This is a genomic window from Pseudomonas sp. sp1636 (assembly GCF_030376615.1).
In the GTDB taxonomy this organism is placed as follows: Bacteria; Pseudomonadota; Gammaproteobacteria; order Pseudomonadales; family Pseudomonadaceae; genus Aquipseudomonas.
In genome coordinates this window covers 1-42,236 of the sequence record NZ_JARRAB010000026.1, presented here as the reverse complement: position 1 = coordinate 42,236, position 42,236 = coordinate 1, and the positions used below count along the sequence as shown (strand labels likewise).

The 42,236-nt window shown below is 61.9% G+C and carries 26 protein-coding genes and 1 pseudogene; 5 read left to right on the top strand and 22 right to left on the bottom strand.

Features of this window, described 5'->3' with window-relative positions:
- From P8H27_RS19670 to P8H27_RS19660, 3 genes are all read right to left on the bottom strand, one after another.
- Positions 1-267, bottom strand: a 267-nt coding sequence (locus P8H27_RS19670) for a heavy metal-binding domain-containing protein (RefSeq protein ID WP_289639421.1), incomplete at its 3' end; no start/stop codon positions are given.
- A complete protein-coding gene (locus tag P8H27_RS19665) occupies positions 264-1,514 on the bottom strand; it encodes a TolC family protein (protein WP_289639420.1) in 1,251 nt (416 codons plus the stop codon). The genes P8H27_RS19670 and P8H27_RS19665, both read right to left, overlap by 4 nt.
- Before the next feature lie 97 nt (positions 1,515-1,611).
- Positions 1,612-1,941: a hypothetical protein gene (locus P8H27_RS19660; protein WP_289639419.1), complete on the bottom strand. Its 330-nt coding sequence runs from the start codon at positions 1,939-1,941 to the stop codon at positions 1,612-1,614.
- Between the two features lie 245 nt (positions 1,942-2,186).
- Here P8H27_RS19660 and P8H27_RS19655 point away from each other — a divergent pair, with 245 nt between their 5' ends.
- From P8H27_RS19655 to P8H27_RS19635, 5 genes are all read left to right on the top strand, one after another.
- The gene (locus tag P8H27_RS19655) at positions 2,187-2,840 is read left to right on the top strand and encodes a peroxiredoxin (RefSeq protein WP_289639418.1); all 654 of its coding nucleotides are present in this window, start codon (positions 2,187-2,189) and stop codon (positions 2,838-2,840) included.
- Between the two features lie 207 nt (positions 2,841-3,047).
- Complete coding sequence (locus tag P8H27_RS19650) at positions 3,048-3,704, top strand: TetR/AcrR family transcriptional regulator (protein WP_289639417.1); 657 nt, start codon at positions 3,048-3,050, stop codon at positions 3,702-3,704.
- Between the two features lie 6 nt (positions 3,705-3,710).
- Positions 3,711-4,793 carry an efflux RND transporter periplasmic adaptor subunit gene (locus P8H27_RS19645; RefSeq protein ID WP_289639416.1) on the top strand — a complete coding sequence of 361 codons (1,083 nt, stop codon included), beginning with the start codon at positions 3,711-3,713 and terminating at the stop codon, positions 4,791-4,793.
- A gap of 1 nt (position 4,794) precedes the next feature.
- A complete protein-coding gene (locus P8H27_RS19640; RefSeq protein ID WP_289639415.1) occupies positions 4,795-7,938 on the top strand; it encodes an efflux RND transporter permease subunit in 3,144 nt (1,047 codons plus the stop codon).
- 356 nt (positions 7,939-8,294) lie between these two features.
- Positions 8,295-11,399, top strand: coding sequence for a transglycosylase domain-containing protein (locus P8H27_RS19635; protein ID WP_289639414.1), 3,105 nt, complete (start codon positions 8,295-8,297; stop codon positions 11,397-11,399).
- 110 nt (positions 11,400-11,509) lie between these two features.
- Here the strand turns inward: P8H27_RS19635 and P8H27_RS19630 are convergent, their stop codons facing one another.
- From P8H27_RS19630 to P8H27_RS19540, 19 genes and pseudogenes are all read right to left on the bottom strand, one after another.
- Positions 11,510-11,731: a VF530 family protein gene (locus P8H27_RS19630; protein WP_289639413.1), complete on the bottom strand. Its 222-nt coding sequence runs from the start codon at positions 11,729-11,731 to the stop codon at positions 11,510-11,512.
- 518 nt (positions 11,732-12,249) lie between these two features.
- Positions 12,250-21,297: a calcium-binding protein gene (locus tag P8H27_RS19625; protein WP_289639412.1), complete on the bottom strand. Its 9,048-nt coding sequence runs from the start codon at positions 21,295-21,297 to the stop codon at positions 12,250-12,252.
- Positions 21,290-22,018: a hypothetical protein gene (locus tag P8H27_RS19620; protein WP_289639411.1), complete on the bottom strand. Its 729-nt coding sequence runs from the start codon at positions 22,016-22,018 to the stop codon at positions 21,290-21,292. Before P8H27_RS19620 ends, P8H27_RS19625 begins: the two co-directional genes overlap by 8 nt.
- 207 nt (positions 22,019-22,225) lie before the next feature.
- Positions 22,226-23,641 carry an HlyD family type I secretion periplasmic adaptor subunit gene (locus tag P8H27_RS19615; protein ID WP_289639410.1) on the bottom strand — a complete coding sequence of 472 codons (1,416 nt, stop codon included), beginning with the start codon at positions 23,639-23,641 and terminating at the stop codon, positions 22,226-22,228.
- Positions 23,638-25,788, bottom strand: a complete 2,151-nt coding sequence (locus P8H27_RS19610) for a type I secretion system permease/ATPase (RefSeq protein ID WP_289639409.1) — start codon at positions 25,786-25,788, stop codon at positions 23,638-23,640. The genes P8H27_RS19615 and P8H27_RS19610 overlap by 4 nt, the downstream gene beginning before the upstream one ends.
- 242 nt (positions 25,789-26,030) lie before the next feature.
- Positions 26,031-26,255 carry a VF530 family protein gene (locus P8H27_RS19605; RefSeq protein WP_289639408.1) on the bottom strand — a complete coding sequence of 75 codons (225 nt, stop codon included), beginning with the start codon at positions 26,253-26,255 and terminating at the stop codon, positions 26,031-26,033.
- 138 nt (positions 26,256-26,393) lie between these two features.
- On the bottom strand, positions 26,394-26,957 hold the full coding sequence (locus P8H27_RS19600) for a hypothetical protein (RefSeq protein WP_289639407.1): 564 nt from the start codon (positions 26,955-26,957) through the stop codon (positions 26,394-26,396).
- Between the two features lie 97 nt (positions 26,958-27,054).
- Positions 27,055-28,689 (bottom strand): BCCT family transporter, encoded by a 1,635-nt coding sequence (locus tag P8H27_RS19595; protein ID WP_289639406.1) that lies wholly within the window; start codon positions 28,687-28,689, stop codon positions 27,055-27,057.
- Positions 28,690-29,108: 419 nt separating this feature from the next.
- Positions 29,109-30,662 (bottom strand): BCCT family transporter, encoded by a 1,554-nt coding sequence (locus P8H27_RS19590; RefSeq protein ID WP_289639405.1) that lies wholly within the window; start codon positions 30,660-30,662, stop codon positions 29,109-29,111.
- Between the two features lie 317 nt (positions 30,663-30,979).
- A complete protein-coding gene (locus P8H27_RS19585; protein WP_289639404.1) occupies positions 30,980-32,227 on the bottom strand; it encodes a Xaa-Pro peptidase family protein in 1,248 nt (415 codons plus the stop codon).
- Between the two features lie 47 nt (positions 32,228-32,274).
- The gene (locus P8H27_RS19580; RefSeq protein WP_289639403.1) at positions 32,275-33,573 is read right to left on the bottom strand and encodes an MFS transporter; all 1,299 of its coding nucleotides are present in this window, start codon (positions 33,571-33,573) and stop codon (positions 32,275-32,277) included.
- A 79-nt stretch (positions 33,574-33,652) separates the two neighbouring features.
- Positions 33,653-34,024, bottom strand: coding sequence for an ethanolamine utilization protein EutQ (locus P8H27_RS19575; RefSeq protein WP_289639402.1), 372 nt, complete (start codon positions 34,022-34,024; stop codon positions 33,653-33,655).
- Positions 34,021-35,349, bottom strand: coding sequence for an FAD-binding oxidoreductase (locus P8H27_RS19570; RefSeq protein WP_289639401.1), 1,329 nt, complete (start codon positions 35,347-35,349; stop codon positions 34,021-34,023). The genes P8H27_RS19575 and P8H27_RS19570 overlap by 4 nt, the downstream gene beginning before the upstream one ends.
- A gap of 10 nt (positions 35,350-35,359) precedes the next feature.
- Complete coding sequence (locus P8H27_RS19565) at positions 35,360-36,619, bottom strand: FAD-dependent oxidoreductase (RefSeq protein ID WP_289639422.1); 1,260 nt, start codon at positions 36,617-36,619, stop codon at positions 35,360-35,362.
- Positions 36,608-36,772 (bottom strand): annotated as a pseudogene (locus P8H27_RS19560) (rubredoxin); the annotation flags it as partial. The pseudogene P8H27_RS19560 and the gene P8H27_RS19565, both read right to left, overlap by 12 nt.
- Positions 36,773-36,777: 5 nt before the next feature.
- Positions 36,778-38,223, bottom strand: a complete 1,446-nt coding sequence (locus tag P8H27_RS19555) for an aldehyde dehydrogenase family protein (RefSeq protein WP_289639400.1) — start codon at positions 38,221-38,223, stop codon at positions 36,778-36,780.
- Between the two features lie 10 nt (positions 38,224-38,233).
- The gene (locus P8H27_RS19550) at positions 38,234-39,424 is read right to left on the bottom strand and encodes an aromatic ring-hydroxylating dioxygenase subunit alpha (protein ID WP_289639399.1); all 1,191 of its coding nucleotides are present in this window, start codon (positions 39,422-39,424) and stop codon (positions 38,234-38,236) included.
- A gap of 404 nt (positions 39,425-39,828) precedes the next feature.
- Positions 39,829-40,764, bottom strand: a complete 936-nt coding sequence (locus tag P8H27_RS19545; RefSeq protein ID WP_289639398.1) for a LysR substrate-binding domain-containing protein — start codon at positions 40,762-40,764, stop codon at positions 39,829-39,831.
- 106 nt (positions 40,765-40,870) lie between these two features.
- Positions 40,871-42,013 carry a redoxin domain-containing protein gene (locus tag P8H27_RS19540; RefSeq protein WP_289639397.1) on the bottom strand — a complete coding sequence of 381 codons (1,143 nt, stop codon included), beginning with the start codon at positions 42,011-42,013 and terminating at the stop codon, positions 40,871-40,873.
- Positions 42,014-42,236 lie beyond the last annotated feature (223 nt).

Sequence of the window (42,236 nt, the reverse complement as noted above, 5' to 3'; positions counted from 1 at the left end):
ACTGTCGCCACCCTCGTCGGCATAACGCGGCACCAGCTGCATGTCCATAAACGGCGACTTGCCCGGCTGGTCGAACTTCTGCTGCGGCATCATGGGGTCGTACCAATACAGCACCTTGCGCTCGTCGGTCGTACTGGCCTGCTTTTGGCTCCGAACGGCCTCAGGCCCGGCGCTTATCGACTGCTGGGCGAACCAGTAGCCGCCGGCCGCGCCTATACCCAGCACCAGGGTGGCCAGCAGCGCACCTTTTGCGATTGCCGCACTCATTGGTTAACCCCTGCATAAGCGAAATACAGGCGGGCGCTAGCCAGCGCGCGCCGTTGCTCGAAGTCGATATGTTTCAGACGCGCCTCGATCAGCTCACGCCGGGCGGCGATCACACCGGCCAGTTCGCTGGCACCGGCACGATAGTCGGCCAGGCTCAGCTTGACCTTCTCCTCGGCCAGCGGCAGCAGAAGATCCTGACTGCGGCGCAGCGCGCGATCCAGGCGCTGGTACTCGGCCAGGTCATCGGCCAACTGCTGGGCATGCGCGCGTTCGGCGGCGTAGCGTTCGGCCTCCAGTTGACTCAGTTGGGCCTGTTTTGCGGCGATGCGCGGATTCTGTCGGGAACCCGGGAACAGCGGCAGATCGACGCTGAACTGCACGCTCAGCATGTCGCCGAAGGCGGCGTCACGGTTCTGGTAAGCCAGTTCCCAGCTCCAGTCGGGTTGTTTGTCCGCCACGGCCTGGCGCACCTCGGCTTGCGCCTCGTCGGTCATGGGCCCGAATAACGCCAGCTCAGGATGGCGTTGCAGGTTGTGCCGATAATGTTGGGCATCCACCGGCCAGTTCGGCAGGCGACCCGCCAAAGGTTCATCGCCGCGCGGGCCGATCCAGCGCCGCAGGGCGGCGCGCTGCTGGGTACGGCTTTGCAGCAACTGGTCTTCCTGCTCGGCCAGCAGCGCCGCTTCCTGGCGCGGCCCGACGCTGTCGGCCGCCTGGCCGCGGCCGCCGGCGAGGCGGGCGCGCACGGCTTTGACCAGCAGTTCGTTTTCGGCATAGAGGGTCTGGAACAGCGCCAGCTTCTCCTCGACGGCGCGGGCCGCGATCCAGGCCAGCGCGGTTTCCCGGCGTACCTTGAGCAGTTCGACCCGTTGCGCCAGCGTGGCACGCTCGATTCCGGCCTGGGCCACGTCCACCCGGGCCCGCCGTTTGGCGCGGTTGGGCACTTCCTGCATGATCCCGACCATCTGCATGGTCATGGGTTCGCGGTCGAAACGACCACGGTTGTCGCCCTCGATCGGCAGATTCTGTGCCCCCAACAACAACTTGGGGTCGGGTAACGCGCCGGCGGGTATCGCCGAGCTGCGCGCCGCCTCGACTTGTGCCGCTTGCGCCGTCAGCGAAGGCGCCTCACGTTCGGCCTGGCGCAAGGCCTCGTCGAGGGTCAGCGCCGCAGCCGGCTGGCTGAACAAGACAGCCGCCAGCACCCCGGCCGCCAGGTGTCCGGAGAGGGAAAAACAGTTGGACATGCACGTGATTCCTGTCGATATCCCGCGCCCCATGCCGGGGCACGCAATGGCCAGCGAGCAGCCGGGCCGCACGCTGGGGTTCACAACGGAGCAGGAATCAGCCGCGGGGGGGGCGCCAGGGCGCGGTCAGCGGCTGCGACGGCAGTACCGCCTGGCTGTGTCGCGGGGGATGCGACGAGACCGGCAGCAGCGCGAGCCTCAGTCGCTGGCTGCTGTCCAACGGCAGGCTGACGCTGGGACATTTAGCCATATCCGGGCACAACTGGCCGGCGGCGGGCGTCGTCGCCTCGTCACAGCCGTCCATCAGCGGTGCGGCCTTCTGGCTCATCGGGCAGGACTCGCCGGCCAGCAGCGAAGCCGCCAGGCTCTGCAAGGGCAGAACCAGGGCCAGGAGCAACACCAGACAGAGACGACGGAAAGCGTTCATGGCGGGCAGTCTAGTCTCGCGCCGGCTCGCGGACAATTGATAACGGTCAATTGGCCACGCTCTGTTGGCCTGCATTGACCGGCATGAGGTTGCGCCGCACCAGCCCAAGGGCCGCCGCTCGCGACCTTACGTCCACAGAATCGGGTCGACGATTGCAGCGGGCCTATACTTTTTTCTCCAGCAACCCGGGACCGACGAGCCGCCGTGTTGGCAAGTCGGCCGCACAACCGCAAGAGGAGCTGATCATGACCATCCGCATTGGCGACGAAGCCCCCGACTTCAGCGCCGAAACCACCGAAGGCCCTATCTACTTCCACCGCTGGATCGGCGACAGCTGGGCCATCCTGTTCTCCCATCCCAAGGACTTCACCCCGGTGTGCACCACCGAACTGGGCTACATGGCCAAACTCAAACCCGAATTCGACAAACGCAACACCAAGATCGTCGGCCTCAGCGTCGACCCGGTCAGCGACCACCGGGCCTGGGTCGGCGACATCGAGGAAACCCAGGGCCATGCGGTCAACTACCCGATGATCGGCGACCACGACCTCAAGGTGGCCAAGCTCTACGACATGATCCACCCCAACGCCAGCGGCGGCCCGCGCACCGCGGTGGACAATGCCACGGTGCGCTCGGTGTTCATCATCGGCCCGGACAAGAAGGTCAAGGCCATGCTGGTCTACCCGATGAGTGCCGGGCGCAATTTCGACGAGGTGCTGCGCCTGCTCGATTCGCTGCAACTCAACGCCAAGCACACCGTGGCCACGCCGGTGAACTGGAAACCGGGCGAGGACGTGATCATTCCCACCTCGGTGTCCGACGAAGTGGCCAGACAGAAATACCCGCAGGGCTTCAAGACCCTCAAGCCCTACCTGCGCGTGGTGGCGCAACCCAAGTAACGGCGCACCCGACACCCGTAGTCCGGATGCAATCCGGGGAATTGCATCGCCGCACAGCTTGTTCCCGGATTGCATCCGGGCTACGGGTGCTGGCAGACCTCGCAGATAAACCCAGCCGTCGCCAAGCACTGTTACAACTGTCCACTTGCTCGCCGTGACCGGCAGTCATAGCATGACCATCAGTCACAGCCAGACATGCTCCTGCCCATGCGCCTTCAAGACCAACTCTTCCTGCAACGCGAAAGCGCCCTCCTCGACGCCGCGCGCCTGCTGTTTCGCCAACAGCCCTGGGATCGGGTGACCATCGCCGAGGTGGCGACCCAGGCCGGCATCGGCAAGGGCACGGTGTACAAGCACTTTCCCAGCAAGGAGGCGCTGTTTGCCCGCCTGACGCTGGACATGAGCCGGGCCAATCTCGACGAACTGCGCGCCCTGCATGCCGCCCAGCCGCCGCAACAGGCGATGCGCCAGGTGATCCGCCGCGCCTTCGAGCAGATGCTCGCCGACCCGATTCTGGCGCAGCTGTGCCAGCACTGCGACCGCCCGGCCTTTCAGCAGCGCCTGGAGGCGCCCTACCGCGAGCAGTTTCAGCAACTGGAGCGTGACTACGTCGCCTTCTTCGGCCAGTTGCTGCAGAGCACCCTCGGCGAACCGGCCCTCGGCCCCGCCGACTGCCAGTACCTGCTGTGGGGCGTGGAGGCCTGCGTCAACGGGGTGATGGCGCGTATCGCCTCCGGCGGCTTCGAGCACTGGGCCGAGCCCATCGCCCTGAGCGACTACTTCGACCGCGTCACCGACTTCATCATCGCCGGCCTGCGTGGCCAGGCCGCCAACCTTTGCGCCCCCTCTGCCAGCCGCGAGTAACCGCCCATGTTCAGTCAGCTGTCCAAACGTCCCTGGTTGATCGCCGTGGCCATCAGCGTCTTGCTGGCGCTGTGGCTGCTCAGCGGCTCGCTGTTCAAGGCCCAGGAAACCGCCAGGGCCGATCAACCTGTCGCCGCGCCGGGTCTGGCGCAAGTCGAGATCCAGTGGCTGCAAGCCCAGCCGATGCAACGCCAGCATGTGGTTCAGGGGCAGATCGAAGCCTGGCGCCGGGTCGAGCTGCGCGCGCAGATCAGTGCCAGCGTGACGCGCCTGGATCGGGACAAGGGCCAGCCGGTCGCACAGGGCCAGTTACTCCTCAGCCTGTCGCCGGACGACCGCCCTGCCCAGGTGGCGCGTAGCGAAGCCGAGGTGCGCCAGCGCGAGACCGACGTCAGCTCGGCCAAACGCCTGCGCGAGCGCAACCTGTTTTCCGCCAACGAACTGCTGCGCCTGGACAGCGAGCTGGCCAAGGCCCGCGCCGAACTGGCAACCGCCCGCCTGCACCTGCGCAACACCCGCATCGAGGCCCCCTTCGCCGGGGTCTACGACGCGCGTCAGGTCGAACTGGGCGACTTCGTCCAGCCCGGACAGAGCCTGCTGACCCTGGTCGACATCCGCCAGCTCAAGGTCAGCGCGCAGATCGCCCAGCAGGAAGTGATCCAGTTGACCCTCGGCCAGCCGGTGCGCGTGCAACTGCTCGACGGCCGCGAACTGACGGGTGAGCTGCACTTTATCGCCGCCGCCGCCGACCCCGGCTCGCGCAGTTTCCGCATCGAGGTACGGGTCGACAATCCCGAGCTGCTGCGTCTGGCCGGGGCCAGCGCCACCCTGCACATCCAGACCGGCGCGGCCATGGCCCACCGCCTGTCGCCCGCCCTGCTCAGCCTCGATCAAGCCGGCCGTCACGGGGTGAAATGGGTCAACGCGCAGCAACAGGTCGAGTTCACCGCGGTACAACTGATCAGCGTCGACAACCAGGGCGCCTGGGTCAGCGGCCTGCCGCCACGGGTCGCGCTGATCACCCTGGGGCAGGGCTTCGTCGAACCGGGCCAACAGGTACTCGCGCACCTGGCCGAAGGGGGGAGTTGACATGCACACCCTGATCGCCGCGGCGCTGGATCGCAGCCGCACCAGCCTGCTGTTGCTGGCCTTCCTGATCATCGGCGGCCTGGCCGCCTATGTGGCCATCCCCAAGGAAGCCAACCCGGACGTCAGCATCCCGATCATCTACGTCTCGGTCAGCCTCGAAGGGATCAGTCCGGAAGACGCCGAACGCCTGCTGGTACGCCCGCTGGAGCAGGAGCTGCGCAGCCTCGAAGCGGTCAAGGAAATGCGTTCCATGGCCAGCGAGGGGCATGCCTCGGTGACCCTCGAGTTCGATGCCGGCTTCGACGCCAAGGCGGCCCTCATCGACGTGCGCGAGAAGGTCGACAGCGCGCGCAGCAAGCTGCCGGAGGAAGCCGATGAACCGACGGTCAACGAGGTCAACGTGGCGCTGTTCCCGGTGCTGTCGATCGGCCTGTCCGGGCCCCTCGCCGAAGCGCAACTGGTGTATGTCGCCCGCCAGTTGCAGGAGAACATCGAAGGCATCGCCGAGGTGCTGTCGGTGGCAATCGGCGGCGACCGCGAAGACCTGCTGGAAATCGTCGTCGACCCGCAGGTGCTCGACAGCTACGGCATCGACTACAACCAGCTGTTCAGCCTGGTCAGCCGCAACAACCGCCTGGTCGCCGCCGGCAGCCTGGACACCGGCGCCGGGCGCATGAGCCTGAAGGTGCCCGGGGTCATCGAGAACCTGGACGACGTGCTGTCGATGCCGATCAAGGTGGTCGGCGACAGCGTGGTGACCTTCGGCGATGTCGCGACCATCCACCGCACCTTCAAGGATCCGAGCGGCTTCGCCCGGATCAACGGGCAGCCGGCCATCGTCCTGGAAGTGGCCAAGCGCAGCGGCGCCAACATCATCGCCACCATCGAGCAGGTCAAGGCACTGATGGCCCAGGCCCAGCCGTTGTTGCCGGAAGGCCTGCAGGTCAGCTACATCATGGATCAGTCACAGGAAGTCGAGAGCCTGCTCGGCGACCTGCTCAACAACGTGCTGACCGCCATCGTCCTGGTGCTGATCCTGGTGGTGGCGAGCATGGGCCTGCGCTCGGCGCTGCTGGTCGGCCTGACCATTCCCGGCGCCTTCCTGACCGGCATCCTGCTGATCTGGACGCTCGGCTTCACCCTCAACATAGTGGTGCTGTTCAGCCTGATCCTGGTCGCCGGCATGCTGGTGGACGGCGCCATCGTGGTCTCCGAGCTGGCCGACCGCAACCTGCACCAGGGCCAGAACCCGCGCCAGGCCTGGGCCAATGCGGCGACGCGGATGGCCTGGCCGGTGATCGCCTCCACCGCCACCACCCTGGTGGTATTCCTGCCGCTGCTGTTCTGGCCCGGAGTGGTCGGCCAATTCATGAAATACCTGCCGGCCACGGTGATCGTCTGCCTGCTCGCCTCCCTGGCCATGGCCCTGGTGTTCCTGCCGGTGCTGGGCGCGGTGACCGGCGGTCGCCCGCAGCCGCTGCCGAGCACGCCCAGCCGCGGCACCCAGGCCTACCGCAAACTGCTCGGCAAACTGCTGCGCCGGCCGGGCCTGACCCTGCTCGGCATGCTCGCGCTGATCGCCCTGATCTACGCCGGCTACGGCCGCTTCAACCACGGCGTGGAGTTCTTCCCCGAGGTCGAGCCGGAAAATGCGCAGATCTGGCTGCGCGCCCGTGGCGACCTGTCGGTGCAGGAAAAGGACGCCCTGCTGCAGCAGGTGGAACGGCGTCTGCTCGGCATGTCCGAAGTCAAGGCGCTGTACGCCCGCTCCCTGGCCCAGCCGGACGGCCAGCTCGGGGTCGACGTGATCGGCACCCTGCAGTTCCAGTTCGTCGACTGGCATCAGCGCCGCCCGGCCCGGCAGATTCTCGCCGACATGCGCGAGCGCAGCGCCGACATTCCCGGGGTAGTCCTCGAGTTCCGCGAGCAGGAGCAAGGCCCCAGCGGCGGCAAACCGGTCAAGCTGCAGATCGGCGCCCTGGATCCGGCCGAGGCCGATCGGTTTGTCGAACAGCTGCGCGCCCGCATGCTCAGCCTCGGCGGTTTCCAGGACATCGAAGACGACCGTGCCCTGCCCGGCATCGAGTGGCGGGTCAAGGTCGACCGCGAGGCGGCCGCGCGCTTCGGCGCCGACGTGCTGAGCGTCGGCAACGCCGTGCAGATGGTCAGCAATGGCCTGAAACTGGCGACCTACCGACCGGAAGACGCCAGCGACGAGGTCGACATCCGCGTGCGCCTACCCGCCGACTGGCGCTCGCTCGACCAACTGGGCCGCCTGACCCTGAATACCGCCAGCGGCCAGGTGCCGCTGGGCAACTTCGTCACACTCGAACCCGCGCCCAAGGTCGGCACCCTGCGCCGGGTCGACGGCAGCCGCACCATCACCCTGCAGGCGGATCTGGCCGAGGGCGCGCGTCTCGACGAACGCCTGCAAGCCTTGCGCGAAGCCATGGGCGAGCTGCCGGCGGACATCCAACTGAAGTTCGCCGGCGAAGATGCCGACCAGCGCGAGGCCGCGGTCTTCCTGGCCACCGCCTTCGGCGTGGCGATCTTCCTCATGGCGCTGATTCTGGTGACCCAGTTCAACAGCCTCTACCAGACCCTGCTGGTGCTCTCCGCGATTGTGCTGTCCACCGCCGGGGTGCTCATGGGCCTGCTGGTCAACGGCCAGTCGTTCGGCATCGTCATGGTCGGCATGGGCCTGATCGCCCTGGCCGGCATCGTGGTCAACAACAACATCATCCTCATCGACACCTACAACCAGCTGCGCCGCCAGGGCCTGGAGCCGCGTGAGGCGGCCCTGGAAACCGGCAGCCTGCGCCTGCGCCCGGTACTGCTGACCGCGGTGACCACGGTACTCGGCCTGGTGCCCATGGTGCTCAGCATCAACGTCGACCTGCTGAGCCCGAGCCTGGGCGTGGGCGCACCCTCGACCCAGTGGTGGACCCAACTGTCCAGCGCCATCGCCGGCGGCCTGAGCTTCGCCACCCTGCTGACCCTGCTGCTGACGCCCTGCCTGTTGGTACTGGGTTCGCGTTTCGAGCGCCGCCCGCCGCCACTGGAAACCTACGACGACGACCTGTTCGACCTGCCGGAACACTTGCTCGCACCGCTGCCGGGCAATGTCCGCCAGAACAGCCACTAGCAGGCCGTTGAAAAATGTAGGCGACGCATCGGCAACGCAGGTAGTTTTTCAACGGCCTGCTAAAAGACGATGCCCGAGTTATGGGTTGAGCCCGACTGCCGTCTGCAGGAGCGGTTTCAACCCCTTCACAGGCGCTCAGGCGCCTACGCGGCTGAACCCACAGCCGGCACTCGTCCCAGCGATTTGAGCCAGCCCCGCGGCGTTCTAGCGATCGATCACGGGCTCGGCGGCGCAAGTCGCCGGGATATGCGGGGATTGTTGAAATTTATGCGCCTTGGCGAATACCCCTAGCGTCTCATTCATCAGGCAGCGACTAAGCTGTGGTGAAGGGTGACTCGAGGTCAGACCGAACGACTATGGGCGTATTATGGAACTCCGACGCGCCAGAGAAGGCGCTACCGGCGAGCAAGCAGCCGGCGTTCTACCTGCAGCCGGTCAAGCGCACCGGCAAGCTGCGCAGCGCCTTCTGGCTGATGCTGCTACTGGGAGGGCTGGCGGCGCTGCTGTTCATTTTCGAGCTGCGCACCGCGCACTTCCAGGCCTACTACCTCAGCCGCTACAGCAATAGCCTGAGCTACCACGTGCAACCCGGCCCCAGCCCGGCAATCGTCTACCCGCAGGACGGCCCCTTCGACAAACGCCTGGGTTACAGCTACCTGCCGCTGATGCTGGAACGCCTGCAGCAGCGCAACTTCCAGATTGCCCAGCAAGCCCAATTCTCCCCGGCATTGCTCGACTACACGCAGCGCGGCTTCTTTGCCCCCTACCCGGAAAAAATCCAGACCGGCCTGAGCATCAGCGACTGCCGCGGCACGCCCTTCTACCAGTTCCGCTACCCGCAACAGCACTACCCGAGCTTCAGCGCTATCCCGCCGCTGGTGGTCGCCAGCCTGCTGTTCATCGAGAACCGCCATCTGCTCGACCCCGAGCCGGCCCAGGCCAACCCGGCGGTGGACTGGCCGCGCTTCGCCAAGGCCGCCTGGTCGCAGCTCGGCAAGGTGTTGGATGTGCAGGATCAATCCGCCGGCGGCAGCACCCTGGCCACGCAGTTGGAAAAATACCGCCACTCCCCGGACGGCCTGACCCAGTCGGCCAAGGAAAAACTGCGGCAGATGGTTTCCGCCAGCGTGCGCGCCTATCAAGGTGGCCCGCAAACCCAGGCGGCGCGAGAAAACATCGTGCGCGACTACCTCAACAGCGTGCCGCTCTCCGCCGCGCTCGGGCATGGCGAGGTGCATGGCCTGGCCGATGGCTTGCGCATCTGGTTCGGCGCCGACTTCGCCAAGGTCAACCGCCTGCTCGACCCCGAACGCTCGCCCGAGGCGAGCAATGCCGAACGCGGTCTGGCCCTGCGCCAGGTACTGGCGATGATGATCGCCCAGCGGCGACCCTCTTATTACCTGGCCCAGGGTCGACAGGCGATGAGCGAATTGGTCGACAGCCATATCCGCCTGCTGGCGGGCGGCGGCCTGATCGATCCGGCGTTACGCGATGCAGCCCTGGCCCAGCAGTTGCGCTACCGCGACTGGGTGCTGGAACCGAACCTGCAAACGGTGGACGGCAACAAAGGCCTCAGCGTGGCCCGCACGCGCCTCTCCGGCTTGCTCAACATGCCGCTGTATGACCTCGACCGGCTGGATCTGAGCGCCAGCACCACCCTCAACAACGAGCTGCAACAAGCGGTCAGCCACTACCTGGAGCAGCTCGCCGAGCCCGCCTTTGCCGAGCGGATAGGCCTGTTCGGCGAACGCTTGCTGTCGGCCGAGAAGACCGACGAGGTGCGCTACAGCTTCACCCTGTTCGAACGCACGGCCAATGGCAGCCGGGTGCGGGTGCAGACCGACAATACCGACCAACCCTTCGACATCAACGAAGGCAGCAAACTGGAGCTCGGCTCCACCGCCAAGCTGCGCGTGCTGGCCACCTACCTGGAAATCATCGCCGAGTTGCACCAGCGCTATGCCGGGCAGAGCACGGAGGAACTGCGCACAGTCGAGGTCGCGGAACTGGACTTTATCACCCGCTGGGCGCTCGATTACCTGCGCCGCGACCCCGCCGCCACCTTGCCGGCCATGCTCGAGGCCGCGCTGGAGCGCAAGTACTCGGCCAGCCCGGGCGAGCGCTTCTTCACCGGCGGCGGCCTGCACAGCTTCGCCAACTTCCGCCGCGAAGACAACGGCCGTAACCCGACCCTGCGCGAGGCCCTGCGCGAGTCGATCAACCTGCCATTCATCCGCCTGATGCGCGATCTGGTGCGCTACAGCACCTACCAGGCGCCCGGCAACAGCGCCGAATTGCTCAAAGACGACAAAGACCCGCGGCGCCAGGCCTACCTCAACCGCTTCGCCGACCGCGAAGGCAAGACCTTCCTCCTGCGCTTCTGGCGCAAATACCAGGGCCAGCCCGCGCAGCAACGCCTCGAGACCTTCCTCGGCGGCCTGCGCCACACCTCGGTACGCCTCGCCGCCGTACACCGTTACCTGATGCCGGAAGTCGACGAAACGACCTTCGCCGCCTTCCTGCGCGCCCACGTGCCCAACGAGAAACTCAGCGACAAACGCATCCGCGAGCTGTATCTGAACTACGGCCCTGGCGCCTACAGCCTGCCCGATCAGGGCTATATCGCCCGCGTCCACCCGCTGGAGCTATGGCTGCTCGGCTACCTGCTGGAAAAACCCGAGGCCAGCTTCAGCGACGCCGTGCTCGCCAGCCGCGACCAGCGCCAGGAAGTCTACGGCTGGCTGTTCCGCAGCCGCCACAAGAGTGCCCGCGACAGCCGCCTGCGCATCATGCTGGAGGTCGAAGCCTTCCTCGACATCCACCGCCGCTGGCAGAAACACGGCTACCCCTTCGAGTACCTGGTGCCGTCGCTGGCCACCGCCATCGGCAGTTCCGGCGACCGCCCGGCGGCGCTGGCCGAACTGATGGGCATCATCCAGAACGACGGCATCCGCCAACCGACCCTGCGCATCGACAGCCTGCACTTCGCCGCCGCTACACCCTATGAAACCCAGGTCACGCACAATGCCCTGGGTGCCAAGCGAGTGATGCCGTCGGAAGTCGCCGCGGCCTTGCACGGCGCGCTCTCGCAAGTGGTCGAAGGCGGCACCGCACGGCGCCTGCAAGGCAGCTTCAGCCTACCCGATGGGCGCCTGCTGACCCTCGGCGGCAAGACCGGCACCGGCGACAACCGGGTCGAAACCGTTGGCCGCGGCGGCCGCGTGCTCAGTTCACGGGCGATGAACCGCACCGCCACCTTCGTGTTCTTCATCGGCTCGCGCCATTACGGCACCCTCACCGCCTTCGTCCCCGGCCGCGCCGCGGAGAAATTCACCTTCACCTCGGCGCTGCCGGTGCAGGTGCTCAAAGGCATGGCACCGATCCTCGCGCCCTACCTGGAGCCGGGCACCGCGACCCAGTGCCGGCCGCCACTGGCGCCGGTGCAGGCCAGTTGGAAGTAGGCAGTAGGCAGTAGGCAGTAGGCATCAGGCGTGGAGACCACGGCGCCAGTCGAGACCCCAGGGTGGTTCTCGGCGCCCGAATAGCCCAGGCGCAATCCGGGACGCGCTGGTCAGCCCTTCTTCTGCAGCCGGATATACAGCGCCTCGACCTTCTCCCGCGCCCAGGGGGTTTTGCGCAGGAAGGTCAGGCTGGACTTGATGCTCGGATCGCTCTTGAAACAGCGGATATCGATGCGCTGGGCCAGGCCATCCCAGGCCAGTTTCGCCACCAGGTCGTTGAGAATGGCTGCCAGGGTGACGCCATGCAGCGGGTCTTTCGGCGATTGAGTCATGCGCAACCTTGTGTCGACAGCGTGGCGAGGCGCACCGGCTGACAGACTTGTGGCACGCGTAGCGGGATATTCTGACCCGACTCAGCAGCCAGCTCCAGCGCAAAAGCAGCGTCCCTGGCTCGGCGACCCCGGCCAGCCTCAACGAGGGTCGATGATGAACGGCAGCTCGAGGTTGCGTTCCGGGTCGAACTGGCGGCGGGCGGTATGGTTCAGGTGACGGCCGTAGACATGGAACGACAGGCTGGCGGCGTTTCATTGATCACGCTGTGGATGCTGCCGCTGGCAGCCTGTCGGATTTGACGCTGCTCTACTACGGAAAAATCGAATTTGGTAAAATTTTCCACTTTTTCTCGTCAAATAGCTGGCTATTGTCCTCAAAAAACCGAAAAACCGCCTCAAGCCGGACTTTTCCTCGCTACGAACGGTCAAGTCCGACAGGCTGCTTTTCACAGCAAGATTTATAAGTCCCACAAACAAACAGCCCGCCATCAAGGCGGGCTGTTTGTTCTCGCTTTAACCTACTGCCAGTTTGCTGCGATGACCGCATTGAGCTGATCACGCTGCGCCTGACTCAGGTTGATTTCCCCACCAGCTGGCGCGCCAAAGGCCGCCATGGCGCTGACAAGGTTATCGACCTGATTGGCATACAAGGTCGAACCACCCGCCTGAATTGCATCCAGACGCTGGGCCGAGTTTGCATACCAATCTTGCACGGTCACGCGGTCTTCCGAGCCTCGAACATCAATCACCAGGCTGTCGCCTTGGCGCAACAACCAGAGGTTGTCACGGGTGATACCTTCGATGCTCAGGATATCGTTGTCAGCCGGAGTATTGGACAGGTTGTTGATCGTGTCCTGACCATCACCTGCGGCGAAGTAGTAGGTATCACTACCGTCGCCACCAAGCAGGTAGTCATTACCCTTGCCGCCACGCAGCTTGTCGTTACCCGCGCCACCGTCAATCAGGTCAGCATCGGACGAACCAATGATGTTCTGATCGCCGGCCTGACCCGCCAGAATGGTTCCAAAGGAACGCTCATCTGGCACACCCTGGTAGTTCGGCGAACCTGCGACGTCCGGATTTGTAAGGCCGAACGCACCAAACAACTGGGAAGCTGTCAGTTGGCCACCGGAGGCAAAGCTGATCACATCAACGACATGGTCACCGCCCAAGAACCAGTTCTTCAGGGTGACCTGATCGCTGCCACCACTAACTTTGAGCACCAGATCGTTTCCGCTCTTCATCAAGCCACTGGAGACTTGATTGAAGGCGATGCCGTCAAAGCGCAGCGTGTCGAAACCGCCACCAATGTTATCAATGACATCCTGACCGCCACCTGCAGCGAACACATAGGTGTCATCGCCACGGCCACCAACTAGGGTGTCGTTACCGGCACCACCGTTGAGTGTGTCATTGCCGTTGCCGCCCTCAAGGCGATCATTACCCGCTGCACCAGAAAGCTGGTCATTGCCGTTGAAGCCTTGCAGCAAGTCACGCTGAGCAGTGCCGTTCAGTGCAACATCGTTTCCACTGGTGCCCTGTACAACATTGTCGAAAGCTGCAGCAGGTGCTGTTGGTACAGGCAGTCCAAATGCCCCAAAGATCTGCGATGCAGTCAACTGCCCGCCCGTTTCGAAGCTGATGGTTTCAACCAGGTTGTCGCCACCCAGGAAGAAGTCTTTCAGGGTCACTTGGTTGGCCGTACTGCCATTCACCTTGAGGACGAGGTCGTTACCCGACTTGCCCAAGCCAGAAGCCACCTGGTTAAAGGTAATGCCATTGGCGAAGCGCAGAGTGTCGATGCCGCCCAGTTCTTCAAGCACATCCTGGCCGGCTGTGTAGACATAGGTGTCATCACCAACGCCACCCAGCAACCGATCATTACCTGCGGCGCCATTAAGGGTGTCCTTACCAGAGCCACCAATCAGCACATCATTGGCTGCGATTCCGGTGAGAACATCATCGCCGCCAACACCTGCAACGGGAGGCTGGTCACCACCACCAGGGTTAGTACCGCCGTCACCCGGCTCTCCACCATCACCGGGATTGCCACCATCGCCCGGCTCACCAGTGCCGCCATCAGGCAGCGCGGTCAACAGACCGGCAATTTGTGCAGTGGTGATGTAGCTACCACCATCAGGCTGAACATAATCAATGGCGAAATCACCGCCCAGGAAGTGATCGGTTACTTTTACCTGCTGCTCAAGATCTCCATCCACCAGAATCAGCAGATCATTGCCCTCACGATGGAAGCTCAAGCGAGTGCGCGCGATACCAATGAAGAAAGCACCGTCGAAACCACCACCGGTGTTATCGATCACATCGACACCACCGTTGGCACGGTAGTAGTACTTGTCATCACCTGCGCCGCCGGTTAGTTGGTCATCGCCATCCTCACCATCAAGCACGTCGTTACCCATGCCGCCGATCAGGATGTCATCACCCGAACCGCTCTGCGAGCCGTTGCCGCCGGACAGGTAATCATTGCCGTCACCACCTTCAATCTGGTCGTTGCCGCCCATACCAAACAGAGTGTCGTTACCCGCAAGACCACGCACTAGATCACGCTCTTGGCCGCCGGCCAGTTGCTCACCAGCAGCAGTACCTTCTACGAGGGTATCGAAGCCGCCAGGCACGTTGCCAGCTGCAACGATCTGGGCGATACGTGTGGCGTTGATAAGGAAACCGCCATCGGGCTGAACATAGCTGACGGCCTTGTCGCCACCCAGGAAGTGGCCCAGTACGCGTACAGATTGCTCTGCATCGCCGTCCACCAGGATCAGCAGGTCATCACCATCGCGAGTGAAGGTCAGACGCTCTTCATCGATACCACCGCTAAAGAACACGCCATCATTGCCGCCACCAGTGTTGTCGATGGTATCGGTGCCATCGCCCAACTTGTAGACGTACTTGTCGTCGCCAGTGCCACCGAATAGCTGGTCATTGCCAACACCGCCCATCAACTGGTCGTTTCCAGCACCACCATAGACAGTGTCGTCACCTACCTCACCGTCCAGATAATCGTTACCACCCTCGCCGTGGATCACGTCATCACCGGCGCGGCCCCAGGCCTTATCGTCGCCCGCGCCAAGGCGGATGGTGTCGTTGAGATCGCGGTAACCGATAAAGCTGTCCACACCGCTTGTGCCGTGCCAGGTCACTTGCCCTTCAACTTCCGCCTGGCTCAGCTCACTGCCATCGGCGAACACGAAGTGCTCCAGTTTGAAGTGATCGTTGGGCTCCTTGAACCAGTTCTGCACCGTGATCGAGTCAGTGCCGTTGGCGTGCTCGATAACCATGTCCAGACCACGACGGTGGAAGCTCAGATCGCCTGCAGCGATGCCTTCACCAAAGCTCAAAGTATCTGAGGTCGGCTCAACGTTGCTGTAGGCCTCATTGGCTCGACGCTCGATCAGCAGGTCATTGCCATCGCCCAAGTTGAAGATGTATGTGTCTTCACCGAACGAACCGTAGATGGTGTCGTTACCAGTACCACCCTCGATGGTATTAGTGCCCTGATTCCAGGCATTGCTGTATGCCTCGATCAGGTCATCGCCAGCACCGCCTTGCAGAGTGTCGAAACCCTGGCCTTTCAGGGTGTCGTTACCCTCGCCTCCCATCAGCAGGCCACTGCCCTCCAGGTAGTCATTCCCGGAGCCGCCATCGAGCACACCATCGCCGTAAAGCTGGTCATCACCGGCATCACCATAGAGATGATCGTTGCCCCCGCCCCCGTTTAGAGTGTCGTTACCTTCCCCACCGTGAAGATGGTCATCACCCCATTCACCGTTGAGCAGGTCATCGCCGGCATCACCGTGCAGCGTATCGTCGCCATCGCCTCCGTTGAGGGTGTCATTGCCCTCGCCAGCGTGGATCTCATCGCTGCCTTCCTGACCATGAACGATGTCGTCACCCGCACCCGCATGAATAAGGTCATCATCGGGGTGGCCGAAAATTTCATCGGCAGAATCGGTACCAGCCAAGGCCATTTGCTTGATCTGATCAATATCCCAAGACGTACCATCGGCGAAGAGTATTGCCTCAATTGGTGTCTTGCCGTGTGCGCCCGCCTGATAGGAGAACTGATCCTTGATACGAATCTCGTCACCCGTCGCAATGCGGCGGATGTGCAGATCAAAGCTGTCGCGACGCAACACCACATCGGCTGGGTTGGCATCGATAAAGCGCAGAGTATCGCTGCCTGAACTATCGACAACCTCGTCTAAACCCGAGCCACTGCCAAACAGATAGGTATCGTCGCCCGCGCCACCTTCTAAGCGGTCATTGCCACTTCCCCCTGTGAGGCTGTCATTGCCTGCGCTGCTTTGCAGGTGATCATCGCCCGCACCGGCATCAATTACATCGTCGTCGACAAAACCGTAGATCTCATCGGCTTCGTCAGTACCCGCCATGGCCATTCGCTGGATAGCAGCGAAGTCCCATACCTGCCCGCCGTCGAACTCGAAGCGCTCGATAGGCGAAATACCAGCACTGCCCAGCACATCTTGGTATTGGCCACTGATGATCAACTGGTCACCGGTCACGCGGTGTTTGATAAGCAGGTCGCTGCCGGCGCGCCGCAGTAATAGGTCACTGGCCTGAACATCTCGGAACGCCAACACATCGACGCCGGAGGCATCGTAAATATGATCTTGCCCCCAGCCGACGGTTACGGTGTAGGTGTCATTGCCGGCACCGCCACGCAGTTGGTCAGCACCTGCTCCGCCATCGAGAATATCGTCGCCGGCTTCGCCATTGAGCTGATCATTGCCGAAGCCACCTTCGATATGATCATTACCCGCACCAGCGAACACGATGTCATCGCCACCAAGCGCCTTGATTACATCATCACTGGAATAGGCCCAGATCAGGTCATTGAGTTCGGTACCGTCCAACGTCAGCAACTGCAATTGCTCGGGCGTGATGACTTGTACGCCGTTGCCATGGCCCAACCGCAGCCCCGACAAGGGCAGCTCTAGACGGAAAAACGCACTAAGCGTCAGCCGATCTTCGGGGCTGTCGAGGAAGGTGATCTGCAGGCTGCTGCCGTCACGTCGAAACACCAGTTTCTCCAGCGACAGATCCGCCACATAGATGGTGACGACACCCTCGTAAGAATCGCGAATAACATCGCGGCCATCACCTTTGGCGAACAGATAACTGTTGGTGCCAGTGCCGCCATCGAGCTGATCATCACCCTTGCCACCAGTCAGGAAGTCGTCGCCGACTCCGCCGGATAGGCTGTCATTGCCGTCACCGCCACGCAACGTATCGCGCCCGGATTCCCCTATCAGGTTGTCATTACCTTCACCACCGAGCAGGGTATCGTCGCCAATGCCGCCATACAGCTGATCAATACCGGCGCCACCCTCTAGATGATCATCGCCTTCGCCACCGCGCAGCACGTCATCGCCGGCATCGCCAAACAGTTGGTCATTACCAAGACCACCATTGAGCACATCGTTGCCTTCACCACCAGACAGTTGGTCGTTACCGGCATTGCCGTTCAAGGTATCGTTGCCCCCCAAACCGGCAAGCTGATCGTCACCGGCATAGCCTTGGAGCACATCATCGCCGGAAGTGGCGACGGTCACCGCATGCTTGACCATCGCGATGTTCCAAACGGAGCCATCGTGGAAACTGATTTCCTCGATCGCATGCCCTCCCGCCGCCTCGCCCTGGAAATAAGCTACGACGCGAATGCTGTCGCTGGGCGAGGTGCGAATCAGTAGATCATCACCGTTACGCTTGAGGCTGACCGCACTCTTATCAATGCTTGCATCGAACTGGATACGGTCGACCTTACCGGTTGTCTCCGCGTAGTTGTTGATCACATCGTTGCCATGACCGGCACTGAATAGGTAGGTGTCGCTGCCGCGACCGCCAACCAAGGTGTCGTTGCCCGTCCCGCCATCGAGACGATCATCGCCGTCATCGCCCAGCAACTCGTCGTTGCCCGCATTGCCTTTTAGTTGATCATTACCTTTCAAGCCGATGATCTTATCGTTGCCGGCCAAACCATCAATACTGTCACCAGCCGGAGTACCAATGATCAAGTCGTCGCCAACGGTGATCGAGGATGCCGTAAGCGCGCTGAGTATCTGCTGCTGATCGAGCGAGCTGCCATCGGCGAACTTAATCTTTTCGATGGCCCCATAGGTCACTGTGCCATCGAAATCGAAGAAGTTATCGATCCGAATCGATCCGGCATCGCTGCCATCGATATTCTTGACCTTGATCCACACTGTGGTGAGGTCGCGCGCGAAAGCTAGGTCAGCAACAGCAATCCCCTCGCCGAATATCACCTGGTCAAAGCCACCCTGATCGAGAATGGTGTCAGCGCCGTGTCCTCTGGTGAAGTGGTAAGAGTCACCGCCTAGCTGGCCATAGAGCCGATCAGCGCCACCCAAACCATAGAAAATGGTACCGCTGTCAACACCATGGAGCTGATCATTGAGCACCGTTCCGATTCGGCTGGAAAAGTCGAAAAAGGGTGCTAAATCCGCGTTTGAAGCCACAATCGCCTGGAATGCTGCCCCCTTTTCCGCACGATAGCTCGGCGAGTACGCGCCCAGATCATTGAGCACAGCGATGATACCGGACAACCTATCCTGCTCCCCCGCAGTATTAAGCGCAGTGAGCTTGCTTTCCAACTGATTCCAATCGACCACGATGCTTCGGGCATCCGAACCGAAATGTGAGCGGATAATGTCCAACTCATCGGCATAGGTGGTTTGCGCCAGAATCTGCGCCTCGGTAAAACGCTTGAATTCTAGGTATTCGGCGATAAGAATCGGCGCGGCGCGACCGTGCGGATTGGGATCGCGCTCCCCCCAGCACCAAGTGCCCTCGTATGGTCTGCCGACAAGCTTCTCCAACGTCACCAACTGGCGGGCATCCATCACATGTCCATAGACCTTTTTGGGGTCACGACTATAGGGATCGATATCCGCGGCCCCGGCCCACCGATAAATCAAATCATCGAGTACATTGCTGCGCACAGCTGCATCGGTTGTGTCCATGAACTGCTGAACCAGCGCTTTTAGCCCTGCATCCAACACCATAGCCTGTTGTAGATCATGCACCTGGCCAAAACCTTTGGCGTTAGGCATAAACACTACGTCTGGCGTGAGCTCTATGGTGCCGCTGTTTACCCGCCGCGCACCATCGACTTTGAACCACACATCAGCGGCAGTCGAGGCAGTGCCGTCTGCCAAGACGATAGTCCCTTGCTGTTTATGTGCATGACCGTTCGCGTCGACACGAGCAGAGTTGGTGTAAGCCGTCGCAATAGAACGTACGCCCGCATCTGCCAACCCCTGCAACTCACCTTGGTCACTGACACCATTTCCGTTGAGGTCGCGCCAAACCTTGAGGCTAGAGAACGAGGCATCTTGCGCATCGACTTGCCCATTACCATTGTCATCGTACTCAGCCAGCGCCTGAAAACCGTTGGCAGCCTTTTGTCCGTTATGCAGGACGGTACTGTTACCGAATAGCTCGCTGCCATCACTGACCAGGCCATCGCCATTGCGATCATGTACTAGCAAGCCATCGTCTGGACTCACCCAACCTGAGCGCTCACTCAAACCATCGCCATCGTGATCAAAGTAATTGGAACCCAATGCCAGGGTTTCGATACCGTCGCCATCGAGGTCAAGAATAATGGGGGATCTTTGGGTTTCTGCTTGATTGGTTTCCGGTGTCTCTTCTTCCTCTTCTTCCTCCGGCTCGGTTTCTAGGTTGATACCGAGATTTCCACTGGAAAAGTCATTAATGGTCAGCCCCCCGTTAATGACTAGAGTCGTGCCATTCAATAGGTAGGTATTTCCGCCACCTTTATATTCGTTCTCGGGGTCATCTTCTTTACGTTTACCACCGGAAAGAAGCTTGTTATTTAGGTAAACACCACCCTTACCATCGCCATCTAAAATAGAATCTTCAGCATCAGCAAAGTAAAAATCGCGGCCAAAACCACCATATAGCTTGTCGGCCCCTTGATCGCCTCGTAACACATCATTACCAGAGGCTCCTATCAGTGTGTCATCACCCGCCCCACCCCACATTGCGTCGGATTGCTCACCGCCAAGCAAGGTATCTTTGCCAGCATCCCCATATAAATAGCCTAGCCCATCGCCGCCAATAATTTCATCATCACCGGCTCCGCCATAAATAGTGTCAGTTCCACCACCGCCTCGCAGATTGTTATTCCCGGCATTACCTTTTATTTCGTTATCTAAATCGTTACCTGTGCCCGCTATATTATCAGACCCAGTAAGTTCTAGGTTTTCAATCTCATCAGCAAGAGTGTAGTCAATACTGGCTTTAACCAGATCCTTACCTTCACCCGCCTTTTCGATGACTTCATCATTCTGGGTGTCTACCACATAAGTGTCGTCACCAGCACCGCCTTCCATCACATCATCGCCGGCACCACCATCGATATGGTCGCTGCCACCATTGAAGTCAGCTAGATAGTTGTCGTTACCATCGCCGATCAACGTATGGGCATCACGAGTATCAGCTGTTAATGACACACCCTCTTTCAGCAATAGCCGGTCGTTACGAAAGTGAACCCGACCCAGATCAACAAGCCAAGTATTGCTCAGCACCAGGCTCTTCACCGACACACCATTAGACCGAGCAATATCGTAAAGCGTATCCCCGGAGCTAACTTCATAAATGCCCCCCTTCAGGTTGATCATATCGCCAGAGAAGAGATCAACCTTAGAAACAACAAAAGACTCGGCCTCAATATGGTCTAAATTGTTCCGTATAGTAATGTCACGCCCAGGATCTTGAACAATTGCAAATCGACGTCCATTTTCTACTAAGTAGCTGATCCAAGGCTTGTCTAAAACCTCTTTTATATACGCTTCAACATATGCAGTAACCCGATTTTCAATGCGGGCCTCATGCTTAATTCCATCCACTACAAAGAATGAACCATCTTGCCGCTGGTAATAACTAACCTGTCCCTCTGGCGTCGAGTAACTCAGTTCACCATCCGGCCCTACAATACGGAAATCTTTTTCGAAAACCACTTCATCTTCAGAGGATAGTGCATCGAATAAAAGATCATAGCCTTCATCTGATAGGTAGCCAAAGCCCGCTCCCGCAAGGCCAGCGGCGGCGGCAACGACTAAAACAGGGGCCCCTAGGCCGGCAACAATCCCAACAGCTATTCCGGCAGCAACAGTAGATACGACCGTGCCAGTCGCAATTTTGCCGAACTCCCGCAATGCAGCTGGACTTCCGTCCTGAGCAGCATTCATCAGCTTGTAACCGTTGACACCTAGAGAAGCTACCTTCATCGGGGCTAGAACATTTGCCGCCCCCTTCAAATCACCAAGATATGCCGCAAATCCGGCACTATTAAGTTTTATATAATCTCTAACTTCTGACATTTTTAGCTGACCATTATGATCAACTTTATCTAACAGAAACCCATTAAATCCCTCTACAAAAGCCACAGTAGCGTCAACCGTCGCACCTACAAGGCTCTCCGCCTCAATTTGCTCTTGCGTAGGCTCAGGCGGCAGCAAGTAAACCTTATACTCAGACATCCACTTTTCCTTGTTTGTACTTCCAATTAACAGCGCGCCTTATTGTTGCCCCAACGAACAAACCAACAAGAATTATTAACTGCGGTAACAAATAAAATACGGGGAAGTCAGAATACCTAGCCGTCCAGCACTTACCCCGCGCACATATCTCAGAGGCATCTATACTAGAAAGCACAAATACGCACACGACCATCGCGAAACAACCAAAATACATCACGTACTTCAAGTCAGGAGAAAATGCCTCGACTGGTTGACTATCTACCCAATTAAGCTCCCTCTTACTAACGGAAACACCATGCACAATGCATAATGAAGCACCAATAAACCCAAGCATGCACACAACTGAGTATTTGTGACTTACATCGACAGCTCGCGCAATTGCACCCAACTCATTCAGCCCATCAATTGTCTTTCCCATGCCGGGCACAACATACCCAATTACGCTAGAAAGACCTGACATGAACAACGTGAACTCCGCGTACAAATCCGGCGCGAAAATCTCAAAAAACAGGGTAAAAATCATATACAAAAATGGAGCAGCTGAAACAATATAAATAAGACTTGCATAAGAATTGTTAAAACTATTGCTTGCACGCATTCGCCAGTACTCTCGACATAAAATTACGACAAAAGTAAAAAAAAATACCAATGAAATAAAACTGAGCTCTTTAAAGAAAAGAGTAGCAATGAAAAACACAAAATTTGCTAATACAGGAATCATCAACCGCCCTCAAAATTTTGATATCAAACACTTTAAAATCCAACATTTACACAAGGCTTTTAATCTTAATTTACCCCCTTGAGCGGACTTTAGAAAAAATCTACGGACTTACGCTTTATAGTCTTTACTGCCACCGGCCTCGACAACAAGGTAACCATATTGGAAACAAACAATAAAAGCGGATAGATTTATTCTTCAAGCTGATATTCAGCGCTCGCTTAAGCTTTCCGCAGTGTGCTGTTGCAGTGGGCTTAAGAAGTAGTCAATCACCTTCCGCTTGTCCGTCTTCACCTCTGCCCTAACCGCCATACCAGGCGATAGCGCAATCAAATTCTCACCCACCTGAATCGTGTTCTTCTTAAGCTGTATCCGTGCGCTGTACACCAGCCCCAAGCGCTCATCTTCGATGGCATCGTTGGAAATGCTTTGCACGACGCCATCGATTACGCCGTACTTGGTGAAGCTGAATGTCTCGACCTTGATCTCGACGGTTTGCCCTGGCCTCACGAAGCCGATGTCCTTGTTCTCCAACATGGCTTCCACTTCTACTGGCTGATCACTGGGTACGATGACCATCAATGGCTGGGCTTCGGTGACTACACCGCCGTTGGTATGAATGGCCAATTGCTGCACGGTGCCATCCACCGGGGCGGTCAAGCGCATCAGGCTGTCACGCTGCTGAGCCTTTTTTAGTTCTTGGGTGAGTGCAGCGGCGCGTTGTTGAGACTCATGCTGCAGGTCGAGCATGGCGCGGCGGGTCTGGGCAATCACACTGTTTTGTTGGCTCTGCGCGGCCTTCTTAGCGGCGCCGAGTTCGCGCACCCGTGATTGTTGGATGCTCAGTTCGCGCTCTTGGTCGAGGCGAATCTGTTCCTTCTCCAGGTAGGCGTGTTTGGCGACAAATTGTCGTTCGAGCAGGCGCTTGTAATCAGCAGCCAGCTCACGGGTGATCGGCAGGCTTAGCTCAAGTGAAGCAACAGTGCTTTGGGCAGCCTGGATCTCGGCGCTGCGCTGTTCGATAGCGGCCGCGCTTTGCTCCAGAGTGCTTTGCAGTTCTAAGTACTGCCCTTGCAGCCAACGTTGCGCCGCTAATTGCTGCTCGGCACTGGCATGGGGAATCAGTTGCGCCAGGCTGGCGGGCGCTGCGTTGGTTTGAATCGCCTCAAGCAGTGCGGTGGCGCGGGCGCTGTCGACGTGGGCCGCAAGCAGGTCGCTGTTCAGACGCTCGACATCGGCACCGGTCTGACTGGTGTCCAGCTCAATCAGCAGGTCACCGACTTTGACTTGTTGCCCGTCGTACACATGAATGGCTTTGACCACCGCCACTTCACTAGGCTGAATGACTTTGCTTTTGCCGCTGGGCACGATCTTGCCACTGGCGGTGGCCACCACATCGATTTCGCCCACACAGGCCCACAGCAGGGTCAGGGCGGCAAAGGCCATGATAATCCATTGGGTATAGCGCGGCGCGGGATGCACCGGTTGTTCCTGCAAGGCCAAGGCAGCCGGCAGAAATTGCACCTCGTGGTTTAGCCGTGCCGGTGCATCCATGGCTTTGCGGTTTTGCCAGGAATGTCGCCAAGCCTGACGGTAACGGTTGAGCAAGTCGCGTTTGGCGCTCATGCTGCACCGCCCTGTTGCAGGCGATGTAGGCGTGAGTAGTGCCCCGCTTGATGGGCCAACAGTTCTGCGTGGTTGCCCTGCTCGACGATCTGCCCGCGATCCATAACCAGGATGCGGTTGGCGTCGCGTACGGCAGACAGGCGGTGCGCGATGATGATCACCGTGCGACCTTTGCAGATGGCCTGCATGTTCTGCTGGATGATGCGTTCGGACTCGTAGTCCAGGGCACTGGTGGCTTCGTCAAAGATCAGGATGCGTGGGTTGCCGATCAGTGCGCGGGCGATGGCGATGCGCTGACGTTGCCCCCCGGAAAGTGAAGCACCGTGTTCGCCGACTACGGTGTCGTAGCCTTCCGGCAGCTCGAGGATGAATTCGTGGGCGCCGGCCATTTTGGCGGCCTGCATCACGGCTTCGATGGGGGTGCCCGGGTCAACTAGGGCAATGTTCTCGCGAATGCTACGGGCAAATAGCATGTTGTCCTGCAGTACCACGCCGATCTGCCGACGCAAGGACGAAACATCGGCCAATGCTAGATCCATGCCGTCGACCAGCACGCGGCCGCGTTCGGGGGTGTAGAGGCGCTGCAGCAGTCTTGTCAGTGTGCTTTTGCCGGAACCGGAACGGCCGACTACGCCAATCACTTCGCCCGCTTGGATGGTCAGGCTGATACCGCGCAGCACTTCCGAGCCATCGGGGCGATAGCGGAACTGCACTTGGTCAAACTCAACATCGCCACGCAGGGGTGGCAGCGCGCTGCGTGAGTCCTGGGACAGTTCGGTACGGGTGTTGAGGATGTCGCCCAAGCGCTGTACGGATACGCCGGTCTGCTGGAAATTGGTCCACAGCTGCGCCAGGCGCATGATCGGCTGCGACACCCGGCCTGCAAGCATGTTGAAAGCGATCAACTGGCCCACGCTCAGGTCGCCTTCAACCACCAAGCGCGCACCCAGCCAGAGGGTGGTGACGGTCACCAGCTTGCCGATGAAACCAACACTTTCATTGGCGATGGTCGACAGGGTTTGGGTTTTGAAACTGGCGGCCACGTAGCCCGCCAGTTGGTTGTCCCACTTGCGGTTGATCTGCGGCTCCACCGCCATCGACTTGAGGGTGTCGATGCCGTTGATGGTCTCTACCAGAAACGCCTGATTCTCCGCACCACGGGTAAAGCTTTCGTTCAGACGAGCGCGTAACACCGGCGTGATCAGCAGAGAGACGATGAAGTACAACGGCAGCGACAAAATCACCACCAAGGTCAGCCAACCGCTGTACATAAACATCACGGCAATAAACACCACGGAGAACAGCACATCCAGAATCAGGGTGATGCTGTTGCCGGTGAGGAAGCTGCGGATGTTCTCCAATTCGCGCACGCGCGCGACCGAATCGCCGACCCGCCTTGCCTGGAAATAAGCCAACGGCAGGGTCACCAGATGGCGGAACAAACGGGAGCCCAGTTCCACATCTATGCGGCTGGCGGTATGGGCAAAGACATAACTGCGCAAACCACTGAGCAGCGTCTCGAAGATCATGATGCCGAGCAGGCCGATGGCGATCACGTCCAAGGTGGTCAGGCCACGGTGCACCAGCACCTTGTCCATCACCACCTGGAAAAATAGCGGCGTGAGCAATGCGAAAATATTCAGAACGAACGACACCAACAGCACTTCACCCAGCAGCTTGCGGTACTTAACAATGGCCGGGATAAACCAGCTGAAATCGAAACGCGCGAGGTCACCGGTCAGTGAGGACTCTGAACGGATCAGGATCAGCTCGCCTGTCCAGCGCGCTTCCAACTCGTCGAAACTCAGTACTTCAGGCCGCTGTGCCTGCGGGTCATGGATCAGTGCTTTGCCCTCATCCAGGCGGGCGATGATAAAGAAGCGACCATCGCTGTCAGCGGCTATAGCCGGCAGGGGCGTATGACTCAGGCGGGAAAGAGAACTGCGTGCAGACTTGGCCTTCAAACCAAGCTTCTTGGCCGCCAACAGCATTTCGGCACGGCCAAACAGACGGCCGTCTTCGGCGTACTCGTGGGTAAGTTGTTCGGGGGAGGCGGCAACGTTATGGAAACGTGCAAGCATGACCAAGCAGGCAAGGCCGCTATCCACGGCGGGAGTAGCACCCATTCCCGGGTGTTCATCTGTCATTAGCAATCCTTGGCACAGAAACCGTTAGATAAACGGTCGTTTGAACAGCGAAACTAGTTCATCGAATAATGAGTGGCAAGCAACGAAAGCACCGAGATAGAAGCTCTCGCATCATTTGTGAGAATGTTCTCATTTGCCCCCGAAGTAGAGATCATCCCGCTCCCGTACCAAACGATAAATTGGGGATTTTTCGCAATAGGGTTAACCCGCGCCCGCCCCCAGGCTACAAACAATGGAGTCGTTTAGCGCCCCTTCTTCTGCAGCCGGATATACAGCGCCTCGACCTTCTCCCGCGCCCAGGGAGTTTTGCGCAGGAAGGTCAGGCTGGACTTGATGCTCGGATCGCTCTTGAAACAGCGGATATCGATGCGCTGGGCCAGGCCATCCCAGCCCAGTTTCGCCACCAGGTCGTTGAGAATGGCTGCCAGGGTGACGCCATGCAGCGGGTCTTTCGGCGATTGAGTCATGCGCAACCTTGTATTGACAGCGTGGCGAGGCGCACCGGCTGACAGACTTGTGGCACGCGTAGGGGGATATTCTGACCCGACTCAGCAGCCAGCTCCAGCGCAAAAGCAGCGTCCCTGGCTCGGCGACCCCGGCCAGCCTCAACGAGGGTCGATGATGAACGGCAGCTCGAGGTTGCGTTCCGGGTCGAACTGGCGGCGGGCGGTATGGTTCAGGTGACGGCCGTAGACATGGAACGACAGGCTGGTGTGCGGCGTTTGATTGATCACGCTGTGGATGCTGCCGCTGGGCATCGCCAGCACCTGCCCGGGTGCAATGCACTGCTCGCCAATGGGCTGCAGTTCGGCATAACCGGGGCGCGTGGCAGCGTCCAGGCGTTGCCAGAATGTATTGCGCTCACAGCCCTCGACGCCCACCACCACCGCCCAGGTGTCGTGGTCATGGGGCGGCACGCCGCGTCCGGGCAGCCAGCTGTCGACCACCACGAACAGCGACTGATCGGCCTCGACGTGCAGCAGGCTGGTACCAAAACCCAGGGCCGGGTCGGCGCTGTACATGTCCGCGCGCAACCAACCGCGCTCGGCGACGACCCGTTGGGCCAGCGGGGCGACTTGCGCCAGCAGGCTGGCTTCATCGGCGGCGCTCGCGACGATGCGCCGCAGATCGCCGATAAAGCGCTCCAGGTTGTAACTATCGATGCCCATCCACATTGCTCCAGCCCAGACACAATCTGGGCAACCGTTATAAAAAAGGCCCGCCTCCGAGAAAGAGGCAGGCCCTTGTTCACACCCCTAGCGCGGCTCAGCTGGCCAAGGTGCGCGGGTCATCAGCGCTGGTTAGTTGCAGGCTGGCCACAGGTTCGGCCAGCAGAGCGCGATGCAGGGCCATGGCCATCAGCACCAGGATCACCGCGATCGGCAAGGCGGCGCAGATAGTCGCGGTCTGTACGCTCTTGAGCCCGCCCGACCACAGCAGGGCCGCGGCGATGGCACCCACCATCAGGCCCCAGGCCACGCGACTCCAGGCCGGCGGATGGATATTGCCGCGGGCCGCCAGGGTGCTCACCACCAGGGTTCCGGAGTCGGCCGAGGTGACGAAGTAGGTCACGATCAGCAGCGAAGCCAGCGCCCCGAGCAGCGTGCCAAGGCTGGCACCGGCGCTCTGCTCGATCTTGTCGAACAGGGTGAACAGCGAGTCGGTGGCATCGGCCTTGGTCGCCACTAGAATGGCACCCCCCTCGAACTTGGCCTCGTCGCCAGTCAGGCCTTGGCTCTGCACCTGCTCCTGATGGGCGACACGGTCGGCCTTCTCGTAAAACAGCGCGGCGCCGCCAAAGGTACCGATCCAGACGAAGCTGAACAGCACCGGAATAATCAGCGAACCCATCACCAACTGGCGAATGCTGCGGCCACGGGAAATCCGCGCGATGAAGGTGCCGACGAAGGGCGCCCAGGTCAGCCACCAGGCCCAATAGAAGGCGGTCCACCAGTTCTGCCAGCCGGCATCGTTCTGGGTGTCGCTCCACAGGCTCATGCCGATCACGCTCTGGGCGTAACCGGAGGTGCCTTCGAGAATGATGTTGAGGATGTAGCGGGTCGGCCCGAACGCCATCACCGCGGCCAGGATGACCAGCGACAACAGCATGTTCCACAGCGACAGCAGTTTGATGCCGCGGTCGACGCCGGACACCACCGACATGATCGCAATCAGGGAAATCGCCAGAATCAGGCCCATTTTCAGGCCGATGCCCAGTTCGAAGCCGCTCAGGGTCTTGATCCCGGTCGCCAGTTGCTCGACGCCGAGGCCGAAGGAGGTGGCGATGCCGAACGCGGTGACCACCACGATCAGGATGTCGAACAGGCTACCCAGCCAGCCGTTCATCCGCGCCTCGCCGAACAGCGGGGTCAGGGTCGAGCGGATCGACAGTGGCTTGCCCTTGCGGAAGGAGAAGTAGGCCAGGCACAGCGCCGGCAGCAGGTACAGCGCCCAGGCGTGCATGCCCCAATGGAAGAAGGTCACGCGCATCGCCGACTCGGCCGACTCGGCACTCAGGGTGGTGACGCTGAAGGGGTTGCCGGCGTAGTGCCACATGGGTTCGGCCACCGACCAGAACAACAGGCCAATGCCCATGCCGGCACTGAACAACATGGACAACCAGGAAATCGTGCTGAACTCGGGTTTTTCGCCGTCCTTGCCGAGGGTGACATTGCCGTAACGGCTGGTCATCAGATACAACAGGTAAACCAGCACAGCCGAGGCCATGGCCAAATAGAACCACTTGAAATTCTGCAGGATAGTCGTGGACAGTTCGCCGAATAGTGCCCCGGCTTGCTCACCCATAACGGCGCAAAAGCCGACGAAGGCCGCAATTATCAGGATCGAGATCAAGGTTATCCCGGCATCGACGCCGCGAAAAACCCCGCTGGAATTACTCATAGCATGTGCTCCATTGTTATTGTCTGTATGCCGCTGTGCACGCTGGGCTCAGGGCGAGCTGATGAATCTGTCCGGTTGCCTCCAGGCTGTTTAGCAGCCCCGATAATTCGCTAAAAAACAACTTCCGACACATGATTTTTATACGAGCAATTAATGCGTTTTAATCATTAATCGGCGCGTAACATCGCTGGTCTTCCGCCCCCTGAACAGCATTCGAGCTTGCACACGGAAACCACCCTGAGCGGGGCAACATCACTATTCATAAGTTTGCCAAGGGCATCCGCACGCCACGCCGAAACATAGCGCGCGGATCATTATTGCGCGGCTGACTATAGAGTCATGGGGCAACCCAAAAGTATTCTATCCACGTCCTCCGCCGATCCATTCGCGCCAAATCCGGCAGTTCGGCGGACGATAGGTTAGCCGCGCGGCTCCTGGCTCAGCGCCTTGAGAAAGCCGATCATCAGCAGCAGCATCAACACCATGAACGGCAGGCCCATGGCCACGGCCCCGGCCTGAATGCCTTTGAGCGCCGTATCGCCGCCGATCACGAACAGCGTGATGGTCACCAGGGCAATCATCACCAGCCAGAGCACGCGCTGCACCGGCGAGGTACCCGGGTCGCCACCCGCCGCCAGGTTGTCGACCACCAGGGCGCCGGAGTCCATGGAGGTGACCATGAAGATGACCAGCAGGACCACCACCAGCAGCGAGCTGACGGCCGCCAGCGGCAGCACTTCGAGGAACTGGAAGATCGCCATGTTGACGTCCGTCAGGCCGGCGGCCAGCGCGCCCGTGCCGTCGATCACCTGGGCAATCGCACCGCCGCCGAAGGCGCTGAACCAGAAGATCGCCACCATGGTCGGCACCACCATCACCACGCCGACCATCTGCCGCAGCGTGCGGCCCCGGGAGACGCGGGCGACGAACACCCCGACCAACGGCCCCCAGGTGCACCACCAGGCCCAATAGAACACCGTCCAGCCCTGGAACCAGTCCTGATCCGGACGATCGACCCAGTTGGCCAGCGGCAGGAAGAACTCGGCAAAGTCGGCAGTGGTGTCCAGCACGCCGGAGAAGAAGCTCAGCACGCCAATCCCCGCGACCACCAGCAGGAACAGGCCCAGCGCCAGCAGCATGTTGATATTGCTCAGTAGCTTGACCCCGGCATCCATGCCGCGCCACAGCGAGAATCCGGCCACGCCGGTCACCACCAGGATGAACAGCAGCTGCAGGCCGAAGGAGTTGGGGATGCCCAGCACATGCGAGATCCCGGCGGTCGCCTGCATGGCGCCGAGGCCCAGGGAGGTGGCCAGGCCGAACACCGTCAGCACCACAGTAAAGGTATCCACCAGTTGCCCGGGCAGCCCCTTGTGGGCCTTGCCGATCAGCGGCTGCAGGCCGGAACTGAGGGAAAACGGCAGGCCCTTGTTGTAGGCGAAGAAACCCACCACCAGCGCGCTGGTCAGGTAGATCGCCCAGGGGTGGAAGCCCCAGTGGAAGATGGTCGAGCCCATGGCCGCGTGCAGGGCTTCGGGGGTCTGCTTGGGCACGTTGAGCGGGGTCTTCCACCACTCGGTGTACTGCGCCACCGGCTCCGCCACGCCCCAATACAGCAGGCCGACGCCCATTCCGGCGGCGAACAGCATGGAAAACCAGGACAGGGTGCTGAATTCAGGCTGGGCGTCCTGACCGCCCAGGCGGATCCTGCCGAACGGCGACAGCGCCAGGCCGGCGCAGAACAGCACGGCCAGATTGCCCATGATCATGATGAACCAGTCGCAGTTCTTCAGGATCCAGCCCTTGACCCCTTCCAGGGTCTGACCGAAGGCTGCGGGGTCATTCAGGGCCAGCAACACCAGGGCCAGCACAATGGAGAATGAAGCAGGAAAAATAACCCGATGGAAGTTCAAACCCATTATCTGGGTATTGAAATTCCGGGGCACTGAAGCATCGGCGGCAATGTCTTTCACGCAAGTATCCTCACTCTATTATTTTTGTAGTCAGGCCAATCGCGGCTAGCACTTTAATGACGTAAACCGCCGGCCAGCCGAATTGAACAGATGAGTGATGGTCGGGGAGCCAAGCGCTCGCCACAAATCATTTTATGTGCGCCATTAATGACTTTTGATCATCCATACGAGCAACTAACCACAGCATTAACGGCAGGCGCTGGCGCAGCTCGGAGCTGCCGCCAGTAACGCCGGTCAATCAGCCGCCCGAACGGGCGTTCCCGCTATGGTTTATCGGCGCATAGGCCCGACTCGGGACGCGTACCTGGCACGCCCCTTCATAACCAGTCGTCCTGCCAGGGGTATTGCGACAACGGCTGGCAGCCATCGCGGGTGATCAGCACCTGTTGTTCGAGCTTGATGCCCTCCTTGCCGCCGCGCTCGCCGATGTAACTCTCGACGCAGAGCACCATGTTTTCCTCGATGATCCCGTCGTAGCCGCTGCTGTCCCAGTCCGCGCCCTTGTGCGCCAGGGCCGGGTACTCGTCGGCCAGGCCGACGCCGTGCACCACGCAGCAATAGCGGTTGTGCTGGAAAGGCTGGGGAATGTCCCAGGCGCGCTGGACGAACTCGCGGTGGCTGATGCCGGGGCGCAGCAACGCCATGTTGTGCTGCACCTGCTCGAAGGCCAGGGCATACAGCTTGCGCTGCTCGGCCGTCGGCGCCACGTGGCCGACCGTCCAGGCCCGGGAGATGTCGGCGCAGTAGCCGTAGGGGCCGATCAGGTCGGTGTCGAAGCAGAGGATCTCACCCTGCTGCATCACCCGCTCGCTGGACTCCTGCATCCACGGGTTGGTGCGCGGCCCGGAGGCCAGCAGACGGGTCTCGATCCACTCGCCGCCGTGGCGGATATTCTCGTAGTGCAGCCAGGCCCACAGCTGGTTCTCGCTCATGCCGGGGCGCTGCTCATCGTACATACGCTGGATGCCTTTCTCGCACACGGCGATGGTCCAGCGCATCAGCTCCAGCTCATCACTGGATTTGATCTTGCGCGCCTCCTCCATCAGGCTGTGGCCCTCGACCAGGCGCAGGCCCTGCGCCTGCAACAGTTCGAGCCCCTCGAAGTCGGCCTTGTCCACCGCCAGCCGCGCGCCTGCGCCGGCGTGCTGACGCAGCAGCTCGACGATTTCCGTCGCCCACAGCTTGGCCTTCTCGGAGATCCGCGAGCCGGCGCCGAAGTAGCTCCAGCTCACCGCATGGCGGATCTCGTCGAGCAGGCCGTTGCCCTCGTGCAGGTGCTCGCAGTTGTGGAATTCGAACAGGATCACCGGGCCCGTGGCGAACACCAGGGCGTAACGGGCGAAGTTGTGCAGCGTCCACACCTGCATATTCGAGGTGTCGGTGGCGTAGCGGATGTTCACCGGGTCATACAGCAGGATGGCCGCGCAATCGGCGGCCAGCAACTGCTCGCGCACCCGTCGCAGGCGATAGGCGCGCGCCGCCTCCAGGGTCTGGGTGCTGACCGGGTTGCGCAAGGGCTGGTCGGCGGACTCGCCGCTCGGGTACTTATTCTTGTTGTCGAACATGAGGTGGATTCCAGTGAACAGACTCGGGCTAAAGCAACGCCGTTAGGTCAAACGCCCGACCGCTCGGGCGGTGCAGGCATCGCCGGCTCGGCTGCGGTTTGCGGCGCCACGGCGTTCGGACTGGCCGGTTCGACCGCAGCCGGCAGGGTCGCGCAGGCCAGGCCGACTGGCGTGGCCTGGTGATGCAAGGGTGCATCCTCCTGCAAATGCGCGCCGCTGACCTTGCCCTGGCCCACCGCCAGGGCCAGCAGCGCGGCGCAGGCGGCGAAGAAGTAGTACAGACTGGGGGCGCCGAAGCGCTCCATCAGCGCACCGGCCAGCAACGGGCCGACGCAGGCACCGACGCCGTAAGTCACCAGCAGCAAGCCGGCCAGCGACACGCGCAACTCGGCCTCGACATTATCGTTGGCCAGGGCCACGCCCAGCGGATACAGGCAGAACTGCAGAAAGCCGATAGCCACGCCAAACAACAGCACAGCGGCAAACGAAGGCGTTGGATAAAAACCCAGCGGCAGGCAGGCAAACACCAAGAGCAGCGCCACAGCGCGGATCAGGCTGGCCCGTGGCAGGCGGTCGGATAACCAGCCCAAAGGCAGTTGCGCGAGCAGGCCGGCGCCGATCACCAGCGCCATAAACTGGCCGACCTGGCTGGTATCCAGGCCCTGGCGACTGGCATAGATAGGTGCCAGGCCATAAAAGCCGCCGGTGATCACCCCGGACATCAGAATGGTCACCAGCGATTGTGGCACCCGCTGGATAAACAGCTTGATTGCCACAGGCGTCGGCTGCAACGCCGCCGGGTGCATGCTACGGGTCAGGGCCACCGGCACCAGACACAGGGCAAAAGCCATGGCCACGCCGAGCAGCGCGCGGATACCCAGGTCGCCATTCAGGCTCAGGGCCAGCTGGCCGAGCACCATGCCGACGTACACCGCGACCATGTAGATACCCAGCACCTTGCCGCGCTGGTCGCTCTGGGCGCGGTCGTTGAGCCAGCTTTCCAGCACCATCAGCTGGCACATCATCGCCAGACCGACCAGCGCACGTAGGAATAGCCAGAACGGCAAGGCACTGCTGAATTCGTGGGCCAGTACGGCGGCGGAAATCACCCCGGCGCAGGCCACGTAGGTACGGATATGCCCGACCTGCTCGATCAGCACGCGCCCGACCCTGCCGCCGGCCACCATGCCCAGGGCGTTGGCGGCCATCAGCGCGCCGCCCCAGAACTCGGCGACTCCGTCGGCACTCAGACGCAGCGCCAGGTAGGTCATCAGCAGGGTCGAGCCCAGCTGCATCAACAGGCTGGCCAGGTACAGGGCGCCGAAGGTCTTAGTCAGTCCGAGCATGCGTGGCTCCTTGGCCAGAACGAAGAAAACCGCCGCTCCCGGGTAGGGGATGCGGCGGCAGAATGACCAGGGCAAACGCTCAGGCCAGGCCGTGACGTTGCTTCCAATCGCCCGGATGCACCACGTAACCGAACAGCGCATGGCCGCCGTAGACCAACTCGGTGCCCTCGGGAATCCACAGCAGCTGGCCCGGTTCGACCCGGTACAGCTCGCCGTTGGCCTGCAGCTCGAAACAGCCGTCGATGACGAAGATCACCTCGTCGTACAGCAGGGTCCAGTGAACCTCGGCGCCCTCCCAGCGGGCGAAGCCGATACCGATATTCGGCGACACCTCGTTGCTGATGGCGCGGGCGACGAAGGCGGCGCCAGGCGGGCCGCCACGCGGGATAAACTCCAGGTCATGGTGATCGACCAGCAGCACCGGGCCTTTGCCAGAAACGACCTGAGTCATAGCTCGCTCCGACTGTTCCAGGCCGCCAGGCGAATGCGCGAGCGCACCCCGAGGCCGAGGAAGGGTTCCGGCGGGTTCAACGACGGCATGCCGGTGACCGCCTGGATGTCGCGCAACTGCGCCGAATCGGCACCCACCGCCAGATCGGCCAGCAGGGTGCCGGAGATGGTGCCCCAGGCCGCGCCGACCCCGTTGTCGCAGGCCGAGGCGTACACGCCCTGCTCCAGCTCGCCGAAGAAGTTGGTGAAGTTGCGCGAGATGGCATAGACGCCGCCCCAGGTGTGGCTGAACGGCACGTTGCTCAGTTGCGGGAAGCGCGCCAGGAAGGCCTTGCGGTGATCCTCGCGCACGCTGGCGCGCATGGCATCGCTGCTGCTCTGGCCGTACTTGGGCACGTGCTTGTAGGTGTTGCGAATGATCAGGCGGCGATCCTGGGTCATGCGCACCGTGGTGCCGGCGTGGTCGGCCGGGGTCAGGCCCCAGTCGAGCTGGCCGCCATAAACAGCCAACTCGCTGTCGGTCAGCGGCCGGGTCCAACTGGCGAAGGTCATCACCGGCAGCAGGCGGTTGCGCAGGTAGCCGAACTCCTGGGTGAAGATGCTGGTGCCCAGCAGCAGGCGCGCGGTGCGGATGCGCCCGGCGCTGCCGTGGAGAATCCAGCCGCCCTGGCCGTCGCGCTCCAGACCCTGGATCGGCGACTCTTCCAGCAGCTCGACGTTGCCCGGCAGCGAGCGAGCGAGGCCGGTGACCAGCGCCGCCGGCTGCATCAGGTAGCAGCCCGGGGTGTAGATCGCCCCGCTGTAATGGCCGGTGCCCAGCACCTTGGCCAGCGCGCCGCGCTCGACCCGGTGGAACGGCTCGCCGAGGTCGCTCATCAGCTTCTCGAAATGATCGAGGTAGGCCAGACCGCGCGGGCCCACCGCGCCCTGGTACTTGCCGGCATGCGACCACTGGCAGTCGATCTTGTGGCTCTGGATCAGCCCCTGCAACTGGGCGATGGCGGCGCGATTGAGCGCCAGCAGGCGCTGCTTGTGCGCCGGATCCGGGTGCTCGAGGGCGAACTTGTGCGGCAGGTCGATGACGAAGCCGGAGTTGCGCCCGGAGGCGCCATAGGCCACGCGCTGGGCGTCGACCAACAGGATGCGCGCCTCGGGATGGTGCTCGGCCAGGCGCCGCGCGGCGGCCAGACCGGCGAAGCCGGCGCCGATCACCGTGTAGTCGGCGCGCTGCTCGCCCTGCAGGCGGGTGCAGGCCGGCTGCTCGGGCAGCGCCGCGTACCAGCCGCAGCTGGCGTCGTCGTAGGGCAGGTTGATCTTCTTGCTCATGTTGGTGCCCTCAGGCCACGGCCCGTTGCGCGTTCTGACAGGATTGCAGCCAGGTATTGCGCTGCACTTGGGCTTGGCGACCGAGCAGGACGAAGCCGTGCAGCGCCCCCTCGGCATCGTAGAAACCGGCGCTGAGGCCATCCTCGGTGCTGGTGCAGCGCCACTCGCCGGTCACCCCGACGGCCGGCGGCAACAGGCACAGCGGTGCGGCCGGGGTCTTCACCGTCACCGGCATCAGCGGATAGCTGACCGCCGTCGGCGCACCGAGCAGGGTCTTGCTCAACGCCTGAATGCCCTGGTTGATCGGCGCCAGGTACGGCAACAGCTGACCGTCGATCTCGATGCAGTCGCCCAGGGCATAGATCCCCGCTTGCGAGCACTGCAGCTGGGCGTCCACCTGAATGCCCCGGCCCACCGCGAGCCCGGCGCTTTCGGCGAGATTCAGGTTGGGCCGCAGGCCGACGGCGGACAGCACCAGATCGGCCTCCAGGCTCTGCCCATCGGCGAGGGTCAGGCGATAGCCCTGCTCGGCCGAGTCGATGCGCTGCACGGTGTTCTGCAGGTGCCAGCTCACGCCCAGCTCGCCCAGGGCGGCCTGCAATTGCTGACCGGCCTCGACCGGCAGCAGGCGCTCCATCGGCCACCGACCGAGGCCGATGACGCTGACCGCAAAGCCGCTGCTGGCCAGATCGTTGGCGAACTCGCAACCGATCAGGCCGTCGCCGAGGATCGCCACCCGCTGCACGCCGACCAGGCGCTCACGAAAGCTCTGGTAGTCATGCAAATTGTTGACACTGAGCAGCGCCGCCGTGTCGCCCTCGATCGGCAGGCGGATGGGCGCCGCGCCGCTGGCCAGCACCAACTGGCCGTAGTCCATCTCGCCGATATTGGTGTACAGACGCCGCGCCGTGGCGTCGATGCGCTCGACCGTGCAATAGGGATAGACGCGGATCTTCAGGCGCTGCTCGATGGCCAGGGCCGACTCGCCCGCCAGCGCCGCAGCGCTCTTACCCTGGGCCAGGCCGATGGACAGCGCCGGCTTGGAATACAGGTGACCGGACTCCTGGGTCAGCACGCGGATCTCGACCAGCGGATCGGCCCGGCGCAAGGCCTGGGCCAGGCCATAGCCGGCGTAGCCGCTGCCGATGATGACGATGGGCTGACGCAGCTGGGCGGCGAGCGGCGGCGCCAGGGGCACAGTCGGCTGCGCCGGCAGCGGTGCACTGCCGGCGGCCGAAACCGCGGCCACCACCGGGCTGATATCGAGCATCTCGAAATCGTCCTTGCCGACTCTGCACTCGGGGCACTTCCAATCCGCCGGCACGTCCTCCCAGCGGGTGCCGGCCTTGATGCCGTCGTCCGGCCAGCCGAGCGCTTCGTCGTAGATCAAACCGCAGACTACACAGAGCCAAGTCTTGAACATATCGCTTACTCCCCCGCTACGCGGATCGCCACGTTCTTGGTGCGCACGTAGCTGTACAAGGCTTCCTGGCCCTTCTCGCGGCCGAAACCGGACAGGCCGACGCCGCCGAACGGGGTCTCGATGCCGCCGGCATACCACTCGTTGACGAACACCTGGCCGGCCTTCAGGCGCCGCGCGCAGCGCATGGCGCGGCTGATGTCCTGGGTGAACACGCCGGCGACCAGGCCGAATTCGGTGCCGTTGGCAATCGCCAGGGCCTGTTCTTCGCTGTCGAAGGGGATGATCGCCAGTACCGGGCCGAACACCTCTTCCTGGGCGATGGCCATCTCGGGACGCACGTCGCGGAACACGGTCGGGCGCATGAAGTGCCCGGCCCTGTCGCCGAAGCGCTCGCCGCCGGTGGCCAGCACCGATCCCTCATTCAGGGCGCGGCGGCACAGCTCCTCGATGCCGGCCAGCTGCCCGGCACTGATCACCGGGGTCAGATCCGGGTTGTCCTGACCGAGGCCGACGCTCAGGCCCTCGGCCAACGCGACCACGTCCTGCACCACCTCCTCGTAGATCTCGCGCTGCACCAGCAGGCGCGACATGGCCGAACAGACCTGGCCGGCGTTGAAGAAGATGCCACCCTTGACGCTGGCCAGCAGTTGGGCGCGGTCGGCATCGGCGAAGGCAATCGCCGCCGACTTGCCGCCCAGCTCCATGACGCTGGGGATGGCGTGCTCGGCGGCGTCGCGGAGGATGGTCTGGCCGGTCGGCACCGAGCCGGTGAAGACGATCTGGTCGACCTTGGCACTGCCCACCAGGTGCGTGCCGACCTCACGGCCGCGGCCGCAGATCAGGTTGACCGCGCCATTGGGCAAGCCGGCCTTGGCGATGGCGCGCAGCAGTACGCACATGCCCAGCGGCGACAGCTCCGGCGACTTGATCACCACCGCATTACCGGCGGCCAGGGCCGGAGCCAGGGAGCGGGCGCAGATCGACACCGGGAAGTTCCAGGGCACGATCTGCGCCGAGACGCCCATGGGGTCGTACAGGGTGAAATCCATGTAACCGTTGCCCAGGGGGATCGAGCTGCCCTCGATCTTGTCGGCCATGCCAGCGTAGTACTCGAAGTAGCGCGCCGCCTCGGTGAACTCGTCGCGGGCGTCGTTGAGGCTCTTGCCGTTTTCCTGGCACAGCACCCAAGCGCCTTCGTCGGCGAGCGCACGGATTTCTTCGGCGATACGCAGCAGCCAGGCGACTCGCTGCGCCGGACGGGCGCGGGTCAGCTCGCCGCTGTCGGCGCAACGGCGGGCGGCGAGCAGGGCGCGCTCGGCATCGGCCACGTTGGCCTGGGCGATGCTCGCCAGCGGCTCGCCGGTGCCGGGGTTATTCACGGTCAGGCGCGACTCGCTGTCGCACCACTGGCCGTCGATGTAGTTCAGCCAATTCTCGGCAATCGGATACATGGCGGCCTCCTCAGGCGGACGGTACGCTGGCCAGCAGCTGGCGCGCGGCCCACTGATGGAAGAAGTGGGTGGGGATGTCCATCTCCGGGGAGAAGGCGCCGCCGCCGTAGCCCGGCGAATGACGGCCCTTCTGCATGCCCTCGACCGAGGCGATGTCCTCGGCGAACACCACCTTCCAGGACTCCAGGATGGCGTTGCGGCAGGCGGCGTACTCGTCGCCCAGGGCCTCGTCGCCGACGTAGAACAGGCGCAGGTGCTCGATGGTGCGGCCCGGCGCGACCGGTTCCAGCTGCATGGCGAAGGCGTGGTCGGCCTGGATGCCGAGCAGCACGTTGGGGAAGAAGGCCACGTATTCGGCGTTGCGCAGGCGATCCTGGGGCCAGCTGGGGAACTTCGGCAGGTGGGTGCCGGCGACGTCGGAGAGGTTGTAGGCGTAGCTGCCCTGGCCGGCGAAACGCTCGTCGAACAGGATGTTGTAGTGGTCTTCCAGGCGCGAATAGCTGTTCAGGCTCGGATGCACCCACGGCAGGTGATAGGCCTCGCAGTAGTTCTCCACCGCCAGCTTCCAGTTGCAGTTGATGTCCAGGGTGGTGGCGTCCATATGCGGGCGGCGGCGCAGCAGGCCCATGCCGTCGTCGCCGAGGAACTGGCTCCAGCGCGCGGTCAGCGGCGCGAGCATCTCTTCCAACGGCTGCGCGTCGCCGGACAGGTTGACGAACACCATGTCCATCCAGATGGCGCTGCGCAGCGCCTTCAAGCCGTGCTTCTCGCAGGCGAAGCGCTCGTCCTTGTGCACATCGATGCCGCCGACGTGCGGGGTGCCGCGCAGGCCGCCATTGAGGTCGTAGGTCCAGGAGTGGTAGGGGCAGCGGATCACGCCCTGCACGGTGCCTTCTTCCTCCACCAGCTTCATGCCGCGGTGGCTGCAGACGTTGTGGAACACCTGCACCAGGCCTTCGCGGTTGCGCATCAGCAGCAGCGGCAGGCCCATGAAGTCGACCGGCTTGACCGAGCCGTTCTGGCTCAGGTCGCTGGCGAAGCCGACGCAGGCCCAGGTCTTGCCCATCACCTGGTCGCGCTCCAGCTCGAAATGACGCTGCTCGGTGTAGAACTCGTTGCTCAGCCCGGTGGCTTGGTGAATCGGGTTGAGGACGCTTTCCAGTTGTTGCACAGGAATATGTTGAGCGATGGAGTTGGTCATTGTTGTTCTCCCCTGCTGGGCACGGTGACTGATTGATCGGCAGGCTCACTGGCCAAGTCCGTTGCCAGCGAGTTTCGAGAATCGGGGGATTGTTCGACAAACGATTTTTAACAGCTGGATTTATGACTTTTAGTCATCCATTCAGAAGTACATGCTCAGCGGCTTGATTGACCGCCGGCAGATCCAGGGCGGCGCGTGCTTATGTGTAACGATCATCAATCCTGACAAAAAAATGGCTTGTTCCAGCGGCCAGGGAAACGCCACTGTAGCCGCCGTCAACGCAGCCAGCGGAACCCACAGGAGGTCGGCAGCGGCGGGCCGTTGCAGCATCCGGCTGCGCGCGACAGACGCCCAACGCTGCCGCAGGCCACAAGCCTGCGGCAGCATGCGTTTCGGCCCGGCATTTATGCGTCGCTGCCGAGCGTGGCGTCGTCCAACGCCGGCGGCAACTGCTCGAGCAACCAGGCGCGGAAGCATTTGACGCTCTGGCGCATCACGCCGCGGCCGAGCGGCTCGAGCAGGCAGAACTGCGCATCCGACTGCAGCACGGTGTCGACCGGCCGCACCAGGGCGCCGGTCTGCAGGTGGTTGTCGACCAGGTTCGACCAGGCCAGGGCGATGCCCTGGCCGCTGAGCGCCGACTGGATCAGCATCGAGTAGCTGTTGATGTTGATCCGCCGCCGCGGCTCAAGGTTTTTCAGGCCCAGGCGCTGGAACCATTCCGACCAGCCGATCCAGTCGCGCTGCGGGTCTTCCAGCCACAGCCAGGTGCCATCGGCCAGCTGCTCGGGGCTGCTCAGCGTCGGATTCCTGGCCAGATAGGCCGGGCTGCACACCGGGAACACTTCCTCGGCAAACAGCGGGGTCACCTGCATGTCCTTTGGCGGGGTGCGGCAGTAATACAGCGCCAGGTCGCAATCCAGGCGGGAGAAATCCTTGACCTGGTCATAGGCGATGATGCGCAGGTCGATCTCTTCGTTATCGCGCTGAAACTCGGCCACCTTGGGCAGCAGCCACAACGAGGCCATCGCCGTGCTGGTGACCACGGTCACCTGCTGGGCGCCCTGCCAGTGGCGAATTTCGCCGGTGGCATGGGCCAGCTGCATCAGCGCGCTACGCACCGTCTCATAGTACTGGCTGCCGGTCGGGCTCAGATTGATCGCGCGGGTGGTGCGCTCGAACAGGGTCTTGCCCAGGTAGTCCTCGAGCAGGCGCACCTGGCGGCTGATCGCGCCCTGGGTGACGTTCAGCTCGTGCGCGGCCAAGGTAAAGCTCAGGTGGCGCGCGGCCGCTTCGAAAGCCACCAGGCTGTTGAGCGGAGGCAGTGGATGGATTTTCATGCAGGCAAGATCACGCAGTGTTTTAGTTATGTCCCCACAGTTTAGAACCATGCTTGCGGCAAACGCAGCACGCGAAGCAGCAGACAGGGATAATCAGTGCCGCGGACTAACCGCTTCCGGCTGCCCCGACCGGCCCCGACGCCACTGCGGGAGTAGCGGTGTCGGATCCGACATCGAGGTACGCCTGATTTTCCTCGCGAATGCGCCGCGCCTGCTCGTCGTAGAGAAACGGCAGAAACATGTAACGCTGACCGCGGGTAACAGGCATTGCTTCATGCAGCAAGCCGCAGGAGAACACTACCGCGCCGCCCGGGGGCGCCGAATACAGCCCAGGGCCGAACTCGGGGAAGCGCAGAAAACCGCCATCGTACTCGCCGCTGTTGAGGAACAGCGATATGGCAAAGCGTCGATGCGCCGTGCCCTTGGTGGTGTTGTCGCGATGCGCGCGAAAATGCCCCTGCTCGCTGGCGTCGTAACAGCCGAGCAGGTAGCGCTCCATGCGCGTGACACGGAACTGGAAGGCCTTGAGAATCTCCGGCACTACCCGTTGATAAATTCGCCGCCGACAGGCCTGACGCAACTCCTCGTCCTCGAGCGCGCAGTCGCGCCGACTCTTATGATCCTGGCCGAGCACCAGCACCGTCTTGCCATTGATGTCCTGCATGAAGCCCGAGGGTTCGCCGCCACGGGTGTGGTAGTAATCGATCAACGCCCGGCACAAACTCGGCTCGAATACCCGTGGCAGCACCAGTATCGGTGCTTGCGCCCGGGCCGGATACGCCGAACCGATCGCCGGCAAACGATCCAGCAGCTCCAGCACGGCCGTTACGTGCGCCTGCGCGGTGGCGGCAAACGGCAGCACGGCCAGCACCCGCAACATCGGGTCGAGCAGGTAGGTCACCTTGCGATAACCACCATCCTCCTGCAGCGCGCCGTATAGCTCGCTGATCCGGCGATCGAAATCCCAGAAGTAACGAATCCCCGGCAGTTCGGCGGCGACGCGCCGCTGCCGTTCGTCCTCGGGATCGACCGTAACGCCGAAAAACGACAGGTTGTAATCATCGAAACGCGAGCGACTGGTGGTGAGCTGCGCCAACACCTGGGCACTGATGGGGTCGGCGGCGGAACCGAGGAAACTCAGCAGCAGATAGCGACCGGCGACCGTGTCGAAGACGAAGCGTTCGCGGGTCTCGGTACGGCAGGTGAACCAGGGGGCAGGCTCGCCCAAGCCCAGCAGTGCGGTGCGCATTATGTCAGCCTCCATGAAGGCGTCATCGCCTACCGATTTGGCCAAGGGTCGCTAACCAGAATAGCTGACCTGACGCATTCGCCCCCGGCCATGACGCCGCCATGCGTGAGCGAAGTACGGCCATGCCGCGGGGAACTCAGCGGGCAACAGATCTTCGCTAAAAAAAGGTTCTTCGCGTAGTTTGGGGAAAGTGCCGGTTGACACCGGACTGGCAAATAAGTGC

Excerpts from the sequence above, each read along its gene's own strand:
- P8H27_RS19635 (WP_289639414.1), top strand. The coding sequence starts at position 8,295 with ATGGGCGTATTATGGAACTCCGACGCGCCAGAGAAGGCGCTACCGGCG.
- P8H27_RS19620 (WP_289639411.1), bottom strand. The coding sequence starts at position 22,018 with ATGATTCCTGTATTAGCAAATTTTGTGTTTTTCATTGCTACTCTTTTC.
- P8H27_RS19660 (WP_289639419.1), bottom strand. The coding sequence starts at position 1,941 with ATGAACGCTTTCCGTCGTCTCTGTCTGGTGTTGCTCCTGGCCCTGGTT.
- P8H27_RS19645 (WP_289639416.1), top strand. The coding sequence starts at position 3,711 with ATGTTCAGTCAGCTGTCCAAACGTCCCTGGTTGATCGCCGTGGCCATC.
- P8H27_RS19615 (WP_289639410.1), bottom strand. The coding sequence starts at position 23,641 with ATGAGCGCCAAACGCGACTTGCTCAACCGTTACCGTCAGGCTTGGCGA.
- P8H27_RS19605 (WP_289639408.1), bottom strand. The coding sequence starts at position 26,255 with ATGACTCAATCGCCGAAAGACCCGCTGCATGGCGTCACCCTGGCAGCC.
- P8H27_RS19540 (WP_289639397.1), bottom strand. The coding sequence starts at position 42,013 with ATGCGCACCGCACTGCTGGGCTTGGGCGAGCCTGCCCCCTGGTTCACC.
- P8H27_RS19570 (WP_289639401.1), bottom strand. The coding sequence starts at position 35,349 with ATGAGCAAGAAGATCAACCTGCCCTACGACGACGCCAGCTGCGGCTGG.
- P8H27_RS19600 (WP_289639407.1), bottom strand. The coding sequence starts at position 26,957 with ATGGGCATCGATAGTTACAACCTGGAGCGCTTTATCGGCGATCTGCGG.
- P8H27_RS19580 (WP_289639403.1), bottom strand. The coding sequence starts at position 33,573 with ATGCTCGGACTGACTAAGACCTTCGGCGCCCTGTACCTGGCCAGCCTG.
- P8H27_RS19630 (WP_289639413.1), bottom strand. The coding sequence starts at position 11,731 with ATGACTCAATCGCCGAAAGACCCGCTGCATGGCGTCACCCTGGCAGCC.
- P8H27_RS19585 (WP_289639404.1), bottom strand. The coding sequence starts at position 32,227 with ATGTTCGACAACAAGAATAAGTACCCGAGCGGCGAGTCCGCCGACCAG.
- P8H27_RS19610 (WP_289639409.1), bottom strand. The coding sequence starts at position 25,788 with ATGACAGATGAACACCCGGGAATGGGTGCTACTCCCGCCGTGGATAGC.
- P8H27_RS19595 (WP_289639406.1), bottom strand. The coding sequence starts at position 28,689 with ATGAGTAATTCCAGCGGGGTTTTTCGCGGCGTCGATGCCGGGATAACC.
- P8H27_RS19650 (WP_289639417.1), top strand. The coding sequence starts at position 3,048 with ATGCGCCTTCAAGACCAACTCTTCCTGCAACGCGAAAGCGCCCTCCTC.
- P8H27_RS19665 (WP_289639420.1), bottom strand. The coding sequence starts at position 1,514 with ATGTCCAACTGTTTTTCCCTCTCCGGACACCTGGCGGCCGGGGTGCTG.
- P8H27_RS19550 (WP_289639399.1), bottom strand. The coding sequence starts at position 39,424 with ATGACCAACTCCATCGCTCAACATATTCCTGTGCAACAACTGGAAAGC.
- P8H27_RS19640 (WP_289639415.1), top strand. The coding sequence starts at position 4,795 with ATGCACACCCTGATCGCCGCGGCGCTGGATCGCAGCCGCACCAGCCTG.
- P8H27_RS19625 (WP_289639412.1), bottom strand. The coding sequence starts at position 21,297 with ATGTCTGAGTATAAGGTTTACTTGCTGCCGCCTGAGCCTACGCAAGAG.
- P8H27_RS19565 (WP_289639422.1), bottom strand. The coding sequence starts at position 36,619 with ATGCTCGATATCAGCCCGGTGGTGGCCGCGGTTTCGGCCGCCGGCAGT.
- P8H27_RS19545 (WP_289639398.1), bottom strand. The coding sequence starts at position 40,764 with ATGAAAATCCATCCACTGCCTCCGCTCAACAGCCTGGTGGCTTTCGAA.
- P8H27_RS19555 (WP_289639400.1), bottom strand. The coding sequence starts at position 38,223 with ATGTATCCGATTGCCGAGAATTGGCTGAACTACATCGACGGCCAGTGG.
- P8H27_RS19655 (WP_289639418.1), top strand. The coding sequence starts at position 2,187 with ATGACCATCCGCATTGGCGACGAAGCCCCCGACTTCAGCGCCGAAACC.
- P8H27_RS19575 (WP_289639402.1), bottom strand. The coding sequence starts at position 34,024 with ATGACTCAGGTCGTTTCTGGCAAAGGCCCGGTGCTGCTGGTCGATCAC.